This is a genomic window from Duganella zoogloeoides (assembly GCF_034479515.1).
Lineage (GTDB): Bacteria > Pseudomonadota > Gammaproteobacteria > Burkholderiales > Burkholderiaceae_D > Rugamonas > Rugamonas zoogloeoides.
Genome location: NZ_CP140152.1, coordinates 4,757,123 through 4,814,793 on the forward strand (window position 1 = coordinate 4,757,123; position 57,671 = coordinate 4,814,793).

General features: G+C 61.2%; 50 protein-coding genes and 1 tRNA gene (2 of these 51 running past the window's edge). 27 read left to right on the forward strand and 24 right to left on the reverse strand.

Features of this window, described 5'->3' with window-relative positions; genetic code table 11:
- Together SR858_RS20980 and SR858_RS20985 are read left to right on the forward strand one after the other, a co-directional pair.
- Positions 1-278, forward strand: the final stretch of a protein-coding gene (locus tag SR858_RS20980; RefSeq protein WP_019921594.1) for a TonB-dependent receptor domain-containing protein. Its footprint begins 2,665 nt before the window's first position; only the last 278 of its 2,943 coding nucleotides appear in the window; its start codon lies beyond the left edge, outside the window; it ends in the stop codon at positions 276-278.
- Positions 279-448: 170 nt separating this feature from the next.
- The gene (locus tag SR858_RS20985) at positions 449-3,292 is read left to right on the forward strand and encodes a TonB-dependent receptor plug domain-containing protein (protein ID WP_019921593.1); all 2,844 of its coding nucleotides are present in this window, start codon (positions 449-451) and stop codon (positions 3,290-3,292) included.
- Positions 3,293-3,357: 65 nt separating this feature from the next.
- Here SR858_RS20985 and gap read toward each other — a convergent pair whose 3' ends face one another.
- Positions 3,358-4,368, reverse strand: coding sequence for a type I glyceraldehyde-3-phosphate dehydrogenase (gene gap, locus SR858_RS20990; RefSeq protein ID WP_019921592.1), 1,011 nt, complete (start codon positions 4,366-4,368; stop codon positions 3,358-3,360).
- Positions 4,369-4,431: 63 nt separating this feature from the next.
- Positions 4,432-6,426, reverse strand: coding sequence for a transketolase (gene tkt / locus SR858_RS20995; protein ID WP_019921591.1), 1,995 nt, complete (start codon positions 6,424-6,426; stop codon positions 4,432-4,434).
- 218 nt (positions 6,427-6,644) lie between these two features.
- Here tkt and SR858_RS21000 point away from each other — a divergent pair, with 218 nt between their 5' ends.
- The gene (locus SR858_RS21000) at positions 6,645-7,376 is read left to right on the forward strand and encodes a 16S rRNA (uracil(1498)-N(3))-methyltransferase (protein ID WP_019921590.1); all 732 of its coding nucleotides are present in this window, start codon (positions 6,645-6,647) and stop codon (positions 7,374-7,376) included.
- A gap of 123 nt (positions 7,377-7,499) precedes the next feature.
- Positions 7,500-8,798, forward strand: coding sequence for an aspartyl/asparaginyl beta-hydroxylase domain-containing protein (locus SR858_RS21005; RefSeq protein ID WP_019921589.1), 1,299 nt, complete (start codon positions 7,500-7,502; stop codon positions 8,796-8,798).
- Between the two features lie 84 nt (positions 8,799-8,882).
- On the opposite strand, the gene SR858_RS21010 is transcribed toward SR858_RS21005, so the two are convergent.
- Positions 8,883-11,711, reverse strand: a complete 2,829-nt coding sequence (locus tag SR858_RS21010) for a TonB-dependent receptor domain-containing protein (protein WP_019921588.1) — start codon at positions 11,709-11,711, stop codon at positions 8,883-8,885.
- Between the two features lie 1,090 nt (positions 11,712-12,801).
- Between SR858_RS21010 and SR858_RS21015 the strand changes: the two genes are divergently transcribed.
- From SR858_RS21015 to SR858_RS21025, 3 genes are all read left to right on the forward strand, one after another.
- Positions 12,802-14,454, forward strand: coding sequence for an NAD(P)/FAD-dependent oxidoreductase (locus SR858_RS21015; protein ID WP_019921587.1), 1,653 nt, complete (start codon positions 12,802-12,804; stop codon positions 14,452-14,454).
- Positions 14,455-14,806: 352 nt separating this feature from the next.
- On the forward strand, positions 14,807-17,560 hold the full coding sequence (locus SR858_RS21020; protein WP_322533892.1) for a TonB-dependent receptor: 2,754 nt from the start codon (positions 14,807-14,809) through the stop codon (positions 17,558-17,560).
- Positions 17,561-17,966: 406 nt separating this feature from the next.
- Positions 17,967-20,657 carry a TonB-dependent receptor gene (locus tag SR858_RS21025; RefSeq protein ID WP_322533894.1) on the forward strand — a complete coding sequence of 897 codons (2,691 nt, stop codon included), beginning with the start codon at positions 17,967-17,969 and terminating at the stop codon, positions 20,655-20,657.
- 53 nt (positions 20,658-20,710) lie between these two features.
- On the opposite strand, the gene corA is transcribed toward SR858_RS21025, so the two are convergent.
- From corA to glnA, 5 genes are all read right to left on the reverse strand, one after another.
- A complete protein-coding gene (corA, locus tag SR858_RS21030) occupies positions 20,711-21,679 on the reverse strand; it encodes a magnesium/cobalt transporter CorA (RefSeq protein WP_019921584.1) in 969 nt (322 codons plus the stop codon).
- A 91-nt stretch (positions 21,680-21,770) separates the two neighbouring features.
- Positions 21,771-23,291, reverse strand: coding sequence for a nitrogen regulation protein NR(I) (gene ntrC / locus SR858_RS21035; RefSeq protein WP_019921583.1), 1,521 nt, complete (start codon positions 23,289-23,291; stop codon positions 21,771-21,773).
- A gap of 60 nt (positions 23,292-23,351) precedes the next feature.
- Positions 23,352-24,449, reverse strand: a complete 1,098-nt coding sequence (gene glnL / locus SR858_RS21040; protein WP_019921582.1) for a nitrogen regulation protein NR(II) — start codon at positions 24,447-24,449, stop codon at positions 23,352-23,354.
- 23 nt (positions 24,450-24,472) lie between these two features.
- A complete protein-coding gene (locus SR858_RS21045; protein ID WP_019921581.1) occupies positions 24,473-24,982 on the reverse strand; it encodes a DUF4124 domain-containing protein in 510 nt (169 codons plus the stop codon).
- 132 nt (positions 24,983-25,114) lie between these two features.
- Complete coding sequence (gene glnA, locus SR858_RS21050) at positions 25,115-26,530, reverse strand: type I glutamate--ammonia ligase (RefSeq protein ID WP_019921580.1); 1,416 nt, start codon at positions 26,528-26,530, stop codon at positions 25,115-25,117.
- A 332-nt stretch (positions 26,531-26,862) separates the two neighbouring features.
- Between glnA and SR858_RS21055 the strand changes: the two genes are divergently transcribed.
- Positions 26,863-27,321 carry a rhodanese-like domain-containing protein gene (locus tag SR858_RS21055; protein ID WP_019921579.1) on the forward strand — a complete coding sequence of 153 codons (459 nt, stop codon included), beginning with the start codon at positions 26,863-26,865 and terminating at the stop codon, positions 27,319-27,321.
- On the opposite strand, the gene SR858_RS21060 is transcribed toward SR858_RS21055, so the two are convergent.
- The 7 genes from SR858_RS21060 to SR858_RS21090 all read right to left on the reverse strand — a co-directional run bounded on the left by SR858_RS21060 (position 27,322) and on the right by SR858_RS21090 (position 36,824).
- The gene (locus SR858_RS21060) at positions 27,322-28,674 is read right to left on the reverse strand and encodes a TAXI family TRAP transporter solute-binding subunit (RefSeq protein ID WP_026637239.1); all 1,353 of its coding nucleotides are present in this window, start codon (positions 28,672-28,674) and stop codon (positions 27,322-27,324) included.
- Positions 28,675-28,820: 146 nt separating this feature from the next.
- Entirely contained in the window at positions 28,821-31,997 is a 3,177-nt protein-coding gene (locus SR858_RS21065) for a transglycosylase domain-containing protein (RefSeq protein WP_019921577.1), read from the reverse strand.
- Positions 31,998-32,300: 303 nt separating this feature from the next.
- Complete coding sequence (locus tag SR858_RS21070; protein WP_019921576.1) at positions 32,301-33,086, reverse strand: competence/damage-inducible protein A; 786 nt, start codon at positions 33,084-33,086, stop codon at positions 32,301-32,303.
- 14 nt (positions 33,087-33,100) lie between these two features.
- Positions 33,101-33,931: an EI24 domain-containing protein gene (locus SR858_RS21075; RefSeq protein WP_019921575.1), complete on the reverse strand. Its 831-nt coding sequence runs from the start codon at positions 33,929-33,931 to the stop codon at positions 33,101-33,103.
- 123 nt (positions 33,932-34,054) lie between these two features.
- Positions 34,055-35,050: a sterol desaturase family protein gene (locus tag SR858_RS21080; protein ID WP_019921574.1), complete on the reverse strand. Its 996-nt coding sequence runs from the start codon at positions 35,048-35,050 to the stop codon at positions 34,055-34,057.
- Entirely contained in the window at positions 35,047-35,844 is a 798-nt protein-coding gene (locus SR858_RS21085; RefSeq protein ID WP_019921573.1) for a polysaccharide deacetylase family protein, read from the reverse strand. Before SR858_RS21085 ends, SR858_RS21080 begins: the two co-directional genes overlap by 4 nt.
- On the reverse strand, positions 35,844-36,824 hold the full coding sequence (locus SR858_RS21090) for a YVTN family beta-propeller repeat protein (RefSeq protein WP_019921572.1): 981 nt from the start codon (positions 36,822-36,824) through the stop codon (positions 35,844-35,846). The genes SR858_RS21085 and SR858_RS21090 overlap by 1 nt, the downstream gene beginning before the upstream one ends.
- A 186-nt stretch (positions 36,825-37,010) precedes the next feature.
- On the opposite strand from SR858_RS21090, the gene SR858_RS21095 reads away from it, so the two are divergent.
- Entirely contained in the window at positions 37,011-37,367 is a 357-nt protein-coding gene (locus SR858_RS21095) for an FKBP-type peptidyl-prolyl cis-trans isomerase (RefSeq protein WP_019921571.1), read from the forward strand.
- A 39-nt stretch (positions 37,368-37,406) separates the two neighbouring features.
- Here the strand turns inward: SR858_RS21095 and SR858_RS21100 are convergent, their stop codons facing one another.
- The gene (locus tag SR858_RS21100) at positions 37,407-38,159 is read right to left on the reverse strand and encodes a hypothetical protein (protein ID WP_322533901.1); all 753 of its coding nucleotides are present in this window, start codon (positions 38,157-38,159) and stop codon (positions 37,407-37,409) included.
- A 221-nt stretch (positions 38,160-38,380) separates the two neighbouring features.
- On the opposite strand from SR858_RS21100, the gene SR858_RS21105 reads away from it, so the two are divergent.
- Positions 38,381-38,671, forward strand: coding sequence for an HU family DNA-binding protein (locus SR858_RS21105; protein ID WP_019921569.1), 291 nt, complete (start codon positions 38,381-38,383; stop codon positions 38,669-38,671).
- A gap of 179 nt (positions 38,672-38,850) precedes the next feature.
- On the forward strand, positions 38,851-39,102 hold the full coding sequence (locus SR858_RS21110; RefSeq protein ID WP_019921568.1) for an acyl-CoA-binding protein: 252 nt from the start codon (positions 38,851-38,853) through the stop codon (positions 39,100-39,102).
- A gap of 39 nt (positions 39,103-39,141) precedes the next feature.
- Here the strand turns inward: SR858_RS21110 and SR858_RS21115 are convergent, their stop codons facing one another.
- Entirely contained in the window at positions 39,142-39,423 is a 282-nt protein-coding gene (locus SR858_RS21115) for a polyhydroxyalkanoic acid system family protein (protein WP_019921567.1), read from the reverse strand.
- A 396-nt stretch (positions 39,424-39,819) separates the two neighbouring features.
- Between SR858_RS21115 and fdxA the strand changes: the two genes are divergently transcribed.
- The 6 genes from fdxA (at position 39,820) to nth (ending at position 44,730) form a co-directional block, all read left to right on the forward strand.
- Positions 39,820-40,143: a ferredoxin FdxA gene (gene fdxA / locus SR858_RS21120; RefSeq protein ID WP_026637238.1), complete on the forward strand. Its 324-nt coding sequence runs from the start codon at positions 39,820-39,822 to the stop codon at positions 40,141-40,143.
- 85 nt (positions 40,144-40,228) lie between these two features.
- On the forward strand, positions 40,229-41,293 hold the full coding sequence (locus tag SR858_RS21125) for an NAD(P)/FAD-dependent oxidoreductase (protein ID WP_019921565.1): 1,065 nt from the start codon (positions 40,229-40,231) through the stop codon (positions 41,291-41,293).
- Positions 41,294-41,554: 261 nt separating this feature from the next.
- On the forward strand, positions 41,555-42,796 hold the full coding sequence (locus tag SR858_RS21130) for a polyhydroxyalkanoate depolymerase (RefSeq protein WP_019921564.1): 1,242 nt from the start codon (positions 41,555-41,557) through the stop codon (positions 42,794-42,796).
- 79 nt (positions 42,797-42,875) lie between these two features.
- On the forward strand, positions 42,876-43,286 hold the full coding sequence (locus SR858_RS21135) for a MarR family winged helix-turn-helix transcriptional regulator (protein WP_019921563.1): 411 nt from the start codon (positions 42,876-42,878) through the stop codon (positions 43,284-43,286).
- Positions 43,287-43,372: 86 nt separating this feature from the next.
- Positions 43,373-44,086 carry an electron transport complex subunit RsxB gene (gene rsxB, locus SR858_RS21140; RefSeq protein ID WP_019921562.1) on the forward strand — a complete coding sequence of 238 codons (714 nt, stop codon included), beginning with the start codon at positions 43,373-43,375 and terminating at the stop codon, positions 44,084-44,086.
- Positions 44,083-44,730 (forward strand): endonuclease III, encoded by a 648-nt coding sequence (gene nth, locus SR858_RS21145; protein ID WP_019921561.1) that lies wholly within the window; start codon positions 44,083-44,085, stop codon positions 44,728-44,730. The genes rsxB and nth overlap by 4 nt, the downstream gene beginning before the upstream one ends.
- Before the next feature lie 16 nt (positions 44,731-44,746).
- On the opposite strand, the gene proB is transcribed toward nth, so the two are convergent.
- The gene (proB, locus tag SR858_RS21150; RefSeq protein WP_019921560.1) at positions 44,747-45,865 is read right to left on the reverse strand and encodes a glutamate 5-kinase; all 1,119 of its coding nucleotides are present in this window, start codon (positions 45,863-45,865) and stop codon (positions 44,747-44,749) included.
- Here proB and SR858_RS21155 point away from each other — a divergent pair.
- Entirely contained in the window at positions 45,852-46,055 is a 204-nt protein-coding gene (locus tag SR858_RS21155) for a hypothetical protein (protein ID WP_019921559.1), read from the forward strand. The genes proB and SR858_RS21155 overlap by 14 nt on opposite strands.
- Positions 46,056-46,122: 67 nt before the next feature.
- On the opposite strand, the gene obgE is transcribed toward SR858_RS21155, so the two are convergent.
- The 3 genes from obgE to rplU all read right to left on the reverse strand — a co-directional run bounded on the left by obgE (position 46,123) and on the right by rplU (position 47,956).
- On the reverse strand, positions 46,123-47,232 hold the full coding sequence (gene obgE / locus SR858_RS21160) for a GTPase ObgE (protein WP_019921558.1): 1,110 nt from the start codon (positions 47,230-47,232) through the stop codon (positions 46,123-46,125).
- Between the two features lie 112 nt (positions 47,233-47,344).
- Entirely contained in the window at positions 47,345-47,605 is a 261-nt protein-coding gene (gene rpmA, locus SR858_RS21165) for a 50S ribosomal protein L27 (RefSeq protein ID WP_019921557.1), read from the reverse strand.
- Positions 47,606-47,644: 39 nt separating this feature from the next.
- A complete protein-coding gene (rplU, locus tag SR858_RS21170; protein ID WP_026637237.1) occupies positions 47,645-47,956 on the reverse strand; it encodes a 50S ribosomal protein L21 in 312 nt (103 codons plus the stop codon).
- Between the two features lie 251 nt (positions 47,957-48,207).
- On the opposite strand from rplU, the gene ispB reads away from it, so the two are divergent.
- Entirely contained in the window at positions 48,208-49,218 is a 1,011-nt protein-coding gene (ispB, locus tag SR858_RS21175) for an octaprenyl diphosphate synthase (RefSeq protein ID WP_407654678.1), read from the forward strand.
- 30 nt (positions 49,219-49,248) lie between these two features.
- Here ispB and arsC read toward each other — a convergent pair whose 3' ends face one another.
- Both arsC and SR858_RS21185 read right to left on the reverse strand, forming a co-directional pair.
- Positions 49,249-49,596, reverse strand: coding sequence for an arsenate reductase (glutaredoxin) (arsC, locus tag SR858_RS21180; RefSeq protein ID WP_019921554.1), 348 nt, complete (start codon positions 49,594-49,596; stop codon positions 49,249-49,251).
- Positions 49,597-49,633: 37 nt separating this feature from the next.
- Entirely contained in the window at positions 49,634-51,958 is a 2,325-nt protein-coding gene (locus SR858_RS21185; protein WP_019921553.1) for a TonB-dependent receptor, read from the reverse strand.
- A gap of 254 nt (positions 51,959-52,212) precedes the next feature.
- On the opposite strand from SR858_RS21185, the gene SR858_RS21190 reads away from it, so the two are divergent.
- The 4 genes from SR858_RS21190 to SR858_RS21205 all read left to right on the forward strand — a co-directional run bounded on the left by SR858_RS21190 (position 52,213) and on the right by SR858_RS21205 (position 53,742).
- Positions 52,213-52,890 carry a Fic family protein gene (locus SR858_RS21190; protein ID WP_322534632.1) on the forward strand — a complete coding sequence of 226 codons (678 nt, stop codon included), beginning with the start codon at positions 52,213-52,215 and terminating at the stop codon, positions 52,888-52,890.
- Between the two features lie 81 nt (positions 52,891-52,971).
- Positions 52,972-53,048 (forward strand) — tRNA-Pro (locus SR858_RS21195).
- 71 nt (positions 53,049-53,119) lie between these two features.
- A complete protein-coding gene (locus SR858_RS21200; RefSeq protein ID WP_154819919.1) occupies positions 53,120-53,464 on the forward strand; it encodes a type II toxin-antitoxin system RelE/ParE family toxin in 345 nt (114 codons plus the stop codon).
- The gene (locus SR858_RS21205; protein WP_019921550.1) at positions 53,461-53,742 is read left to right on the forward strand and encodes a helix-turn-helix domain-containing protein; all 282 of its coding nucleotides are present in this window, start codon (positions 53,461-53,463) and stop codon (positions 53,740-53,742) included. The genes SR858_RS21200 and SR858_RS21205 overlap by 4 nt, the downstream gene beginning before the upstream one ends.
- A 151-nt stretch (positions 53,743-53,893) precedes the next feature.
- On the opposite strand, the gene SR858_RS21210 is transcribed toward SR858_RS21205, so the two are convergent.
- Positions 53,894-54,676, reverse strand: coding sequence for an IclR family transcriptional regulator domain-containing protein (locus SR858_RS21210; RefSeq protein ID WP_026637235.1), 783 nt, complete (start codon positions 54,674-54,676; stop codon positions 53,894-53,896).
- Between the two features lie 157 nt (positions 54,677-54,833).
- On the opposite strand from SR858_RS21210, the gene SR858_RS21215 reads away from it, so the two are divergent.
- The 4 genes in view from SR858_RS21215 to aroQ are tightly spaced (each overlapping or abutting the next) and all read left to right on the forward strand, a layout consistent with a single transcriptional unit that may run on beyond the window.
- Complete coding sequence (locus tag SR858_RS21215; RefSeq protein ID WP_019921548.1) at positions 54,834-55,733, forward strand: 4-hydroxyphenylpyruvate dioxygenase; 900 nt, start codon at positions 54,834-54,836, stop codon at positions 55,731-55,733.
- On the forward strand, positions 55,730-56,575 hold the full coding sequence (locus SR858_RS21220) for a shikimate dehydrogenase family protein (RefSeq protein ID WP_019921547.1): 846 nt from the start codon (positions 55,730-55,732) through the stop codon (positions 56,573-56,575). The genes SR858_RS21215 and SR858_RS21220 overlap by 4 nt, the downstream gene beginning before the upstream one ends.
- Positions 56,572-57,459, forward strand: a complete 888-nt coding sequence (locus SR858_RS21225) for a sugar phosphate isomerase/epimerase family protein (protein ID WP_019921546.1) — start codon at positions 56,572-56,574, stop codon at positions 57,457-57,459. The genes SR858_RS21220 and SR858_RS21225 overlap by 4 nt, the downstream gene beginning before the upstream one ends.
- Positions 57,456-57,671, forward strand: the start of a protein-coding gene (gene aroQ / locus SR858_RS21230; RefSeq protein ID WP_019921545.1) for a type II 3-dehydroquinate dehydratase. The gene runs 258 nt beyond the window's last position; only the first 216 of its 474 coding nucleotides appear in the window; it begins with the start codon at positions 57,456-57,458; its stop codon lies beyond the right edge, outside the window. The genes SR858_RS21225 and aroQ overlap by 4 nt, the downstream gene beginning before the upstream one ends.

Here is a 57,671-nt window from a genome sequence, read left to right on the forward strand (position 1 = left end):
ACAATGGCCCGGTGGCGCTCGACGACCAGTTCCTCAAGAGCCTGGACATCGCCCCCGGCGCCGTCAAGATCGGTTCGCGCACGTACAACGACTTCCAGTTCACCTACGACCTGCGCAAGTCGATCCAGTTTTACCTGGGGCTGGACAATGCCTTCAATGCCAAGCCGCCGCCGATCATCAGCGGCCTGCCGGGCAACACCACCGGCGCTGAAACCGATGCGTCCACCTACGACCCGATCGGCCGCCGTTACTACCTGGGTTTGCGGGTGACCTTGTAAGCACCAGTTTGGGACATAAAAACAACGATTATCGATCTAACATTACATACCGGAAAGGTAATAGTGTTGTATTTGCATGTCTTTTATTTTTACTAATTGTGGCGCTCCTATACTGGAAGCACTGCACGCAGACATATGCAGGCATCTTAAAAACCACCCCGGGAGTCGTAATGAAGAAGATTGCTTTAAAAACTGGCGTGATTGCTGTTGCACTGACGCTGGCCTCGTCGCAGGTAGTCATGGCGCAGGAGGACAGCGCGAGACCCATCGAAAAAGTTGTCATCACTGGTTCCAACATCAAGCGCATCGATACCGAGACGGCCACCCCTGTCGAGGTTCTCAAGCGCGAAGATATCACCCGGCTCGGCGTCAATTCCGTCAGGGAGGCACTCGCAACCCTGACTTCTTCCAGCGATACCCTCACCGATATCGGCGGCTCCAATTCGTTTGCCAGTGGCGCTTCGGCGGTATCGCTGCGCAACCTCGGCAAGCAGTCGACGCTGGTATTGCTCAACTCGCGCCGCGTGGCGCCGTATGCGCTGGCCGACTACAACGAAGTATTCACCAATCTCGATTCGCTCCCGCTCGATGCCATCGACCGCATCGAGGTGCTGCGCAACGGCGGCTCGTCGATCTACGGCTCCGACGCCGTGGCAGGCGTCATCAACATCATCACCCGGTCCGATTTCCAAGGCGTGCAAGCCAGCGCCAGCTATGACCAGTCGGTCAAAAACGAACAATTCAAGACCAAAAAAGCCAGTATCACGGCTGGCTTCGGCGACTGGGTCAACGACAAATACAACGTGCTGGCCAACGTCGAAGTATTCAAGCGTGGCGAAGTGCTGTGGCGCGATGTGGTCGATGACATCAATCCCGCTTACGGCAACAAATTCTCGGCCGTGGCGCCGGGCAGCGGCCTGATGTTCGGCAACCGCGGCGCGCCGTCGACCTTCTCGTATCCGGGCAACCTGATCGGCCAGGGCGCAGTACCCGGCTGCACCACGCTCAACGCCGCCGGCTTGTGCGTGTACGATCGCTTCAGCCGCTTCGAAGCAGTGCCGAAGGCCGACCGCGTCAACGGCCTGCTGTCCGCCAAGTTCGACCTCGGTGGCGGCACCGAGGCGTTTGCAGAAGCGCTGTACTCGCATACCAAGACCAGCTACACCAGTGCGTTCGGGACGTACGGCTCCACCAATCCCAACACCGTCTGGGGCGCCGGCAACACCTTTATCTACCAGTACCTGCCGGCCACGCATCCACTCAACACCACCGGTGAAGATGTGGAATTCCGCTACCGTTGGGCCGACGCGCCGTCGTACCAGGACGCGACCAGCGACCAGTACCGCGTGCTGGGCGGCGTCAAGGGCAACTGGCGCAGCTTCGACTGGGAAAGTGCTGCCGGTATCATGGGTAGCAAGACCAAGCTGCGCAGCGCCGGTGCGCTGAGCGACAGCGGCTTCAAGCAGCAAGTGGGCGACTACAACAACTACGATCCCGACACTTTCAGCGTGCGCGATCCAAACTTCTTCAACCACGGCTACCAGATCGGCAAGGTCAACAGCCCCGAAGTGCTGAACGCGCTGTTCCCGGTCAACGGCTACGACGGCAAGATCACCCAGTATTTTGTCGATGCCAAGCTGACCGGCGAAGTGGGCAAGATCGCCGACCGCGCCATCAACATTGCCGCCGGCGTGGAGCTGCGTCATGAAAAATTCAAGATCATGCCGACCGACAATCTGCTGCAGGGCGATATCGTCGGCTACGGCTCCGCTACCGCCAACGCTTCGCGTAGCACCCAGGCCGCGTTTGCCGAGGTGAACCTGCCCATCACGTCCACCTTCGACGTGATCGGCGCGGCCCGCATCGACAAGTTTCCCGGCTTTAAGGCGCACACGTCGCCGAAGCTGGCGGCCACCTGGAAAGCCACGCCGGCGTTCATGCTGCGCGGCACCCTGGAATCGGGCTTCCGCGCGCCCAACCTGACCGAGAGCGCGCAATCGAGCAAGTTCGCCTTCGATAACGGCGTGGTCGATCCAGCGCGCTGCCCGCAGGCCCAGTCGCTCGCCCAGGCGTTGCGCACTCAGTCCGACGCGCTGCCAGCCAGCAACCCGAACAAATCCTTGTTGCTGGCGCGGGCAGACACCGTCGAAGGCAATGAATGCGCTGCCGGCGTCCCTAGCGTGGTACTGAACAATCCCAACCTCAAGCCTGAAACCACCCACATGGGCACGGTTGGCTTTGTGCTCGAGCCGATCAAGAATACCAACTTCTCGCTCGACTACTGGCGCATCGAACGCAAGGATGAAATCGGCATCAAGTCGACTGCCGAACTGCTGGCGGCCGAGGCGGACCAGCCCGCAGGCGTGATCCAACGCGCAGCCCTGGCCGGCGACAAAACCTTTAGCGCCGCCGAACAAGCGACTTACAACGTCACCCGCGGCGCGCTGACCGGTACCGCCGGCTCGTTCCTGAACGTGGCGCGTACCAAGACCAGCGGCATCGATGTCTCGGGTAACACCCGCATCGACACCCGCATCGGCCGCGTGGACCTGGGACTCAACGCCACTTACCTGCTGGACCTGAAAAACTTCAGCAGCACGCTCAACAGTTATGGCGACAACCTGGCCGGACGCTACGGCTACTCGAAGACCGTTGCCAATGCCACGGTAGCACTCAAGACCGGCGACTTCCGCAACAGCCTGCGCCTGGTCTACCAGAGCAAAACGTCGCTGCAGGGCGATTATTTCGACGAGACCTACACGTCCGACGGTTGCACCACGCTAAGGTGGAGTGCGGACGAGTGCCGCATCAAGGCCTACGGCCGCCTCGACTGGAATATCGGTTACACCGGCATCAAGGACCTGACGATTTCCATGTTTGTCCGCAACCTCACCAACCGCCGGCCACCGCTGGATTTGCGTGGGTTTAATGAAGCAGGCGGCGTCATCCCACAGAGTAATGCCGACGTCACCGGCCGCTCGGTGCGTTTGACTGCCGAGTATTCGTTCCGCTAAGCGTACCAGCCGAAACGCAGGCGAAAAAAAACCCCGGCAAGCCGGGGTTTTTTACGTGCCACAAATTACTTGGCGTTCATCAGGGCGACGGTGGTGTCGAGCATGCGGTTCGAGAAGCCCCATTCGTTGTCGTACCACGACGAGACTTTGACCAGGCGGCCCGAGACCTTAGTCAGGGTCGAATCGAAGTTCGACGAGGCCGGGTTGTGGTTGAAGTCGATCGATACCAGTGGTTCGGTCTGGTAGGTCAGCACTTCTTTCAGCGCGCCTTGGGCAGCCGCTTTCATCAGCGCGTTGACTTCGTCAACGGTGGTGTCGCGCTTGGCGATGAAGGTCAGGTCGACCAGCGACACGTTGATGGTCGGTACGCGGATTGCAAAACCGTCCAGCTTGCCATTCAGTTCCGGCAGCACCAGGCCAACCGCGGCAGCTGCGCCGGTCTTGGTCGGAATCATGCTCATGGTGGCCGAACGGGCGCGGCGCAGGTCTTCGTGCATCACGTCCGACAGGACCTGGTCGTTGGTGTAAGCGTGCACGGTGGTCATCAGGCCGGTTTCAACGCCGATGGCGTCGTTCAGTGGCTTGACCAGCGGTGCCAGGCAGTTGGTGGTGCACGATGCGTTCGAGATCACGGTGTCGGTGGACTTCAGTACGTCCTGGTTCACACCGTACACGATGGTGGCATCGACGTCCTTGCCGCCTGGCGCCGAGATGATGACTTTCTTGGCGCCGCCCTTCAGATGGGCCGAAGCCTTTTCTTTGGTGGTGAAGAAGCCGGTGCACTCGAGCACCACGTCCACGCCCAGGTCGCCCCATGGAATTTCTGCCGGGTTACGCTGTGCGAACACGCGAATCACGTCGCCATTCACGATCATGTTGTCGCCGTCTACTTCCACGGTGCCTGGGAACTTGCCGTGCGCGGTGTCGTAGCGGGTCAGGTGGGCGTTCGACTTGGCGTCGCCAAGGTCGTTGATTGCAACGATCTGGATGTCTTGCTTCTTACCGCCTTCGTAGAAAGCGCGCAGTACATTGCGGCCGATGCGGCCGTAGCCGTTAATTGCAACTTTGATGGTCATACTTTGCTCCTGATAAAAAAATTAGGTACTGCAAAATTTGGTAACTCAACAAGCAATTATAGATTAAGCAATCACCAGTTTGGCTTTCGCGACAACATTTTCCACGGTGAAGCCGAAATGCTTGAACAGCACGCCCGCTGGTGCGGACTCGCCGAAGGTGTCGATACCGACCACGGCGCCTTCCAGGCCCACATACTTGTACCAGAAATCGGTGACGCCGGCTTCGATCGCCACGCGTGGCACGCCCTTGGTCAATACGCTGGCCTTGTAGGCGGCATCCTGGCGGTCGAACACGTCGGTCGACGGCATGGAGACGACACGCGCGGCGATGCCTTCGGCATTCAGCGCCGAGGCGGCAGCGACGGCCAGCTCCACTTCGGAACCGGTGGCGATCAGGGTGACCTTGGCATCGATCACTTCCTGCAGCACGTAACCGCCACGGGCGATCGCGGCCACGGTTTCCGGTGCGCGTTCCTGGTACGGCAGGTTCTGGCGCGAGAAGATCAGCGTCGACGGACCGTTCTTGCGCTTGACTGCTTCGCCCCACGCCACCATCGATTCGGTGGTGTCGCATGGACGCCAGTTGTCGAGGTTGGGGATCAAACGCATCGACGAGATGTGCTCGACCGACTGGTGGGTAGGACCGTCTTCACCGAGGCCGATGGAGTCGTGGGTGAACACGAACAGCGAGCGCTGCTTCATCAGTGCAGCCATGCGCAGCGCGTTGCGGCTGTAGTCGGAGAAGGTCAGGAACGTGGCGCCAAACGGAATGTAGCCACCGTGCAGGGCCACGCCGTTCATGATGGCGGCCATGCCGAATTCGCGCACGCCGTAGTTGACGTGGTTGCCCGGCTTGCCCGAACGCACGGCCACCGATTCTTTCCAGTTGGTCAGGTTCGAGCTGGTCAGATCAGCCGAGCCGCCGAGGAATTCCGGCAGCACCGGCGCCAGTGCCTGGATGGCGTTCTGGCTGGCTTTGCGGGTGGCGATGGTTTCTTTCTTTTCCACGGTGGCAGCGATCGCAGCAGCCAGCGTTGCATCAAATGCGGCAGGCAGGTCGCCGGCCATGCGGCGGCTCAGTTCGGCAGCTTCGGCCGGGAACTGGGCGCTGTAGTCGTTGAACAGCTTGGTCCAGGCAGCTTCCTGGGCGGCGCCCGCTTCCTTGGCGTCCCAGGCGGTGTACACGTCGGCCGGGATTTCGAACGGGATCGAGGTCCAGCCCAGGTGCTCGCGGACATTGGCCACTTCCTTGTCGCCCAGCGCGGCGCCGTGCACCTTGTCGCCACCTTGCAGGTTGGGCGAACCTTTACCGATCACGGTTTTGCAGCAGACCAGGGTCGGCTTGGTGGCGGTCTTGGCGGCGGCAATCGCGGCCGACACGGCAGCCACATCATGGCCGTCCACGTCGCGGATCACGTTCCAGCCGTAGGCTTCGAAACGGGCCGGGGTGTCGTCGGTGAACCAGCCTTCAACCTTACCGTCGATCGAGATGCCGTTGTCGTCGTACAGGGCGATCAGCTTGGACAGGCCCAGGGTGCCGGCCAGCGCGCACACTTCGTGCGAGATACCTTCCATCAGGCAACCGTCGCCGAGGAAAGCGTAGGTGTAGTGATCGACGACATCGAGGCCCGGCTTGTTGAATTCACTTGCCAGCAGCCATTCGGCCAGCGCCATGCCGACCGCATTGGCCAGACCCTGGCCCAGCGGACCGGTGGTCGTTTCCACGCCCGGCGTGATATCGACTTCCGGGTGGCCCGGGGTTTTGGAATGCATCTGGCGGAAGGCGCGAATGTCATCCATGGTCACCGCGTAGCCGGACAGGTGCAGCAATGCGTAGTGCAGCATCGAACCGTGGCCATTGGACAACAGGAAGCGGTCGCGGTTCACCCATTTCGGATTGGCGGGATTGTGGCTGTAATGCCCACTCCACAGCGCAACAGCGATCTCTGCCATGCCCATCGGCATGCCTGGGTGGCCGGAGTTGGCCTTCTGGACGGCGTCCATTGCCAATGCGCGAATCGCGTTGGCCATATTGGTGTGCGGGAGCGTAGTGTTCATGGTGATAAGTGAGTGCGGGAGGTTTGAAATCCGAGAGCTGCCAACTGCCATGCTGCTGAACGCAGTATTTTACCAGAGGCTGCGGCCCCATAAAAAAAACCGCAGGACCAACGCATTACTCCCATGCAATGAGCTACTGCAGATAGCTTTTCCTTGATTAACCTCCGAACAAACCGGCCAGCGATTAAAATGACGCCAGATTATTCGACCCGACCACCATGCCCCGTTTTTACCTTCCCCTGCCCTTGGCCGTCGGCCAGCGCGTGACCTTACCCGATACCCTGGCCCACCATATCCAGGTGCTGCGCCTGACGGAGGGTGACACTATTGCGCTGTTTAATGGCGCTGGCGGCCAGTACACCGCGACGTTGCGCGAAGTGGCCCGGCGCAGCGCCAGTGTCGACATCGATGCCCACCTGACCGTGGAAACCGAGCTGCCATTTGCCGTCACCCTGGCGCAGGCGCTGCCAGAGGCCAGCAAGATGGATTGGATTATCGAAAAAGCCATGGAACTGGGCGTGTCTGCGATCGAACCGCTGGCCACGCAGCGCTGCGTGGTGCGGCTGTCGGCAGAGCGCGCAGAAAAAAAACTGGCTCACTGGCAGGGCATCATCGCCTCGGCGGCCGAGCAGTGCGGCCGCAACCGGCTAGCGACGCTGGCGCCGCCGCAAGACTACAAGCAATGGATTGCACGGGCGCCGGAAGCCGCGCAGCCGCGCATCATCCTCAGTCCGCGCGCCACCTTATCGCTGGCCGGTTGGGCGCGTGCGCAACCGCCACAGACGGTAACGCTGGTGATCGGACCGGAAGGTGGACTGAGCGAGGCCGAAGAAGAACTGGCATTGCGCCATGGTGGCGTCGCGCTATCGATGGGGCCCCGTATTCTGCGCACTGAAACCGCAGGTCTGTCTGCGCTGGCAATATTGTCCGCGTGCTGGGGAGGCATGTAGCGCGCAGCATTATCGAATCACCCCGGCATGAGTTGAAGTTGAAAAAAGTGTGTGCTTGCATGGATCTTGCAACTAATCCAGAGAGCCAGAATTTTTCCTCAACAACTTGTCGGAAGTGAGTCAATGATGCATAACGCCCGCTTGGCGCAACCTGAAATTTCCATCCTGGAGGCAACCGCTATCCAGGCCACCCAGAACGGCCAGGAGGAGGACGCAGCGCGCAGCTGGTCGCGCATCCTGGAACTCGATCCAGCCCACGCGCCAGCCTTGTCGGCGCTGGGCAAACGCGCGTTCCGCTACCGCGATTACGACACGGCTCGCCTGGCGTTCGAGCGCCTGGTGCGCGCCAACCAGGATGATCCGCAAAGCTGGATCAGCCTGGCCCTGGCTTGCCAGGCGCAAAAAGACGAAACCGCGGAGGAAACCGCGATCCACAATGCGCTGGTCGCCGATCCGCACAACATGGTGGCGCTGATCCTGCGCGCACAGTTGCTCGAGCGCCAGGGGAAAACCCACCAGTCCGCCACGGTGTATGGTGCCGTCAAGCAGGTCGCTCCGCCGCTGGCCCAGTTGGAGCCTGGGCTGCGCAGCGCCGTCGAACATGCGGAACAGTACGTCAGCAAATACCAGGACAGCTACGGCAAGTTCCTCGACCAGTTTCTCGCAGACCAGTACCTGCACTACCAGGGCGAAGACTTGCGCCGTTTTCGCGAATCGATCGATCTCATGGTCGGTCGCAAGCGCCGCTATGAATCCGAATCGATGGTCTACCACTACCCGGGCCTGTTGCCCCAGGCTTTTTTTGCGCGCGAAGACTTTCCCTGGCTTGACGCCATCGAAGCGGGAACCGACGCCATCCGCGAAGAGTTTCTGCAGGTACTCGCCGATGAACAGGACTTCGTGCCGTACTTGACGTACCCTGATGATGTACCGCACCAGCAATTTGTCGAATTGAACAATTCACCGCGCTGGAGCGCCTATCATTTGATTGAAAATGGCCAGCCGGTGGCAGCGCATGCCGCCAGGTGTCCGCAGACCATGGCGCTGCTGGCGCAAGCGCCGCAACCGGTGCAGCCGGGGCGCACGCCGAGCGCGATGTTTTCCCTGCTCAAACCGAAGACCCGCATTCCTGCCCACGTGGGCGTTTCCAATGTGCGGCTGGTGACTCACCTGCCGCTGATCGTGCCGCCCGACTGCGGCTTCCGCGTGGCAAACGATACGCGCCAGTGGGTGCCGGGCAAAGCCTGGGTTTTCGATGACACCATCCAGCATGAAGCCTGGAATGACAGCGAGCAGCTGCGCGTGGTACTGATCTTCGATGTCTGGCATCCGCACCTGTCGCCCGCTGAGCGGGCAATGATCAGCGCCCTCAGCAGCGGCATCAGCAACTTCCGCCAGCAGGACGGCGACTTCGCGCTATAAGCACTCGGCACGCAATACGCAATACGCAGCGGCAAAAAAAAACGGCGAACCCTCAGGTTCGCCGTTTTGCTGAAGCCGGTCGCTTTAGAAGCGGGCGGTCAGGTTCATGAACAGCTTGCGACCCAGTGCGTCGTAGGTCGATGGGAAGGTGTTGCCGTTACCCTGGCCAACGCCGTATTTCGAGGTGATTGGCGGATCTTTGTCGAACAGGTTGTTGATACCGGCCATTACCGAGATCTGCTTGGTCACAGGGTAGCTGGCAGCCAGGTCGAAGTAGCTGGTCGCTGGCAGGCGACGGTCCGAAGCGACAAGGCTGGTCGCGCCATCTTCCAGATCCACAGCCTTGAAGTAGCGCCAGGTCAGCGCAACGTCGGCCTTGAATGGCGAACCCCAGTTCAGACGCAGCTTGTGACGCCATTTCGGACGTGGCTGATCGCAATTGCCGTCGCCGTTGTACTTGCCGACGCAATCGTAGGCTGGTTCGCCTGGCAGTTCTTCCACTTCAAACTTGGTCAGCAGCGAGCCGTTCAACATCAGGCTGAAGCGGCCGTAGTCAGTCGCACGGAAGTCGTAGCTGGCGCCGACGTCCACGCCGGAAGTACGCATGCTACCGATATTGACGTTGGTACCGACAATCGATGCTTCAGGCAGCAGCCACAGGGTACCCAGACGGTCGCGGGTGATTTGCGAGCAATACAGCGAGTTACCGGACTCGAGGCACTTGTCCAGCGTGGTCAAAGGATTGACGTTGCTGATGGTGTCCTTGATCTTGATGTCGAAGTAGTCGAGCGTGACGGTCAGGTTACGCATCGGCGCAATCACCAGGCCGAACGTGTTCGACTTGGCAGTTTCCGGTTTCAGGTTGGAGTTACCACCAGCGAGGTAGTTGTACTGACCGGCAGGGCTGTCCTGGATGTTGCCATACTGGGCAGCGGTAACACCGGTGCGTGCGCACTCGGCGAAGGTGGCAGTCGGAGTAGCGCCGGCACATGGATCAGCGTCAGCATTGAACAGGTTGTTACCTGCTGGCGAGTACAATTCGTTGATGTTCGGTGCACGCACTGCCTTCTGGTGGGAAGCACGGACGCTCAGCATCGACGACGGTTGCCACATCAGGCCGGCACCGTAGGTATTCGCCGTTACACCAGTGCTGAGGTCGGTATGACGGAACGACAGGTTGGTCGACAGCAGCTTGGCGAACGAACGATCTTCCAGCAGTGGAATCTGGACTTCACCGAAGATATCCTTGACCACGTAGCGGCCTTTGACCGGGACAACCGGACCACCAGCGCCGTCGAGGTCGAAGTTGGCCGACGGTGCGTCCGGGTTCAGTTCCAGCGATTCAACGCGACGTTCAACACCGAACGACACGCCTACACCACTTTTTGCACCAGGTACTTTGATGCCATAGTCACCCAGGTCGGCAGCCAGGGTACCGCTCTGGATCTGCTGCGCGGTGTGACCATAGGTCTGGCCAGGGGTCTGGATGTAAGCCAGTTGTTCCGGCGTTACGGCGCCCAGCGTCCATGGGTTGTACGGGACGCAATTCGGATCGGAGCCATCCACGACCGAACGGCAGGTGGCTACGCCATTGACGTTGACCACGTCCAGCGCCTTGGCGCCGCGCTCTTTCGAGAAATAGTTTTCCGAGCTGCCCGCGTAACGCACTTTCGAGGTCTGCGCGTACACGTCGTAGTTCCACTTGCCAACCGTGCCTTTGGCGCCGAACATCATGCGGTACGAGGTATTGTTGAACAGTGCAACGCGGCCGCCGCCTTCAACGTTACGACGCTGAACCACCACGTCGGTTTCGTCGCCAGGTGCGAACAGGCTGAACGCGTTTTTCATCGCCGGCGACAGCATCGGGTTATCGTAACGGAGCGTGTAGATATTGCCGAAGATACCGCCAGGCGCGATCTGCGCGTCGGTGGTGTTATCGTGGAAAGCGAAGTTGCTGTACACGCGAATCTTGTCATTCACGTCGAAGCGGGCCGAGGCCGATACGCCGTAACGCTCGCTGGGGCGCTGCAGGTGATTGATCGGGCCGTAGTTGTAGGCATCGTTGGCGGTGTAAGCGCGCGGATCGCCGTTGGCGGTGGCCGTGTAGATCGCGTTGGTCTTGGTATTGACGAAACGACCGGTAGCATTGGTACCAGAGCCGCCGCAACCATAGCCGGCTGCCGAAGCGGTCAGCGCGCACGAGGTAAAGTCACGCTCGGATTGCAGCAGTGCATCGTCTTTCTTGTAGCTGAAGAATACGGTGGCATTACCTTTGCCTTCAGCAAAGTTACCGCCGATCAGCAAGGAAGCATCTTTCGAGCGGCCATCGAAGCTCTTGTTGCCTGGACGCTGGAACTGCGTGGGATTGCCGACCGAGCGGCCTGCGACCACGTCACCGACGCCATGCGGGTTGTTTTGCTGGTGGTTGTAACCACTGCCGTTCAACTCGACCTGCACGCCTTCGAAGTTGTCAATCATGATGAAGTTGACCACACCCGACACTGCATCAGCGCCATACACGGCGCCAGCGCCACCGGACATCACGTCCACGCGTTTGATCAGCGCGGCAGGGATCTGGTTCAAGTCGGCAGCGGTCGAGCCTGGCGAGCCAGCAGGCAGGCGGCGGCCATCGACCAACACAAGGGTACGGTTCTCGCCAAGGCCGCGCAAGTCAACCGTGGCAGTACCGGACGCGCCATTGACCACGTTGCCGGACTGGGCTGCAAACACCTGCGGCAGGTTGTTCAGCAGGCTCTCGACGTTACGCACGCCATCGAGCTTGATGTCTTTGGAGCCCAACGACACCATCGGGCTGATGCTTTCGGTATTGAGGGTCGGGATACGCGAGCCGGTCACCTCAACTTTTTGCAGCGCTTCCGGCGCTGCTTCCTGCGCGTGGGCAACAACCTGCATACCCAACGCCATACCGCCGAGACACATCAAACGGATCGAGCGAGACAGTACTGTTTCCTTGATCATTATAGTTAATTCCCTTGTGTGTTTATAAGACGTTTAATGCAGCTTTTAAATGATGCTTTATTCGTCTTTTATTAATAACAGCCGAATTACCTGGATAAGATTAATCGACCGCAATTTGCCCTTTCAATACTGCCAAAACTTTGGAAGAAGCCAAACTAGATCATTAATGAAATAATTCGTTCTATCCTTCTTTCATAACAACATGCGCTGCCATTTGCTGTCAATCATGACAAAAAGGAGGGGACAGGCGCTGGATCACGCCACTTTCATCTTGCACTGGAATGGTGCGTGACAAATAGTTTCCGAAAAGCATTGAAAAAATTATCAAATATCGAACAATGTTTGCTGTATCAAAAACACAACAGCTGTGCGGAGGTTGTCGGTGTCGCACGGAAAATTGCATAAGCAAACAACAAAATGACAATGTAAATGTTGAAATAAAACAACGAAAATATGGCAACAGCTAACTTTCCTGAGGCAAGCTCCTGTCATGGGAGCCGTTGTCCAAAATCTCCTCTCCGTCAAGAAAAAGCTATGTAAAGTTGGGCGAAATCGCCGGTACGCTGCTTAAAATGATGCTGTGCCCCCCAGAATCGCGACACGATTGACTGCCGGGTCGGGCGACGTTTTTTTGCCAAAAACACGTCAAACGCGCCGTTGTAGGGAGAAACTGAAGAGCACACCAAAACGGTGCAAGTCGTGTTTTAACAACAGCTTGTTAGATAGCTGCAAGCAAATCATTGTAATTTTGCAACTTTCCATTTGTGTATCCGTGCGCTTGCCAGGTTGGTGCAGATGCAGGTGAAGCCTTGTTCGTCCACCGAGCGCTTGTTTTATCGGTCCAATACTGAGTGTAAGTTTTCTATTCCTGTGGCACGTCAGTGGCTGTTGCCTGCAAGCCAAGGATGGGAAGCGCTAAGCAATTTTGGTAAAATGGCGTACTGCCCGGCAATGCAGCGAAATAAATCGCCGCTGTTGCCTACCATTCAATGGCGCCTAAACAGCGTCCCGACAGGAATCCCTCATGTTGCGTCTTAACGAAGTCAAACTCCCCCTGAATCACGCCGAAACCGAATTGTCTGCGGCCATCCTGGCGCGCCTTGGTATCGGCGCCGATGACCTGCTCGGCTTTACCGTGTTCAAACGCAGCTACGATGCCCGTAAAAAGTCGGCGATCGTATTAATTTATTCGCTCGACATCGATGTGCGTGACGAAGCGGCCGTACTCCAGCGCGTCCGTCATGACCGCCACGACATCCACCTGATGCCGTCCCCGGACATGACTTATAACTATGTGGCCGATGGCAAACAACTCGCGGCACATCCGGAATTCAAACGCCCTGTGGTCATCGGTATCGGGCCGTGCGGGCTGTTGACGGCATTGATCCTGGCGCAAATGGGCTTGCGCCCCATCATTCTCGAGCGCGGCAAGGTGGTGCGCGAGCGCACCGTGGACACCTTCGGCTTCTGGCGCCAGCGCAAGCTCAACCCCGAGTCGAACGTGCAGTTCGGCGAAGGCGGCGCCGGTACCTTTTCGGATGGCAAACTCTATAGCCAGATCAAGGACCCCAAGCACTACGGCCGCAAGGTGCTCACCGAGTTCGTCAAGGCCGGCGCGCCCGAGGAAATCGTCTATGTGAGCAAACCGCACATCGGCACCTTCCGCCTGGTCAAGATGGTGGAATCGATGCGCGAGAATATCGAGGCGCTGGGCGGCGAGTACCGCTTCGACAGCAAGGTTACCGATATCGATATTGAAGAATCCGACAATGGCCGCCAGGTCCGTGCGGTGATATTGGAAAGCGGCGAGAAGATCGTCACCGACCACGTGGTGCTGGCGATCGGCCACAGCGCGCGCGACACATTCCAGATGCTGTACGACCGCGGCGTGTATATCGAAGCAAAACCATTTTCGATCGGCTTCCGGGTCGAGCACCCGCAATCGCTGATCGACGCCTGTCGCTTCGGCCCCAATGCGGGCCACCCTATCCTGGGCGCGGCCGACTACAAGTTGGTGCACCACGCGTCGAACGGCCGCGCCGTGTACAGTTTCTGCATGTGCCCGGGCGGCACGGTGGTGGCGGCCGCGTCCGAGCCGGGCCGGCTGGTCACCAACGGCATGAGCCAGTACTCGCGCAACGAGCGCAACGCCAATAGCGCCATCGTGGTCAGCATTTCGCCCGAGGTGGACTACCCGGGCCATCCGCTGGCCGGGATGGAATTCCAGCGCCGGCTCGAGGAAAAAGCCTTTGAGCTGGGCGGCGGCACGTATGATGCGCCGGGCCAGTTGATGGGCGACTTCGTGGCTGGCCGCGCCTCGACCGAATTCGGCGCCGTGTTGCCATCGTACAAGCCGGCGGTGCACCTGACCGACCTGGCGCAGATCCTGCCCGAGTACGCAGTTACGGCCCTGCGCGAAGCGTTTCCGGCATTCGACAAGCAGTTGAAGGGCTATTTCCGCCACGACGCTGTTTTGACCGGCCTGGAGACGCGCACATCGTCGCCGATCCGCATCAAGCGGCGCGACGACACCTTGCAAAGCCTGAATACGGCCGGCCTGTTCCCGGCCGGCGAAGGCGCCGGCTACGCGGGCGGCATCCTGTCTGCCGGCGTCGATGGCATCAAGGTGGCTGAAGCAGTAGCGCTGTCGATGGCGGCGGCGCAGTCTGCCCGCTGATCCAAGACGGTGCCAGACTGGTGCAAACCCGGCTCTGCCGGGTTTTTTTTTTCGCCCTGCGAAATTGCCTCAATGCACCAAAATTATGCAAATTCCACCCCTCGCACCATCACGATGCTTTTTAGTGCAATTTTGATATCCCCAAAAAACAACATTTCAAGTCTTCTAAAACCCGCGTTCCATTGGAAAAATTGACATGGTTCAGGCTGCGATGGTTTCATAACCAGATGCAAATTATGAATAAACATAATTTTCATCAGATCCGTCCACGAGACGATTTACAAAAGAACGATATATGACGGCGGTCCGCCGTTCGGTAAAGAGGAGTAATGAAATGATGGTGGAGACAGGTTTGTCGCGTTCCATACGCTTGATGTTCATCGGTACGATCGCTTTCGGTATGCATACCGCCTACGCGCAATCGACAACCGGTAGCAGCATCCAGAAGGTAGAAATTACGGGCTCGAGCATCAAGCGCGCCGAAGCCGAAACGATCTCGGTTATCCAGACGCTGAGCCGCAAGGACATCGAGCAAACAGGTAAATCGTCGATCGCCGACGTCGTGCGCAGCATTTCCGCTGACAACAACGGCAGCGTAAGCGGCTCATTCACCAGCGGCTTTGCAGGCAGCGCCTCGGGTGTTTCGCTGCGCGGCCTCTCGGTCAGCTCGACGCTCGTGCTGATCAACGGTCGCCGCACTGCCCCTTATGGTTTTGGTGACGACGGCCAGCGCAGTTTTGTCGACCTCAACTCGATCCCGCTGGACGCGGTCGATCGTATCGACATCCTGAAAGACGGCGCTTCGGCCATTTACGGTTCCGATGCAATCGCAGGCGTGGTCAACATCATCCTGCGTCAAAACTACGTGGGCAAGACCATCAGCGCCAGCATGGGCCAGAGTAGCGAAGGCGACGGCACCACCAATACCGTGTCGGGCGCTTTCGGCTTCGGCGATTTGGACAACGACAAGTTCAATATCTTCGGTACGGTCGATCTGAAAACCACCGAGCGCATCCGTCAGGACAATCGCGGCAAATGGATCGGTCAGGCCGATGCCCGCCCATGGGGCGGCCGCGACCAGCGTGCCGGCCAAACCACAGCAGGCAATGCGGGCGGCAGCTCGTTCCTGGGCACCCTGCGCCCGGTCAATGCCGCTGGCGGACCTGCCGGCAACATCCGCAACCTGCCAGGCACCTGTGACCCGATCAATCTCGATCCGACCGGCGGCACCAGCCTCGATAACACCGGCGGCGGCTGCCTGTGGGATCCGGTCGCCTACTCTACCATCCAGCCAAAAACCCAGAATATCAATGCGTTCGTGCGCGCCACGGTGGCGATCAATGACAACACCCAGGGTTATGCCGAAGGTGGCGTATTCAAATCAAAAGCCGATACCTACACCACACCTTCGGGCCTGACGGGCGCCGGCTTCGACCTGGTCAACGCGCGCGTCAACAACACCGGCACCGGTCCCGATCAGCTATTGATGCCAGCGAACCATCCGGACAACATCCTCGGCGTGGCCGCCCGCCCGCGCTGGGTCGATGCCTCACGTCCTCGTACCACCGACCTGGAAACCACCGTCACCCGCGTGCTGGCCGGCATCAAAGGCACCGCTGGCGGCTGGGACTACGACACCGGCGTGCTCTATGCGGAAAGCAAGACCGATCGCACCCAAAACGGCTATTACCGCACCAGCGCGCTGCGCACGGCGCTCAACAACGGCACCTTCCGCATCGGCCAGGGCGTGGTCAACAGCGCCGACGTCCTGGCGCTCGTTTCGCCTACCCTGACCAACTCGGGGATCACGAAAAGCACCTCGATAGACTTCAAGGCTACCCGCGAGCTGATCCAGCTGCCGGGCGGCATGATGGGAGTGGCCGTAGGCGCCGAATACCGCAAGGAAGACAACAATACCCAGTCGACCCCGTATACCGATATCAACGATGTCGTCGGGCTCGGTTACTCAGCAGCGCAAGGCAAACGCAATGTCAAGGCGCTGTACGCCGAGCTGGCCATTCCGGTAATCAAGTCGCTGGAACTGCAACTGGCAGTGCGTACCGATGACTACTCGGACTACGGCCGCTCGACCACGCCTAAAGTGGGCTTCAAGTTCACGCCGGCGCCGATCGTGGCCTTCCGTGGCACCTATGCCGAAGGCTTCCGTGCACCAAGCACGGCGGAAAACGGCAACAGCGCGGTGGCGGCGTTCACCACCATCGCCAGCGATCCGGTGCGTTGCCCGGTCACCGGTCTGGCAGCCGACTGCTCGAGCGCATCGGTTGGCGCCATTACGGTAGGCAACAAGAACATCAAGCCTGAAACCTCGAAGAGCTACAGCCTGGGCCTAGTGCTGGAACCGGTCAAGGATGTAAACTTCTCGCTCGACCTGTGGCAAATCGTGCGCAAGAACGAGATCAACGGCTCCGATCCCGGCGCGGTGGTGTCTAACCCTGCGGCCTACCCCGACGCGGAAATCGTGCGCGGCGAAGCGACCACCAACTTCCCCAACTTGCCTGGTCCTATCCTGATGGTACGGGCGCCATACCTGAACGCCGGCCAAACCAAGACTTCGGGCGTCGACCTGGATCTGCGCGGCAAGTACAACATGGGCGAGAACGGTCGCATCACGTCGGGCGTCACCGTCACGTACATGAAGGAATTTACCCGCACCAATGCTGATGGCACCGTGCTCGAATTCGCAGGTACCCACGGCGATACCAATCTGTCCGGCAACGGCGGCACGCCCAAAACCAAGGCCCGCCTGACGCTGGGCTGGGACAAGGGCCCGGTCAACATCACCGCCAACATGAACTTCGTCAGCAGCATTAGCAACAAGAACGAAAAGGCCGGCGATTGTCTGGACACCGATGCAAACGACGTGCCTTACCTGAACTGCCGCATTGCGTCGTTCACAACGACCGACCTGTTTGGTCGCTGGAATGTTACGCCGCAGTGGGAGCTGACCGCGTCGGTGAGCAATGTATTCAACCGGATGGCGCCGTTGGATGTGCAGACTTACGGCCGTATCAACTACAACCCGTCGCTGCACCAGTCGGGCGCAGTTGGCCGCTTCTTCACCCTCGGCGGTCGTTACACGTTCTAAGGCTGGTTACATCCCGGTAGCCGCAACCTGATGCGGTGCCGGGGCCTGCGGCGGCCACAGTCACGTGGCCGCCGCCATCTCCCCTCCTACAGCGTCACGATCCGGTGCCGCTACCCTCCCCCCCAAAAAAATCCCGCCCTCGACCACCAATCTTTCCTCGCGTAGCACGTTTTAGCTATAAATTTTCGAAAAAAATGTATTTTTGTGTAAATTAATCGGTTTTTTTTGTAAATAGCACCAAAAGTGTTGTTTATTTCAATGTTGTTACAGTGTGTGCATTGACCCCTCACGAGGTGGATGGTCTCATACGCCCCCTGAGTGATTTACTTATGAATTATTCAGAATAAGAATTTTATTGAGATCAAGCAAGTTTTCGGGAGTTGTAACGATGATGATGGAAAAAGTAATGGCGCGATCGCTGCGCCTGGTGTTTGCCGGTAGCGCCGTATTTGCCCTGGCTCAACCAGCCCTAGCCCAGCAAGCCGAAGCGCCGGTCCAGCGCGTGGAAATCACCGGTTCGGCCATCAAGCGTATTGATGCGGAAACCGCCGTACCGGTCACCGTGCTGCGCATGGACGACCTGAAAAAAGAAGGCATCACCACGGTCGAACAAGTGATGGCCAACCTGAGCGTGTCGCAATCAAGCCGTGGCACCAGCCAGTCGGTCGGTTCGAGCACCGGCGGCGCGGCATTTGCCGACCTGCGCGGTATCGGCGCCAACAAAACCCTGGTGCTGCTCAATGGCCGTCGCCTGGCCAACAATGCGTTCGACAGCTCGGCGCCCGACCTGAACATGATCCCGTTCGCGGCCATCGAGCGCGTGGAAGTGCTGCGTGACGGCGCCTCGTCGCTGTACGGCTCCGACGCGGTCGGCGGCGTGATCAACTTCATCACCAAGAAAGACTACCGTGGCGGCACCGTCACCGTGGGTGCGGATTCCACCCAGCACGGCGGCGGTTCGGCCAACAACGCCAACGTCGGCGTCGGCTTCGGCGACCTGCAGGACGATGGTTACAACATCTTCGCCATGGTCGATCACCAGTACCAGCACGCATTGTCCGGCACCAACCGCGACTTCAACCGCCGCTACCCGGGCGGCCTGTCCGGCTCGACCAGCCCGGCTAATTACTTCCAGGGCAGCAAGGGCGCCAACCCGGCCGGCGCCGCATGCGCCAACGGCGACTTCCTGATCCCTGCCAGCGGCAGCAGCTGCTACATGACCACGTCGCCGTTCGTCGACTACGTGCCGAAGAGCGAACGCACCACCGGCCTGGTCAAGGGTACCTTCAAGCTGAACGAGAACCATGAACTGGGCGTGGAATTGCTGTCCACCGAAAGCAAGGTCGGCACCACGATCGCCCCGGTCCCTTACGGCAATCTGTACATCAACCGCCTGCGTCCGAATGGCACGCTCAACCCTTACTTCCCGGGCAACGGCGCCACGCCTGACGCCATCGGCATCAACCCGAACTACACGGAAAACGATCTGCCCGCCGGTGTCAATCCGGGCTTCGTGCAGGCGCGCTGGCGCGACATGCCAACCGGCGTGCGTACCGACGAGAGCATCAACAAGCAAAACCGCCTGGTGGTGTCGCTGAACGGCGCCGTGGCCGGGTGGGATTACCAGACCGCGCTGACTTACAACCGCAACAAGGTCAAGCAGAACCTGAACGGCTACAGCGATGGCGGCATCATCACCCAGGGCGTACGCGATGGCGTGATCAACGTGTTCGGCGCGCAGGACGACGCCGGCATGGCACTGATCAACAGCGCTGCGCTCAGCGGCAACATCCAGAATGCACAAGGCACCAACAAGGGCGCCGACTTCAAGGCCAGCCGCGAAGTGGGCGACTGGTTCAAGACCGGCACCCAGGCCGGCCTGGCCGTGGGTGCACAGTACGAGCACCAGGAATTCCGCAGCGCAGTCAATACCCCGTTCGCCGAGCGCGTGGTGGCATCGACCGGTATCGATCCGGCCGGCCTGAGCGTGGGCAAGCGTACCGTGACCGCGTTCTTCTCCGAGCTGAACGTGCCACTGCTGAAAAACCTCGACGTCACCGCAGCGGTGCGTTACGACAAGTACAGCGACTTCGGCCACACCACCAATCCGAAGTTCAGCTTCCGCTACCAGCCGGCCCGTTCGGTACTGGTGCGTGGTTCGTACTCGAAGGGCTTCCGCGCGCCGTCGCTGTATGAACTGTATGCGCAAGATGCGTACACCAATGCCGCCAACGCACTCAACGATCCGATCAACTGCCCCGGTGGCGTTGTTGTCGACGGCAAATCGGAGATCACCAATTGCGGTCAGCAATTCCAGGTACTCAACGGCGGCAACCGCAACCTGAGCCCGGAGCGTTCGAAGTCGGGCAACATCGGCATCGTGTGGGAACCGGTCGCCAACCTGACCCTGTCCGCCGACTACTGGAACATCCGCCTCGAGCAGCAGATCAGCACGCTGAAAGACTCCGACGTGCTGCGTGATCCGGTAACCTTCGCGTCGGTGTACCACCGCAACCCGGCCGGCGATCTGGCCACCGATGGTTCGCAGTGCCCTAGCCCGATTACTTGCGGCTACCTGGACCTGCACAACCAGAACCTCGGTGACATGAACACCAACGGCGTCGATCTGGCAGCCAACTACCGCTTGCGCACCAAGGATTACGGTAACTTCACGTTCGCCATGAACAGCACCTGGGTGCACAAGTACGAGTACCAGAACTTCGTTGGCGGCAACTTCAACAACAAGCTGGCCTCGTTCTCGGGCGACGGCGTGATCTTCCGCTGGCAGAATACCGTCAACGTCAACTGGAGCAAGGACAAGTTCGGCGCAGGCCTGACCGCCCGCTACAAATCGGGTTACCAGGACCAGGAATCGGAAGACTACGGCCTCAATCACGTGCCGTCGTACACGACCTTCGACGGCTATGGTTCGTGGCAAGCGATCAAGGGCCTGACCCTGACCGCCGGCGTGCGCAACCTGTTCGATCGCGATCCACCGCTGTCGTACCAGACCACCGCGTTCCAGTCGGGTTACGATCCACGTTACGCCGATCCAATGGGCCGCACCTTCTACCTGCGCGGCACCTACAACTTCTAATCAGCTGATTGGAACATGAAGCCCCGGCTCGCAAGCGCCGGGGCTTTTTTCATTTACAACCACCCGGCCCGCTTGAACCGCCGGTGCAAGATCCAGCACACGAAGATCATGATGGACAGCGCCATCGGATAGCCGTACTTCCACTCCAGCTCGGGCATGAACTTGAAGTTCATCCCCCACACACCGGCAAACGCGGTAACGATCGCAAAGATCGCCGCCCACGCCGCCAGCCGCTTGTTCACTTCGCTCTCTTCGATGGCCGTCATCGACAGGTTGACCTGGATTGCCGTGGCAATGGTGTCGCGAATGGTGTCGAGCGACGCGCTGATGCGGTGCAGGTGGTCGTGGACGTCGCGGAAATAATCCTGGGTGTCCAGGCACATCGACGGCACCCGGCCGCCGTACAGGCGCCCTACCGCTTCCATCATCGGCACCACGGCGTGGCGCACCGTGGTCACTTTTCCCTTGAGTTCGTACAGGCGCTCGATATTGTCGCGCTGCTTGCCCTGGCTGAAGATCAGCTCCTCGATCTTTTCCAGCTCGGTTTCCAACATTTCCAGCACCGGGAAGTAACGATCGACAATCGCGTCCATCAGTGCGTACAGCACGAAGGCCGGGCCCTTGCGCAACATGTGCGGCTCACGCTCGGCACGCGCCCGCACCCCTAAGAAACCCTTGGTGCTCTGACCGTCGCGCGAGGACAGCACGTAGTTCTGGCCGACGAAGATATCGACCTCGCCCAGCACGACGTCGCCATCGCGGCATTCGACGGTTTTTACCACCACGAACAGCGAGTCGCCGTATTCCTCGATCTTGGGGCGCTGGTGGCCGCGGCTGGCGTCTTCCACCGCCAGTTCGTGCAGGCCGAATTCATGCTGCATGGTCGTGAGCTCTTCGGGAGTAGCCTCGTGCAGCGCCACCCAGACGAAGGTCTCGGGCTTCTCCATGTAATCACTGATTTCTTCGACCGGGATATCGGCCAGTTTTTGCCCATCCTCATAGGCGACACAATTGAGCAGCATACACATTCCATAAAAAAATAAAGCCCTTGGCTTTGCAGCCAAGAGCTTACCTGAAACTTGTACAACGGTACTGCCGGCAATGAATGTGGCGTCAGTCGTCCTTGGCGCCGTCGATGCCCAGTTCGGCGATCTTGCGGGTGATGGTGTTGCGGCCGATGCCCAGGCGTACCGCTGCGTCGTTCTTGCGGCCGTGGGTGTGCTTGAGCGCGGTGCGGATCAGGGCCGACTCGAACTGCCGCCCCAGTACCGCCATCACTTCCTGCTGGCCACCGCTGAGCATGGACGCAGCCTGCATTTCCAGCAGATTCAGCCAGGCTTCCGGCGTGGCCGGCGCAGGCGCTGCCTGGGCGGACGCTGACACATCATGTGCGGCAATCGGCATCACGGTGCCGTGGTGCTGGACGGCGCTATATCCTTCCGTCAGCGAGAACAGTCCGGCGTTGCCACCGGCGGCCGGCTGCTCCTGGGTCAGCTCCAGCGGCAAGTCCTTCACCTCGACGGTCTGGCCCGGCGCCATCACGGTGATCCAGTTGCACAGGTTTTCCAGCTGGCGCACATTGCCGGGCAACTCCAGGCCGCACAGGAAGGTCAACGCGGCGTCGCTCATGCGCTTCGCTTCCACGCCCAGCTGCTTGGCGCTCTGCACCAGGAAGTGGCGCACCAAAATGGGGATGTCTTCACGCCGTTCCCTCAAACTGGGCAGGCGCAGGCGGATGACGTTAAGGCGGTGATACAAGTCCTCGCGGAACAGGCCTTCGCGCACGCGCTGTTCGAGATTCTGGTGGGTGGCGGTAATCACCCGCACATTGGCCTTGATCGGCTGGTGGCCGCCGACGCGGTAGAAATGGCCGTCGGACAGCACCCGCAGCAAGCGGGTTTGCAGGTCGAACGGCATGTCGCCGATCTCATCCAAAAACAGGGTGCCGTTCTCGGCCTGCTCGAAGCGGCCGCGCCGGGTGGTCTGGGCGCCGGTGAAGGCGCCGCGCTCGTGGCCGAACAACTCGGATTCGAGCAAGTCTTTCGGGATCGCCGCCGTATTGAGCGCGATGAACGGCTGCGCCGCCCGCGGGCTGTGCTTGTGCAGCGCGCGCGCCACCAGTTCTTTACCGGAACCCGATTCACCGGTAATGAGCACCGTGACGTTCGACTGCGACAGGCGGCCGATGGCGCGGAAGACTTCCTGCATCGCCGGCGCCTGGCCGAGGATTTCCGGCGTTTCCGCCGGGCCCGATTCGACACTGGTCTCGCGCAGGCTCTCGTCGAGCGCACGGCGTATCAGTTCGACGGCCTTGTCGATGTCGAACGGCTTGGCCAGGTATTCGAAGGCGCCGCCCTGGAAGGCCGCCACTGCCGAATCGAGGTCGGAAAACGCCGTGATGATGATGACCGGCAGGCCGGGGAAGCGCGACTTCACCAGTTGCAGCAGGTCGAGGCCGGAATCGCCCGGCATGCGGATGTCGGACACCAGCACTTGCGGCGTCTCGTATTCGAGCGCGGCGATGGCATCGCGCGCATTGGCAAAACTCTTCGTGGCCAGGTTCTCCCGGGCCAGCGCTTTTTCCAGTACCCAGCGGATCGATTCGTCGTCGTCTACTATCCAGATTGGCTTCATGTGTTGTGTATTTCCCGCGTGGATCGTCTATCGAGGGAAGTCGCACCTGTCTGCCACCACTTATGGCAATGGCAGCAGGATGCGGAAATCCGTGTATCCAGGCCGGCTGTCGCATTCGATCACGCCCATGTGCTGTTGCACGAAGGTTTGCGCCAATGTCAGTCCCAGTCCGCTGCCGCCTTCCCTGCCCGACACCAGCGGGTAGAAAATACGGTCACGGATCTGGGGTGCGATGCCCGGCCCATTGTCGATGATATGCAAGTCTAATGCCAGCCCGTACCGTACCTTGGCCAACGTCACCTGGCGCGCCACCCGGGTCTTCAAAATAATCTGCGCTGTCCCCTCTTCCATCTGCGCGGCCAGCGCTTGCGCGGCGTTGTGGGCGATGTTCAGGACGGTCTGGATCAGCTGCTCCTTGTCGCCGCGGAACTCGGGAATCGACGCGTCGTAATCGCGCAAGATCGTCAGGCCGGACGGGAACTCGGCCAGCATCAGGCTGCGCACGCGTTCGAGCACTTCGTGGATGTTGACGTCGCCCACGATGTGCGGCCGGCGGTGCGGCGCCAGCAGGCGGTCCACCAGCGTTTGCAGGCGGTCCGCTTCCTTGATGATCACTTGCGTGTATTCGCGCAATTGCACCGCGTGCAGCGCCGGCAGCTCCATCTCCAGCAACTGCGCGGCGCCGCGAATGCCGCCCAGCGGATTCTTGATTTCGTGGGCCAGATTGCGGATCAGTTCCTTGTTCACCTGGCTCTGGTCGAGGATGCGTTCCTCGCGGTCGAGTTTTAAATGCTGCAAGTGCTCGCGCAGCTCGATCAGGATATGGCCGGGCGGTTCGTCGAGCGCCGAGACGATGCTGTGCACGTGCAGCGGATCGCGGCCGGCGCGCTCGAGCGTGAGATCCTGGCGCAGGTCGGAAAACTTGTGTTCGCGCGCCTGGGCGCAGATGTGATCGAGCTCGTCGGGATTGATGAACTGGGCGCTGAGCTTTTGGCGCGACATCGCTTTGAGCGAACTGGCCAGCAGATTTTCCGCCGCCGCGTTGGCGTAGGCGATATGGCCGTCGGCATCGAGCATGACGACGGCGGAGGCCAGCAATTCCAGGCCGGCCAGCATGGCCGGGCGTGCAGGGTGATTCAGTGCGTTGACAAGGCTCATCGGGGACTCATGGGGAAAGCAGGTTAGCGGATATTGGCGATTTCACGTTTCAGGGCTTCGACGTTTTTTTCGGCGCGGCCCACGCTGTCGCGCAGCGTGGCCGTGCGTTCCTGGTACTTGGCATAGTTACGCTCGTCGCCGCGCCGTTCGGGCGCGCCGTTGTTGTATTCAAAGCGCAACTCGGCCAGTTTTTGCTGCTCGCTTTTGAGCTCGTCTTCGAGGATGGCGCGGCGGTCAGCATCGCGCGCGCGCTGCTCGGCATTGTCCACGCGCGGGAACGCTGCAGGCACCGGGACAGCGGCTGGCTGGCCTGCCTGCGTCGGCGACCGTGCCGGCGCAGCCCGCCGTGGCGGCGCGGCGATCACCGTGCCCGGCAAGTCCATCGCCGTGCAGTAGTTGCCGCGCTTGATATCCGTGTACTCGACGCTGCCGCCTGGCGGCGTGCACTTGTAGATCACGCCCTGGGCAGCAGCGGAAGCGCTCACCAGCGCCAGCATGCAAGCCAACGCGCCGCGTTGCAAACTCAAAATCATTCGTCATTCCGTGGATGGGTGGGTCCACGCGACTATACAACACCCCAAACAAAAACGCGGGGAAAGCCTTCGCCTTCCCCGCGTTTTATACGTGCCATGTGCCGCGTTACCACGGCGCCAGGCAGACTGCAATTACAGCGAGTAGTACATGTCGAACTCTGCAGGATGGGTCGTCATGCGCATGCGCTGGACGTCCTGCATTTTCAGTTCGATGTAGGCATCGATCATCGAGTCGGAGAACACGCCGCCACGGGTCAGGAATTCGCGATCCTTGTCCAGGTTTTCCAGCGCCTCTTCCAGCGAAGCGCACACGGTCGGGATCAGTGCGTCTTCTTCCGGCGGCAGGTGGTACAGGTCTTTCGACGCTGCTTCGCCCGGGTGGATCTTGTTCTGGATACCGTCCAGGCCAGCCATCAGCAGCGCGGCAAAGCACAGGTACACGTTGGCCAGTGGATCCGGGAAACGGGTCTCGATACGACGGCCTTTTGGATTGGCCACGTGCGGGATACGGATCGATGCCGAACGGTTTTTAGCCGAGTACGCCAACTTGACCGGCGCTTCGAAGCCTGGCACCAGGCGCTTGTACGAGTTGGTGCCCGGGTTGGTGATCGCGTTCAGTGCCTTGGCGTGCTTGATGATGCCGCCGATGTAGAACAGTGCGGTATCGGACAGGCCGGCATAGCCGTCGCCAGCGAACAGGTTGACGCCGTCTTTCCAGATCGACTGGTGCACGTGCATGCCCGAACCGTTGTCGCCAACGATAGGTTTTGGCATGAAGGTCGCGGTTTTGCCGTAGCTGTGGGCCACGTTCCAGACCACGTATTTCAGGTTCTGGGTCCAGTCGGCGCGCTCGACCAGGGTCGAGAACTTGGTGCCGATTTCGTTCTGGCCAGCGCCAGCCACTTCGTGGTGGTGCACTTCGACCGGGATGCCCAGCGATTCGAGGATCAGGCACATTTCCGAACGCATGTCCTGGAAGCTGTCCACTGGAGGAACCGGGAAGTAGCCGCCCTTGACGGTTGGACGATGGCCGCTGTTGCCGCCTTCGATTTTTTCGCCGGTGGTCCACGACGCTTCGTCGGAGTCGATCTTGACGAAGCAACCCGACATGTCGATTTTCCAGCGGACGCTGTCGAAGATGAAGAATTCTGGCTCGGGACCGAAGTAGGCGGTGTCGCCCAGGCCCGACGATTTCAGGTAGGCTTCAGCGCGCTTGGCGATGGAGCGTGGGTCGCGGTCGTAGCCTTTGCCGTCGGCAGGCTCGATCACGTCGCATTGCATGAACAGCGTGGTCTCTTCCATGAAGGGATCGATGTTCGCGGTGTTTGGATCAGGCATCAGGATCATGTCCGATGCTTCAATACCCTTCCAGCCGGCGATCGAGGAACCGTCGAATGCGTGACCCGATTCGAACTTGTCGATGTCGAAGTGCGACACTGGCACGGTAACGTGCTGTTCTTTACCACGGGTATCAGCGAAACGGAAATCAACGAATTTCACTTCGTTTTCCTGGACCATTTTCAGAACTTCTGCGGCTGTCATTGCCATGCGTCTCTCCTAAGATAATTTGCGGAACTGGTGCACCTACACTAAGCAGTATCCATGCCAGCCGATACGCCCCTGCGATTGCATAACAATCTCATAAGGTTATGTTGATAGCGTCCTTGAACTTGCCGCCAAGTGCGTCCAAAATTGGGCACACGGTAGCACAGCGCAAATTTGACAACGATCAAGGCGGCACCATCGCGGTGCATTTTCAAAAAACCGCACTGAATTTGTGCGGTTTTGGAATTCCGCCTGAAAATGCCTCGTTTTGGTGCATACCATCTTCGGCCACACAGGACGCTTATAATAATCTGAAACCTCTACTGGAACATGACATGAGCAAAATTGATGAGATTCTGGCGACGGCGCGCGGCCGCAACAAGGACTGGGCCTACGCTGGCGCGGTCACGCCCGAGGAAGCGTTCGAGCTGCTGGGGCTCGACAATGCTGTCAAGCTGGTGGACGTGCGCACCAACGCGGAGCGCGACTGGGTGGGCCGCGTGAAAATCCCCGAGGCCCAACATGGTGCGGTGCAGTGGACGACTTACCCTGGCGGCAATGCCAACCACGAATTTATCGAGCAATTGAACTCGGTGGCGCGCAAGGACCAGGTGTTGCTGTTCCTGTGCCGCTCCGGCGTGCGCTCGCGTGGTGCAGCCAAGCTGGCGTCAGAACACGGCTACCAGCACTGTTTCGATATCCTCGAAGGGTTCGAGGGAGACAAGGATGATGCCACCCATCGCAAGAACCTCAACGGCTGGTGCAAAGCCGGCTTGCCCTGGACCGGGGCTTAATTAAACGGGCAGCGCCTCCGCCCCTTCCGCCATCAGGAACTGAATGCGCTTGCGCACGAACTGTATGTGGGAGCGCAAGCCATACAGGCCGTCGGCAAACGATAGCGGGATCGAAATCTGGTTGACCAGCTCCTCGATCTCGTCCAGGCGCCGCAGTTGCTCTTCGTACACCTGCATGCGCGCCCCTTCCGGCGCTTCTTCCACCTTCTGCTCCACCGTGCGCAGCTGTCCATACCATTTATACACGCGCGAACGAATGCGCCACACGTACAGCGGCGGCACGATCTTCGATAGCGGCAGGATCAGCGCGCTCAGCGCCAGCATCACCACCCACATGCGATCGAGGAAGTTGGCGGCCCAGAACGGCATATACCGTTGCAGCAGCGGCGGCCCGTTCTTGTAGAACTTGGCCGCTTCGGCATCGACCGGAATCTCGGTGTACTTGGCCGACGGGAACTGCCCCTGCTGCTGGAACCAGCCGGCGCCGTTGTGGATGCTGCTGGCGCCCTGCACGAACAGGTCGATCAGCGCCGGATGCATATCCTCGCGCGCCACCAGCGTGGCCGTCGGCGCGATCAGGCTGTACTCGCGTGCCGGAATGTCGCGGCCCAGATCAACGATGCCCTGCGGCAGCGTCACATGCGTGAGGAACGGCAGCTTGCGCGCATAAGCCTCGGCCTGGGTAAAGTCGAACAACTGGATGCCCGGCGTTTGCAGCAGCATCTGGATCAGCGGCGCTTCCGGCGCGGAAGTAAAGACCAGGCCGTCGATGCGCCCTTCCAGCAGTTCCACCACGGCTGGCGTATTGGCCAGCGAGAGGCGCTGGACGTCGCCCGTTTCCAGGCCGTTCAATTCCAGCACCTGGTGCAGCAGGCGCGGCGCGCCGGCGCCCTTGGGACCGAAATTGATCTTCATGCCGCGCAGCTGGCTCAGCTGGGTGATCGGCTTTTTATCTTTCGGTTCGCGCAGGAACAGCCACAGCGGTTCGACGAACAGGCTGCCCAGCGAGGTCAGCTCCTCGCGGTCGGCCGTTTCTTCATTGGTGCTGCCGCTTTGCACGAAGGCGATATCGACCTTGCCGTCGCGCAGGTTGTGCAGGTTTTCACCGGACCCGGCCGATGGCACCAGCGTCACCGTCACGCCGTGCTTGGCCAGCATGGCCGCGTATTTCTTGCCGAATTCTTCGTAGGCGCTGTTTTCCTGGCCGGTACCGAGCCGCACCGTGCGCGGCGGCGCCGGATCGACCAGCCAGTAAGCGAGCAGGCACACGCCGACAATCAGCAGCACGGTGGGCAAGGTGGACGCGAACAAGTCACGCAAGGAGAACTGCGTGAACTTGAGGATTTTGGACATGTGGTGGCGCATCGGTTTCATGGGGTGCTACATTGCCAACAATCGGCGCCGTATGCAAGTGAAACCGAGTGGCCGGCACCAGACGGGATCCCCGCCCGGGCGGCGGGCCGCCGGTGCGGGATGACGGCGCAACGGCCAGCGCTACATCAGCCGCCGCAGGCCCGCAGCGGCGCTGCCGCCACCGGTTTGGGCTGGGTGGCCGCCACTTCGGGCGCCGTGCCCGGCACCACCGGCGGTACCACCGCCGGCTTGACGACCGGGTGCGGGTCGATCAGCGGCATCAAATGCGGCGCCAGCACCACCAGCAACTGCACCGGCAGCGCGCTGGTGAAGTCGTAGTTCTTCGACTCCGGCCCGTGCACATACGCAGTCATGCTGCCAAAGAAGCGCTCGCCGATATTGAACACGAACGTCGCCGACCGGTTCACGTAGCGCGACTCGATCAGGCGTCCGCCACCGCCATACACGTCGAAGCGCTGGTCGCCGGTCCCGGTCTTGCCGCCCACCGGCAGCAAGGTGCCGTCCGAAGTCGTGAACGCCCCGCGCGCGCGTTTGGCGGTACCGTCCGATACCACGCCCCGGATCGCTTCGGCCACCACCTGCGCCACTTCCGGCGCCAGCACCTGCTCGTTGCCCACCGGCTTGGCGCGGGTGACGGTGGTGTCGTACGGCGTGTTCTTGGCGAAGTGCAAAGTGGTCACGCGCTGGCTGGTCTTGCGCACGCCGCCGTTGACGATGATGCCCATCAGCTCGGCCAGCGCAGCCGGCCGGTCGGCCGACGCGCCCAGCGTGGTCGCGTACGACGGCACCAGCGAATCGAACGGATAACCCATCTTCTTCCACTGCTTGTGCACTTCCATGAAGCCTTCGACTTCCAGCAGGCCGGCGATGCGGCGATCCTGGGCGTGCTTGCGCTTGGTTTTCAGCAGCCACTGGTACACGTCCTGGCGCTCCTTCTCGCTGGCCGCGTTCACCTGCGTCAGGGTGGCGCCCGGGTTGGCGTGCAGGTAAGCCACCATCCACAGTTCCAGCGGGTGCACGCTGGCCAGGTAGCCGCGATCGGCCAGCGACCACTGGTCGATCGCATACTGGTCGTACAGCTTGGCGACTTTTTCGTCCGAGACCTCGTTTTGCGACGACAGGTTGGCGCGCAGGAACGACGCGAACTCCTGCTGGCTCGCTTTCGGATACACGGTGCGGTGGATCACGGCCAGGCGCACCGGCGTGCGGCGCAGGTTGGCCAGCATGATGTTGTCGAACTCGGAGACCGGCTTGCCCTTGTACTTGGCCCAGAAGCGCGCCAGGAACTCCTTGCCTTCCTTGTCCGCAAAGCGCGCCAGGTACTGGGCGCGGCGCGGATCGTCGGCGTCGGCCAGCAGCGAAGCGGACGAACCCGGCGTCTGGAACATGTAGAACTTGGCGACGTCGCGCATCAGGCGCACGAACACCAGGTTGGTCGAGCGGCGCAGCGCCTCGGTCACGGTCAGGATTTTGCCGTTGTCTTCCTTGGAGAAGTTACCGAAGTAATGCAGGCCGCCACCGGTGAAGAAGCCCTCGCCCGGGTTGCCCGAATACTTGCGCTCCATCGCCGCGTGCAGCATCGGCGTCAACGCCCGCGCCTCGCCGCCCACCGGCAAGCCCTTGAAGTAATCGACTGCCCACAGCGACAGCTTGTCCTGCGGATCAACCACCACCTTGCCCAGCTCCGCCGCACTCATGCCGGCGTATTTCTTGTGCAGCTGGTCCATGATGTCGAGATAGCTGACCAGCGTGCGCAGCTTGGCCGTGGAACCCAGGTCGAGCTTGGCGCCTTCGTTGATGTCGAGCGGCTGGTCGTAGTTGTCGGTTTGCAGGCGCAGGAAGTTGGTGTCCTTGCCCTTTTCCAGCAAGGTAAAGCTGTACACCACGTTGGCCGGGTCGCCGTTGCCGAGCATGCCCTTGCCGGTCAGGCCAGCAGCCTTGGCGCGCTCGGGGTCGCGCAGGTCATTGAGCACTTGCGTGACGGCCGTTTGCGCCTGCGCGTCCAGCGTGCTGGTCACGTCCAGGTCCAGGCGGTCAAGGTTGTACATCCGGTTGTCGCCCAGCAGGTTGGCCAGGTGGTTGCGGATGGCGTTGGTGGCCTTGCGCGACACAAAGGTCATCGGCGGCGCCGCTTGCAGGCCGTTGCCCTTGGCCGGATGCAGTTTTTGTTTCAAGGCCATGTCGCGCATGGCGGCCGTGATCACGCCGTCCTTGGCCAGGATGCGCAGGTGGGCGTCGGCCAGCTGGTCGAGGTCTTCGGCGCCGTCACCGAGGTAATAGCTGGGACGGCGCTGCGCGATCATCAGGCTCAGCGCTTCCTTGTACACCAGCGCGGTATCGGCATCGGGTTTTTCCAGGTCGCGCGCCATGATGCGGTTGAACTCGTCGAAACCACGGCCATACCACACCCACATGCCATCGCCGACGCCGTTGACTTCGCCGTAGCCGGGCTTGGCCGACAACGGCACTGTGTTCAGGTACTCGATGACGATGCGGCGGCGCGCCTTGGTGGTGTCCGGGCCGTCCTGGTACGAGCGCAGGCTGGCCGAGATCATCTGCTGCAGCTTGTCGGTCATCGAGCCGGTACGCCCTTCGGGCGAGTGACGGTATTTCTCGATTTGCGTGGCCAGCGTACTGCCGCCGGCGGCGCGGTGGCCGGCGCCCAGTGCGCTCATGCTTTTCTCGAGCACGGCCTTGGCCAGCCGGTCCCATTCCACGGCCGGGTTGCGTTTCGGGTAGGTATTGTCGAGCAGTTCGCGGTTTTCGATGTACAGCAGGGAGCTGATCAGCGCCATCGGCGCCTGCTCGAACTTGCCGTAGATGCGTTCCGGGTAAGCAGTGGCGTACAGCTGCTGGGCGCGGCAATCGTAGATGGTCAGGCCGGTCTTGGTTTTTTCGTGGTACACCGGGAAGATGCCGCGCTCGGCCAGCTCCAGCATCTTGGGCGACATGCGCGACTGCGCGCCGACCTTGTATTCGCGCTCGCTCAGGCGGCCGATATAGTCAGGCAAGCTCGAGTAGCCGAGGCGCTCGTCGTACGGGCTGTCGTGCGGGAACCGGATAGCCTTGCTCAGGCCCGGCTGCACCTTCCAGGTCATCTTGCCGGCCAGGTCGGTGAAAATGCGCGCCTGCATGGCGGACGTGCGGCTTTCCTGCACGCCGAGGTACACGGCAAACGAGGCGCCGACCAGCAGCACGAGGATGAAGGCGTTGCGCGTGCGCTTGCTCTTCTTGGGTGGTTCGGACGGTGGCGCGTCAGGCTGCGCCGGCGCGAGATGCGCTTCGGAATCTTCTATGGGCATGGGGGGAACGACTTGAAGGTGACGCTTGCGTCGAAATCCCAGGACTGCCGCGCCTGCGCGCAATTTGCGCGCTGCACGCACCAGGGGCCGGCGGTAACGACGATTGCTTAACATATGAGACAAACCGGTCAGCTATTCAGTAAAGAGTGCTAGTTACCATTGCACCACAAGGCGACGGTACAGACCGGTGCGTTCGCAGAATAATTGCTTTACGGTGCGCATTTTCGCAAAAAAACAACGACGGCGACTACACCCATACACCTTCAGGGAGAGACATCCGCCGCTGCATGGGCAGCATGTGCTTTACTGCGCCGCGAACTCCACGCCCAGGCGCGTCAGCTCGTCGCGCAATTGCTGGAACGCTTCGAGCGTCTGCGCCGGTTCGCCCTTCACGCCCAGCTCGATGTGGCGGCGCGTGGTGGCGTCGCCCACGCTCGGCAGGCTGAACACTTTTACGCGCGCATACTGCTCTTCGAGCGCCACCATCAGCGGCGTCAGCGACGACTCGGCCGCCTCGTACACCAGCACCGACTGCTCCAGGTGCGGTTCGCGGTTGAACAGGTTGGCATATTTGTTGTCTAACACCCATTCGATCATGGGCCAGGCCATGACCGGAAAGCCTGGCACAAAATAATGCTGGTGCAGCGAGAAACCGGCGATGTTGTTGTACGGGTTGGGGATCAGGTCCGCGCCTTCGGCAAACTCGGCCATTTTCAGGCGGTGCAGGTTTTCCGGCGAATTCAAATCGGCCGGCTGGCCGGCCTCCTCGCCCATTTGCACAATGCGCTGCTCGATGTTGCGCTTGCCCTGTTCGTGCAGCACCAGCGGCAAACCCAGCGCGTCGGCAGCCGCCTGGCGCGTGTGGTCGTCGGGCGTGGCGCCGATGCCGCCGCAGCAGAACACGATGTCGCCGGTGGCAAACGTGCGCTTCAACGTCGCCACGATGCGCGCCGGCTCGTCGCCGAGGATGTCGGCCCAGTCGAGTTTCAGGCCGCGTGCGGCCAGCAACTGCACCACCTTGGAAAAGTGCTGATCGACGCGCCTGCCGGACAGGATTTCGTCGCCGATGATGATAAGTCCGATCGCCATAAGATCCCGCTTTCTCAGAGTTCAATCGGGGTGGGGTCAACCACTGCCGGTTCCTTGGCGCGCATGCGCGCCAGCGCTTCCATGCAGTAATAGGCAAACCACAACCCGGTAAAGATAAATACCAGCACGTACAGCCAGATCGATGCGGCGGCCAGGAACGGGAAGAATACCACCGCCATCACGCCACCGAGCCAGATCGCGCCGGGCAAGGCGCCGGCCGCGCCGGACACCATGCCGATCACCAGCAGGCGCCAGCGGTGTTCGGCCAGGACGGCGCGCCGCTCCTCGGCGCTGGCGTAGTCGGCCAGCACGTCGTACACCATCACGCGGCAGGTCAGCCAGCCCCACAGCATCGCCTGCACCAGCACGGCAAGCGGCGGAAATACGTACAACGGCAAGGTCAGCAGCCACAAGCCGATAAAGATCAGCATGCCGCCGACGGCCGTTCCCACGCTGCCGATCAGGGTGCCGCCGTGGCGCTGCTCGAGCTGCGGATAATGGCGCAGGCCCACGTGGCGGCAGATCACCGGCATGGCGATCAGCCCGATAAAAATCAGCGCGGTCATGATCATCAGCGGCAACAACAGCAGCATGGAAATCAGCGGCACCACCACGGCAGTCAGCGTGCCCAGCCCGAGCGAGCGCAGCCAGCTGGTGCTGGTGGAAAACAGGTTATGTTCGGCAAACAGCCCGTGCATGGCGTCGATCAGCGGTTGCAGGCCGACGTACAGCAGCACTGCCCACACGCCCACGGCCAGCAGGAACGGCGCCAGGCTCATCGCCAGCAACTTGCCGTGCCATTGCGACAGGAAAGCGCGCCCCCAGGCGCGTAACACGTTACTCATGGGCACCTCGAAAAACCGTCGCGAGCGGCAGCAGTGTTGGTTGAGAAGCGCAGCTGTGCTGGAGCACAGCGAGCATCGCAGACCGACAATGCAACGCGCAGTAGGTTTTTCGAGCTGCCCTCATCAGACCACATCCTTTCGTGCATATTCCACCAGGCGCTTCAACGCCAGCCAGTGCTGCGACCAGAATCCCTTGCCGTATTCGCGCCCCGGCACGACGGTGCCGTCCGCTGCGGTTTTCGGCAGCTGGTCGCGGATGCCGGTGGTAACGAATTCGGGCGTGAAGTTGGCAGTCCTGAAAATGATATCCCACACCGGCAGCAGCACGGCGAAATTGCAGCCGCCCAGGGTGCCGGCGCCTTTCGATTCGTGGCCGACGCCGATCGCGTGGTGCATGCGGTGGTAGCGCGGCGACACCAGCAGCCGTTCGCCGAGCCAGCCGAAATGGATGCGCACATTGGCGTGCTGCAAACTTTGCAGGATGCGTGAAACCGACACCAGCATCACGTACTGCGATGGCTCCACGCCGATGCACAGCGCGATCACGCCCATGTAAATGTCGCGCAGGAAGTCGTCGAGCAGGTGGTTGCGGTTGTCGCTCCACAGGTTCATGTCCTGCTGGCTGTGGTGCAGGCCGTGCAACGCCCACCACCAGTTGAACTGGTGCGAGGCGCGGTGGTACCAGTAATCGAAGAAATCGAGCACCACGAAGTACACCAGGAAGGCGCCCAGCGGGCTGATATTGGGGATCAGCGATTCCAGGTTGAGCGGCTGGAAACTCTCGAAGCGCAGCAGCCCGGCCAGCGAGTCGAGCAGCGGGTCGAGCGTGAAGAAGATCAGCACCGAGAACAGGCCGATGCGGTGCAACACGGTATAGATAAAATCGTTCCAGCGCGCGCGCGGGTCGGTGAACTTGTGCACCGGGATCAGCGCCTCCATCGGCCGCAGCACGATGAACAGCAAGGTCAGCTCGAGCACGCCGATCATCAGCCACTCGGTGCCCTCGAACGCTTCCTCGATGTATTCGCCGAAGCCGAGCTGGAATACCAGCGGCTGGATCACTGTTTCGAACAACCACCCCTGGGCGGTGCCGAACCAGTCGGAAATTGTCTGCATCATCGCGGTTTGAAAAGTGAAGAATAGTCAGGGTGTTCGCGCAGCGTGGCAAAGCAAAAGCCTTTTTGCTCCAGGCCGCTGATCAACGGCTCCAGGTTGGCGGGCGCCCACGCGTCCTTGCGCGACCAGATGCCCATGTGGGCCACGAAAATGTCGCCGCTGCGCAAGTCGCGCAAGGACTTTTGCAACAATACCGGATTTGGATAAGCCGTGCTCGAGAGCTCATCGCCCGAGAAGCCGGCCGGGGCCCAGCCCACGTGCGCATAGCCGCACGCCTTGGCCGCCGCCACCGTGCGCGGCGACGTGCGCCCGGCCGGTGCGCGCCACAATGGATCGAGGTGTACCCCGGTCAGTTCGACGAAACGGCGATCGACGCGCTTGATTTCGTCGCAATACTGGTCTGGTGTGAGGCTGCGGAGTTTGCCGGCCGACGCACCGAAGCCGGGCTTGACGCGGAACCGGCCATCCTTTTCGCCGGCCAGCACGTCGTGGTCGAACGTATGCGAGCCGAATGCATGGCCCTCGGCCACGCGCGCCTTCCAGTACGCCGACCACGACGGGTCGAGCGAATAGTCGCCGCGCACGGTCTTCTCGTTGGCGAGAAAGAACGTCGCCTTGATGTGGTGGCGCTTGAGGGTGTCGGCGATCAGCTCGGCCTGCGACTGGCTGCCGGTGTCAAAGGTGAGATAAATGGTGCCCTTGCAAACGCCTGCCGGCGTGGCAGGGGCTGCGGCCAGCGCCGGCACCGCCAGCGCGGTCAGCAGCGCCAGCACCGGTCTGGCAATACGATGGTCCATCAGCGCTGGGCGGAATTGATGAAGAATACGCCGTGCGGCGAACGTCCCACGGGGATCAGCTTGGTGATCTTGCGGGTTTTCAGATCGATCACCGCCACCTTTTTAATCCAGCGCAGCGTCACCCACATGGTCTTGCCGTCGTCGGTGATTTCCATGCAGTCCGGGCCGCCGGGTACGTTGATCTGGCCGACGTTTTCCAGGGTCTTCTGGTCGATGATGTTAATCGAGTTCGACACGCGGTTCGACACATAGGTGTAGCGGCCGTCGCCGGCCGAGCGGAAATTGTGCGCCCCCATGCCGGTCTTGATGCGCTTGACCGTTTTCTGGGTTTTCCAGTCGATCACTTCCACGTAATCGCTGCCCATGATGCCCACCAGCAGGTACTTGTCGTCCGGTGTCATGGCAATGCCGGCTGGCAGTTTACCAACCGACATGGTCCACTTGACGGCTCCGCTGACCAGGTCGATGGCGCTGACCTGGTCGCTGCCCTGCTGGGTGATGAAGGCGGTGGTGCTGGCCTTGTCGAACGCCATGTGGCTCGGCAGCTTGGCCAGCGCAATGCGCTTGTTCAGGGTCAGGTTGGTGCCGTTGTAGCGGTAAATGTCCACCCGGTCCAGCCGCAGCGAGTTCGAGACGAACCATTTCTGGTCGGGCGAGAAGCCGATCTGGTACGGGTCGAGGATGTCCTTGAGGGTGCGCTGGATCTGGCCCGACTTGGGATCGAGGAAAATCAGTTCGTTGCCGACCGAGCTGGCGACGATCAGCGACTTGTTGTCGGGCGTGGCCATCAGGTGGTGCGGCTCCTTGCCGACCGGGAAGGTGGACAAGCTCTGGTACGTGGCCTGGTCCAGCAACTGCACGGTCGCATCGCGCGAGTTGAGCACCACCACGACGTTGGCCTGGGCGCCCTGGATGAAGGCGACGGCGCAAACGCTGGAAACAACGATATGGCGGAAATTGCGGCGGAGACTGCTGAACATGAAGAAATCGCTTGTAGGAGCAAAGACTTTATTTTACGTGCAAACCCGGCTGTGCCGAGGGGGAAAGTTCACAATTATTCTGCCGTGCGGACTGCCGCGCGACACCGGCCAAGGCATCGGCAGCGACGCCACCTTGTCGCTGCTGCTACAATTGATGACTTGTTCCCAACAATAGAAGGAAAAGCTATGTCCACCATCACTACCGACTCCGGCCTGCAATTCATCGAACTGACGGTTGGCGACGGCGCTGAAGCCAAAGCCGGTCAAAACGTTACCGTGCACTACACGGGCTGGCTGCGTAACGACGACGGCACCAAGGGCGCCAAATTCGATTCGAGCAAAGACCGCAACGATCCGTTCGAGTTCGCACTGGGCGCGGGCATGGTCATCCGTGGTTGGGACGAAGGCGTGCAAGGCATGAAAATCGGCGGCGCTCGCCAGTTGATCATTCCAGCGGAACTGGGCTACGGTTCGCGCGGCGCCGGCGGCGTGATTCCACCGAATGCCACCCTGATCTTCGACGTCGAACTGCTGGGCGTTTAATCCCGTTAAGTAGTACCGCTGGCAGCGCGCGCAATACCCTCAGCGCTGCCAGTTGCGCCGCAAGGCCTCCTGCTCCGCGCGCGTATCCATCATTCCCCCTACTATTCGCTGGTCGATCGCTTCGAGCACCGCTGTCGGCATTTCCGTACCTGCCACGCGCTGCGCGCTCATTTGTGGCGCGGGACGCATGTTTTGTACCAGTACCGGCACCCGCCACTCCGCGCTGGCGCGGCAGGCCATGCCCACCAGGTCCTGGCTCAGGCCCACCAGCGTAAAGGTGCGGCAATAACCGCCCTGGTTCGATAGAAAACTCAAGCCCACCCGCACATCGCCCTCCGACGGCGAGGCGCCGCCCATTTGCCGACTCAGCGCCAGATCGAGCTTGCCCTGGGCGATCATCATGCCGTTGCGGCTGATGATGGTGGTGGGCGCTGCCGGTGGTTCGCCCAGCCAGGCCGGCTGCCAGTACACCAGCGCAAAGCGCCCCGCCAGCAAGCCGGCAACCAGCGCGGCGCCGATCGCGGTCCAGACCGGCCAGCGCCAGCGCGGCGTGTGCGCCTTGCGCGCGGCCTGCTGCACGGCCACGCGCTGGGCCCGGATGGCCGACAGGTGTACCACTTTACCGTAGCGCGGCTGCGGTCCGTTGTATGCATGGGATTTCACGCGCAGGGTGGCCACCCGGCGTTGCAGGCTGGCGTCGCGCTGCATGGCGTGCTCGATGGCGCGGCGGGTCGCGTCGTCCAGCTGGCCATCGGCGTAGGCAATCAGTGTGTCATCTGAAAAGCTCATCATCCTGCTCATTATCGCTGCGCAAGTCGTGCCATGATAAACCTTTTTGAACAGGATGCGAGTCCGTCAGGATTGCGTAAGCCCTTTAACTACAAGGGTTCATCCGGTGCAAATGGGCGCGCGGCAGGTGCAGCAAGGGTTACTTTGAAACTCTTCACGCGGAAACCATTACATCTGACAATATTTATGCTAATCTGCGCGCTCTAATAACCAAGGAGGTAGTAATGAAAAAAGGCGAACTGATTGCTGAATTTGCGAAACGCACCGAGATGTCTGCTGCTGCCGCCAACACCGCAGTAAACACCTTGATCGCCATCGTGACCGAGCGTCTGAAAAAAGGCGACACGGTAGGCATCACCGGCTTCGGCACCTTCTCCGTTGCCAAGCGTGCTGCGCGCAAAGGTCGCAATCCAGCTACCGGCGAAGCGATCAAGATCGCTGCGTCGAAAACCCCGAAATTCTCGGCGGGCGCGACCCTGAAGTCGGCTGTCAACCCGGCCAAAAAAGCCAAGTAATTGCAGCACCGCTGGCGCCCATGGGCAGCCGGCGACAAGTAACACGGCGGTTCATGCCAGGCGCACAGCCTGCCATGGCCGCCGTTGTGCTTTGGGGCGCGTGTTTTGAGGGGTTCCTCTAGCGGATTTCGCGATGGCTGCGGGTATGATGGATGATTGCACCCAACACAGGAGAAGACATGAGCTTACAAGCACAATTCGAACAAGCCCAGGCGGACTCGAAAAACCTGCCGGAACGGCCAGACAATATGACCCTGCTGAAAATCTACGCGCTGTTCAAGCAGGCTTCCGTGGGCGACGCCACCGGCGAGCGTCCCGGCTTTACCGACATGGTCGGCCGCGCCAAGTTCGACGCCTGGGATGCACTCAAGGGCACCAGCGCCGACGACGCCAAACAACAGTACATCGACCTGATCGAAGACCTGAAGTAATTCCCTGCCGGCCCGGGACAGCCATGGGCCTGCCTCCCGCTATGCTGCCGTAAATACCCGGCGCATCTTGTCCGCTACCTTGCTCTCGATCTGCGATGCAAACGCGCTGATCGGAAAGCCGAGCGCAATATGCAGCTGCGCCTGGTTCGGTAGCAAACTCAGCGTGCCGTTCACGCCGCTGCGCTCGAAGCACAGCACATCACCATCCCAGCGCGACGTCAATTCGAATTGTTCGGACAGTTTGTCCGCAACTTGTTGCGCCGCCGCACGGGCTTGCTCGGGCGCCAGGTGGTGTTCCTGGACGATGTTGATGTCCGCCATGCACTTCCTTCAAAGTAAAACAAAGGCTGCATCATGCCAGTTGCGCCCCTGCGGCGCCAGTGCCGCGCCTGCCTGAACCCTGACGATGAGTCCGCGCGCCAGTCGTGCTGCGGCTCCGCGCCCGGTCACGGCGCATTTGCTTATATGTATTGTATATAAGCGCCGTTTGTGAGAAATAAGGAATTACCTTAAAATACAGTGCTTTGCCGAGGTAAGCCGGTTACGCCATCGCCGCCGACGCCACTGCGCACCAACAGGGCGCCTCGAAAAACCGTAGCGAGCGGCCTGTTATCGTCGGGAGTAGCGCAAGCGTACTCAAGTACGCTGAGCAACGCAGCGGCGATAGCAGGCCGCGCAGTAGGTTTGTCGAGGCGCACCAACATTGATAGGACTGTTATGACCCACGTTGTCACCGAATCTTGCATCAGCTGCCGTTATACGGACTGCGTCGATGTTTGCCCGGTAGATTGTTTCCGCTCTGGACCGAACTTCCTTGCCATCGACCCGGACGAGTGCATCGACTGCGCCGTCTGCGTGGCCGAGTGCCCGGTCAACGCGATTTACGCCGAAGAAGATGTGCCCGGCGACCAGCAGCAATACATCAAGCTCAACGCCGACCTGTCGCGCCACTGGCCGTCGATCACCAAGACCGTCGCCCCGCTGCCGGAAGCCGACCAGTTCAAGGACGTCAAAGACAAGCTGCACCTGCTGGTACGCTAAGACGTCTGTCTGGCCGGGCAATACCGACAGTGCGCAGCGCGCTGCCGGTATTGCCTAACCACTATTGAAATCACAGGAAAAACGAATGAATAGCACTGTCACCCCTACCGGCGTCATCGAAACCGATGCCGTCATCATTGGCGCCGGCCCGGTCGGCCTGTTCCAGGTCTTCGAACTGGGTCTGCTGGAAATCAAAGCCCATGTGATCGATTCGCTGGGCGCGGTGGGCGGACAATGCGTCGAACTGTATCCTGACAAGCCGATCTACGACATCCCGGCCGTGCCTTCGTGCACCGGCCAGGAACTGACCGACAACCTGCTCAAGCAGATCGAGCCGTTCGAGCCGACCTTCCATTTGGGCCAGGAAGTGGTCAAGGTTCAACGCCGCGACGACGGCCGTTTCGACGTCGCCACCACCGCCGGCACCGAGTTCATCACCAAGACTATCTTCATTGCTGCCGGCGTCGGTTCGTTCCAGGCCCGCACCCTGAAAGTGGACGGCATCGACGTCTTCGAAGGTTCGCAACTGCACTACAAGGTCAAGGATCCGGCCCAGTTCGAAGGCAAGAACCTGGTCATCTGCGGCGGCGGCGACTCGGCCCTGGACTGGGCCCTGAACTTCGTCGGCAAGGCCGAATCGGTCGTGCTGCTGCACCGCCGTGAAGACTTCCGCGCCGCGCCAGCCTCGGTCGCCAAGATGAAAGCGCTGTGCGACGACTACGAAATGCAGCTGATCGTGGGCCAGGCCACCGGTTTCGAGACCAAGGACGACAAGCTGACCGAACTGAAGGTCACCGGCCAGGACGGCGTCACCCGCCGCGTGCCGCTGGACATGCTGCTGGTGTTCTACGGCCTGTCGCCGAAGCTGGGCCCGATCGCCGAATGGGGCCTGGACATCGAGCGCCGCCAGCTCAAGGTGCAAGACACCGAGAAGTTCGAAACCAATGTGCCGGGCATCTTTGCCGTGGGCGACATCAACACCTATCCGGGCAAGAAAAAGCTGATCCTGTCGGGCTTCCACGAAGCCGCGCTGGCCGCCTTCGGCGCCGCACCGTACATCTTCCCGGACAAGAAAATCCACATGCAATACACCACCACCTCGCCGAAGCTGCACAAGGTGTTGGGCGTGGAGACGCCAGTTTTTGATTAAGCTTGATCAAGTGCTACTAGCGCATCGCCAGTAACACAACACTCAGGTAGATGTCCTACAGAAAAGCAGCGGAAACGCTGCTTTTTTTATGGCCGCAGCAGTATTATTCTTGAGACGGGATTTGTTGCGCAATATCAGTAATTTTTCCCCGAGGCACCAAAAATGCATCGATCACCAGCCCTCCATGCGGCCTGCGCCGCTGAATTGGCGTATCATGCATGAATTGGTGCAACGCACCATAAAAACACCGGGACAACTACCATGCTCTACCAACTGCACGAAATGCAACGATCGATGCTCACGCCACTGATGCAGTGGGCCGATGCCTCCGCCAAAATCTTCAGCAATCCGGTCTCGCCGCTGGCGCACACGCCGTTCGCGCAGCGCATCGCCGCCGGCTACGAACTGATGTACCGGTTGGGCAAGGACTACGAAAAGCCGGCGTTCGGCATCGATACGTCGCCGGTCAAGGGGCTCGACGCGCCGGTGGGCATCATCGAGCAGGTGACAGTCAACAAACCGTTCTGCCGCCTGATCCATTTCCGCAAGGACCTCGACGACCAGCAAATCAAGGACCTGGCGCAGCCCACCGTGCTGCTGGTCGCGCCGTTGTCGGGCCACCACTCCACGCTGCTGCGCGACACCGTGCGCGGCCTGCTGGTCGAGCACGACGTCTTCATCACCGACTGGACCGACGCCCGCATGGTGCCGCTGGCCGATGGCGCCTTCCACCTCGACGACTACATTTATTATGTGCAGGACTTCATCCGCCACCTGGGCCCGGACGTGCACGTGATTTCCGTGTGCCAGCCCACCGTGCCGGTATTGGCTGCCATTGCGCTGATGGCCACCGCCAACGATCCCAAACTGCCGAAAACCATGACCATGATGGGCGGCCCGATCGACCCGCGCCGCTCGCCCACGGCCGTCAACAACCTGGCGACCGAGAAGAAATTCTCGTGGTTTGAAAACACCGTGATTTACCCGGTGCCACCGAACTACCCCGGTTTCGGCCGCAAGGTGTACCCGGGCTTCCTGCAGCACGCCGGCTTCATCGCCATGAACCCGGGCCGCCACGCCGAAAGTCACCGCGATTTCTACAACCACCTGGTCAAGGGTGACGAAGAAACCGCCGAATCGCACCGCAAGTTCTACGACGAGTACAACGCCGTGCTGGACATGCCCGCCGAGTACTACCTCGACACCATCAAGACCGTGTTCCAGGACTTCGCCCTGCCGCGCGGCACCTGGGAAGTGGGCGGCCAGCTGGTGCGGCCGCAAGACATCACCTCGGTGGCGCTGTTCACGGTCGAAGGCGAGCTCGACGACATTTCCGGCGCCGGCCAGACCCAGGCCGCGCATGACCTGTGCAGCAATATTCCGGACGACATGAAACAGGATTTCGTCGCGCCGGGCGCCGGCCACTACGGCATTTTCTCGGGCCGCCGCTGGCGCGAGATGGTGTGCCCGAAAATCACCGACTTCATTAAACAGCACGCTTAAGTCTGCAAAATACCCGGCCGCTACAACGGCGCCCGGGTATTTTTTCCGTCAAATACATCATGCTGTGATATATTTTGGCATGACCACCAAAACTCTCGACAAATCGGACTTTGCCGCGCTGTCCGAATTCCGCTACCAAATGCGCCGCTTCGAACGCTTTTCCGAAGACGTGGTGCAAGCGCAAGGCATCACTCCGCTGCAATACCTGCTGCTGCTGCACATCAAGGGCTATCCGGGCCGCGACTGGGCCACGGTGGGCGAGCTGGCAGAACGTCTGCAAGCGAAGCACCACGGCGTGGTGGCGCTGGCCACGCGCTGCGAAGCGATGGGCCTGGTCGTGCGCCGCGTGAGCGAGACCGACCGCCGCCGCGTGGAAATCCACCTGCTGCCGCACGGTGAAACCATCCTGGCCCAGCTGGCCGAACAGCATCGCCTCGAACTGCTGTCGCTCGACGGCGTGTTCACCATTCCCCGCATCGGCGCTGCGTAACCGGGGAGACAGTACGCCGCGTGCGGTTTTTCGGTGCGCAGCGCGCAGATGTCGGATAATGGCGTTTTACCGATTTTGAAACCGCCGTGTCCGACCTCCGCACCCTCGCCGACCGCATCGAAGACGTCCTGCCGCAAACGCAATGCACCAAGTGCGGCTTCGATGGCTGCCGTCCATACGCGCAGGCGATCGCCGACGGCGCAGCCGAGATCAACCAGTGCCCGCCCGGCGGCGCCGAGGGCATTGCCAGGCTGTCGGCAGTGACCGGCCGCAAGGTCATTCCGCTCAACCCCATCAACGGCCTCGAGCGGCCACGCGCAGTCGCCTATATCGACGCGTCGCTGTGCATCGGCTGCACCCTGTGCATCCAGGCCTGCCCGGTGGATGCCATCGTCGGCGCTGCCAAGCTGATGCACACCATCGTGCCCGACCTGTGTACCGGCTGCGACCTGTGCGTGAACCCGTGCCCGGTCGATTGCATCGTCATGTACCCGGTCACCGAGACCACCGGCTGGGCCGCCTGGAGTCAGCCCGACGCCGATGCCGCCCGTGAGCGCCACGACTTCCGCACCGTGCGCCTCCAGCGCGAAAAGCAGGAAAACGACGAACGCCTGGCCGCCAAGGCCCACAGCAAGATGGAGGTCGTCAACGCCATCGATCCGGCCGACGCCGCGTCCGCCGAGGCGCTCGCGCGCAAAAAAGCCATCATCGCCGCCGCCATGGAACGCGCCCGCGCCAAGAAGGAAGCTGCGGCAGCCGAAGCTGCGGCAACCAGCCAGAACGGAACCAAGCCTGAATGAATCCAGCCAAACGCCACGAAATGTTCGTGCGCTTCCGCGCCGCCAATCCCCATCCCAAGACCGAACTTGAATACACCACGCCGTTTGAACTGCTGATCGCGGTACTGCTGTCGGCGCAGGCCACCGACGTCGGCGTGAACAAGGCCACCCGCAAGCTCTACCCGGTAGCCAACACGCCGCAGGCGATACTCGACCTGGGCGAGGACGAACTCAAGACCTATATCCAGACCATCGGCCTGTATAAAACCAAGGGCAAGAATGTGATCGCCACGTGCAGGATGCTGGTGGACCTGCACGGCGGCGAAGTGCCGCGCGACCGCGAGTCGCTCGAAGCCCTGCCCGGCGTGGGCCGCAAGACCGCCAACGTGGTCATGAATACGGCCTTTGGCGAACCGACCATGGCGGTCGATACCCATATCTTCCGCGTGTCGAACCGCACCGGGCTGGCGCCCGGTAAAAACGTCGAGATCGTCGAGCAGAAGCTGCTCAAGTTCATCCCGAAAGAGTTTTTGCAGGACGCCCACCACTGGCTGATCCTGCACGGGCGCTATACCTGCAGAGCGCGTAAGCCCGAGTGCTGGAACTGCATGCAGATCGATTTGTGCGACTACCGCGCCAAGACACCCGCGCCAGACGGTATTTAAGGCCGGCAGCGCCGGCTTACACCAGCACCAGGTTATCGCGGTGCACCAGCTCCTTGCCCTCGAGGTAGCCGAGGATCGCCTCGATCTCGCTCGACGGTTTGCGCATGATGCGCCGGGTCTCGGCACTCGTATAGTTCGACAACCCGCGCGCCACCGGCACACCAAGCTGGTCCACGCACGTGATCACGGCGCCACGGCCAAACTCCCCTTTCACCTCGATCACGCCGATCGGCAACAGCGACTTGCCCTCGGCCGTCAGTTTTTGTACCGCGCCGGCGTCAAGCACGACCTGGCCTGCGGTGTGCAGGTGGTCGGCCATCCATTGCTTGCGCGCGGTGAGATGGCCGGTTTGCGCGGCCAGCTCGGTGCCGATCGCTTCGCCGGCGGCCAGGCGTTCCAGGACGTTTTCTTCGCGGCCGTAGGCGATCACCGTGTGAGCGCCCGACTTGGCGGCGCGCTTGGCAGCCAGGATCTTGGTCAGCATGCCGCCGCGCCCCAGGCTGCTGCCGGCGCCGCCGGCCATCGCTTCGAGCGTGAGATCGCCGGCGCGGCCATGCTCGATCAATACGGCAGCGGGGTCCTTGCGCGGATCGGCGCTATATAAACCTTTCTGGTCGGTGAGGATGATCAGCGCGTCGGCCTCGATCAGGTTGGCGACCAGCGCACCGAGGGTGTCGTTGTCGCCGAACTTGATTTCGTCGGTGACCACCGTGTCGTTCTCATTGATGATCGGCACGATGCCGAGGCGCAGCAAGGTGGTCAGCGTGGAGCGGGCGTTCAGGTAGCGTTCGCGGTCGGCCAGGTCGGCGTGGGTCAGCAGCACCTGCGCCGTGCCCAGCGCGTGGGCGCGGAAGCTGGTTTCGTAGATTTGCGCCAGGCCCATCTGGCCAACTGCGGCGCAAGCCTGCAATTCGTGGATGTCGTGCGGGCGGCGCTCGAAGCCAAGGCGCAGCATGCCTTCGGCAATCGCGCCGGACGAGACCAGCACGACCTGCTTGCCGAGCGCGCGCAAGGCGGCGATTTGCGCAGCCCAGCGGGCGATGGCGGCGTGGTCGAGGCCACGGCCGTCGTTGGTGACCAGCGACGAGCCGACCTTGATGATGATGCGTTGAGCTTTTTGTATGACGGAATTCATGGGTGCGACACTACTCCAGACAAGCGAAGAAAACGACGGTGCTGTGATGGTGCTTGATGTGCTCAGGTGGGGCGGATGGCCCTGCTTGCCGCAGAAGGTCGCCGGCCTTGTGGTGACAAAGGCGGCGCCGAAATGGAAATGGCATCATCAGCTGATTGCGATTATGCCGGTGAAAAACAAAAAGGCATAAGCAGCTGATGCTGATTATGCCTTTGATACCAAATTCCGTCGAGGACTGGTGCAGTCCCGCCGATAAATCAGTCGAGAATCTTGAAGCGCGGATCGTCAGGATCGATCGACGAAATGCCGCGTGCCTCTTCGGTCATCTGGGTTTCTTCGCTACGCTGCTCGGTGTGACGCACTTGTTCCAGGTGCATCTGGATGGCGTTGACCAGCTCTTGCGTACCGTCGCGGCTCAGCGCCGAGATCTCGAACACCGGGCCCTTGAAGCCGAATTTCTTGATGAAGTCCTTTACGCGCTTGACGCGTTCCGCTTCCGGCACCATGTCGAGCTTGTTCAGTACCAGCCAGCGTGGCTTGTCCACCAGCGCTTCGTCGTACTTTTTCAGCTCGTTGACCAGGGCTTTGGCTTCCTTGACCGGATCGACATTGGTCTCGAACGGCGCCAGATCGACGATGTGCAACAGCAGACCGGTGCGCTGCAAGTGGCGCAGGAACTGGTGGCCGAGGCCCGCGCCTTCGGCGGCGCCTTCGATCAGGCCCGGAATGTCGGCGATCACGAAGCTTTTCTCGTGCGATACGCGGACCACGCCCAGGTTCGGGAACAGGGTGGTGAACGGGTAGTCGGCAATCTTCGGACGGGCGTTCGACACGGCCGAAATGAACGTCGATTTACCGGCGTTCGGCATGCCCAGCAGGCCCACGTCGGCCAGCACTTTCAGTTCCAGGCGGATTTCGCGGCGTTCGCCTTCTTTACCTTCGGTCTTCTGGCGCGGTGCGCGGTTGGTCGAGGTCTTGAAGTGGATATTGCCCCAGCCGCCCTCGCCGCCCTTGGCCAGCAATTCCATTTGACCGTGTTCGGTCAGGTCGGCCAGGATCTCGCCCGACACGTCGTCGATGATGAGGGTGCCGACCGGCATGCGCATATGGATATCGTCAGCGCCCTTGCCGTAGCAATCGGCGCCACGGCCCGATTCGCCGTCTTTCGCGCGGTGCACCTTGGAGAAGCGGAAATCGACCAAGGTATTGATGTTACGGTCCGCTACAGCCCAGATCGAGCCACCCTTGCCGCCGTCGCCGCCGTCAGGGCCGCCAAAGGGGCGGAATTTTTCACGGCAAAACGAGGCGCAACCATTGCCGCCGTCACCACCGATTACTTCAATTTTTGCTTCGTCGATAAACTTCATGATGTACCGCCATAAAACTAAAAGGCCCTACCATGGGCAGAGCCTTTTCGATTGAAGGCTTGCGCCTTACAAAATCGGATGGTGCGCCCCGCGCATCATCCGTGCAGCGTATTTAGGCTGCTGCTACTACGGTAACGTACTGCTTCGAGCCTGCGCCCTTGACTACGAACTTGACCACGCCATCCACCAGAGCGAACAGGGTGTGGTCCTTGCCGGTGCCAACGCCTTCGCCGGCGCGCACTGGGGTGCCGCGTTGACGAATGATGATGCCGCCTGCATTGATCGTTTGACCGCCGTAAACCTTAACGCCCAGGCGTTTTGATTCTGAGTCACGACCATTTCGCGTTGTGCCGCCGCCTTTTTTGTGTGCCATGCTAAAGCTCCTTGAGTACTAGAGTGTGCCGGAACGGGATTAGCCGTTGATCGAGACGATTTGGATTTCGGTGTAATTCTGACGATGGCCTTGATGCTTCTGGTAGTGCTTACGACGACGCATCTTGAAAATCTTCACCTTATCGTGACGACCTTGAGCCACAACAGTAACCAGTACCGTAGCACCTTCAACCAGGGGAGCACCAAACTTGATGCTGTCGCCCGCGCCAACGGCGAGGACTTGGTCAATGGTGATTTCGGAACCAATGTCTGCAGGTATCTGTTCTACTTTAAGTTTTTCGCCAGCGACAACTTTGTATTGTTTGCCACCGGTTTTTATGACCGCGTACATGATTTGAAACCTCTTCATATGTTGAGAAAAATCCGCCAGCGCCTTGCAGCGACGAGTACTGCTGTCCTGCATGGAAACCGGGGAACCGCAGATTATACATGGGATGGGTTTTCGCGTCAAAAACTATTCACAAACCGGCGGCGGCGTGGTATGTCAGTCAACTTGGCACCGAATTGGCACCCCCGCAAGATGGACAAATCCACCAGCGCCCCCGGTAGCGGGGGCCATGTCGTATAATCTCGGCACCTATAATGTCAACGCACAGGTTCGTCTTGTCTGCCGCTACCCACACCGCTCCCCAGAACACCATCGCTCAATCGATCGCCGCCGACATGGACGCGGTCAATGCGGTGATCCGCCGCAAGCTGCATTCCGAGGTCAGCCTCGTCAATCAGATTGCCGAATACATCATCAGCGCTGGCGGCAAACGCCTGCGGCCGGTATTGGTATTGCTGGTAGCTAACGCGTATTCCTATAAAGGCACCGCGCACCACGAACTGGCCGCCGTGGTCGAATTCATCCACACCGCCACCCTGCTGCACGACGACGTGGTCGATGAATCGTCGCTGCGCCGCGGTCGCGCCACCGCCAACGCCCTGTTCGGCAATGCCGCGTCGGTGCTGGTCGGCGACTTTCTGTACTCGCGTTCGTTCCAGATGATGGCGGACCTGGCCAATATGCGCGTGATGCAAATCCTGTCGGAAGCCACCAACGTGATCGCCGAAGGCGAGGTGCTGCAACTGTTGAACATGCACGACCCGGACGTGAGCCAGGAGCGCTATTTGCAGGTGATCCGGTCGAAAACCGCCAAGCTGTTCGAGGCCGCCGCCGAACTGGGCGCCCTGATCGCCGGCGCCAGCGAACCGCAGATCGCCGCCGCCGGCGAATACGGCCGCTCGCTCGGTACCGCGTTCCAGCTTATCGACGACGTGCTCGACTACGCTGGCGACGCTGCCGAAATTGGCAAAAACGTCGGCGACGACCTGCGCGAAGGCAAGCCGACCTTGCCGCTGATCTACCTGATGGAAAACGGCACGCCGGAACAGCGCCAGCTGGTGCGCACCTGCATCGAGCAAGGCGACGAGCAGCACTTCGACGCCGTGCTCGCTGCCGTCACCAGCAGCGGCGCGCTGGACTTCACGCGCCACCAGGCCGAGATCGCCGCCGAACGTGCCGCCGAGGCGATTGCCGGTCTGCCGGAGAGCGCGTACAAGGATTCGTTGCTGCAGTTGGCGCATTTCTCCGTCAATCGTACTCACTGATCAAAAACGGCGCCGATGGCGCCGTTTTCATTAGAGGATCTCTTGCACCAGCTCCGACGGCCGGCACAGGCGCACGCCCTTGTCGGTCACCACGAACGGCCGGTTGATCAGAATCGGATGGGCAATCATCGCATCGAGCAACGCCGAATCGGGCAGCGACAAATCGCCTAGGCCCAGTTCGCCGTACAGGTCGCCCTTGTCGCGCATGGCCTGGCGCACGGTCAGGCCGGCCCTGGCAATCAAGTCTTCCAGTTCCGCGCGCGTGGGCGGGTTTTTCACATAATCGATGATGTCCGGTTCCACTCCGGTAGCGCGGATCGCTTCGAGGGTCTTGCGCGACGTGCCGCAAGCGGTGTTGTGATAGATCGTGATTGCCATGCTGCCGCCCTTGAGTAGTCAAAGGCGGCATTATCGCCTAGAACTTCGTGGCAAGGCTCACGCCGATCGCGCGCGGCATCAGGCGGTAGCCTTGCACGATCGACGCCACCTGCGGGTGCTGGATCACGGTATCGTTGTCGAAGGCATTCTTGACGAACACCGTGGCTGTTACCCGGTCGAACGACATGCCGGCACTGAAGTCGGCCGTGTGATAGCCGGGACGGTCGTAGTCGGTCGATTCCGGGTTGAGTGAGCCCTTGCTCGCGCCCACCCACTGCACGCCGCCCATCACGAACGCGCCGCGCTCGCCCACGACGAAGTTGTAGCGTGCGCTGATGGCCGCGTTGTACTTCGGCACGCCCTGGATGCGCGCGCCGGCCACCGCCCCCACCACGCCGTTCTGGCTGCCCACATCGTTGCTCAGTTCGGCCTTGACGTAACCGCCCGACGCGCTCAGGGTCAGGCCCGCCATCGGCTTGGCCTTGATGTCGAATTCAAAGCCTTTGGTGGTGGCGTCGCCGGCATTGGCGTTGTAGGTATAGGCGCAGGTGGGCAGGTACACGCCCTGCTGGATATTCCTCCATTTCACGTAGAACACGTCGGCGTTGACGGTCAGCCGGTTGTTGAGAAACCGTGACTTGCTGCCCACCTCGTAGCTCCACAGGCTGTCGGCCGCGTAGTTGGGCGGGCCTTCGGTCAAACCGTTGAGCTCCAGATCCGGGCCGCAGGTGGTCGGTGGCACGAAGATATTCGAGCCGCCAAGCCTAAAACCCTTGGCCACGCTGGTGTACAGGGTATTGGACGGATCGACTTCCCACGTCATTGCATACTTGGGCGTGAACGCGTGCGACGACAGGCTGGCGCCGCTATTGTTGCCGGCGCCGGCAAGGTAGTTGCCATTGCGCTGGGCCAGCGTCGATTTCGCTTTCAGGTAGCGCGCGCCGACGGTCGCGTGCACGGCGGGGGTAAAGTAATAATTGGCTTCGCCGAAGATCGACGCCTGCTTTTCGCGGTAGTGAAATTGGCCGGCAAACGAGTCGTCGTTCGGGAACGCACCGGGCTGCACATCGGGCAGCAGCTCGGGGTCGTAGATATCGAAGCCGAACGACTTGAAGGTATCGGTGAGGCCGAAGATGGGATCGTTCTCGGCGATGTCCGTGCGCTGGCGTGAAAAATAGGTGCCGGCCAGCCAGGTCCATGGCGACGCCGATGCATTGGAAGAGTCATAAGGGCGCGATGCCAGCCGGAATTCCTGCGACACCTGGCGCACGCGGTTTTGCAGGTACACGGCCGACGGCAAGCCGGCGATCGCCTCGATCAGCGCGGGCGGCGCCTTGCCGCCGTCGTCGGTCGAAGTCAGAAAGGTCGAGAGCGAATAGCTGTTGTAGGCCGAACCGTTCTGGGTGCGGTCGAACTTGCGGGAGAAATAGCTGGTGGCCGAGGTCAGATCAGCGCCGCCCAGGTCCCAGTTGACGGTGATGCTGGGCGCGAACAGCTTGTCGAGCGACGGCTCGCGCACCTGTTTTTGCGCCTGGTAGTTGGGCCGCTCGAGGTTGAAGGCCGAGATATCCTTGGCATTGAGCCGCTGGTAGTAGAGCGATGGCGTGACGGTCACATCGCGCGTGGCCCGCCACTTGAGCGCCACGCGCAACTCCTGGTCGCTGATCCGGTTGATGTTATCGGCCTGGACCGCACCATTGCCATCGACCTGGTCGATGAAGCCGCCCGTGTGCTGGGCCTGCACACCGATGCGCAGCGCCAGCTCGTCGGGCACCAGCGGGAAATTGCCGACCACATTGGCCGACCAGCTGGCGCTGCCGCCCTTGGTATTCGACGCCTCGGTGTACGTGGTCACTTCGCGGTCTTTCAGATCCGGCTCGTTGGGCACGAACTTGATGGTCCCGCCCATCGAGCTGGCGCCGTACAGGGTCGCTTGCGGGCCGCGCAGCACTTCCACCCGGTCGATATCGAAAAAGCGCGGCTCGATATTGCCCATGGTGTACACGTTGCCGACCGTGACCGGCGTATCGCCAAGGTACACGCCCACGGTGGCCGCGCCGGCCGTGGAGCTGATGCCGCGGATTTCGATATTCGACGTGCCCGGCCCTGCCCCGCCGTTGCCGCTGGCAGCGGTGAACGAGATATTGGGCACCACGCGCGTGAGGTCGGTGATGTCGCGGATATGCTCTTCCTGCAATTGCTTGCCGGTGACAGCCGAGATGCTCATCGCCACCTTGGCCGGGTCTTCCTTGCGTTTTTGCGCGGTGACCGTGACCACCTCGATCTGGTCCGGGTTAACTGCCTGCACTTGCGCTTGCGCTGTGCCTGTCAGCGCTAACGCTGCCGAAACCGCACTGAACATGATCGTCCGCCGTGTCTTCATCCGTGTTCCCCAATCGTCAAAGTGAGCCGGTAGGCGGGGCCAGCGCCCCGAAATGATGCGTCTTTTGCAAAACAACAAGCTTAACCATCTTAATCTTTTTACAAAGCAAGATCTTTGCCAACGAGGTGGGAAATGTTGTCTATTGACAACGTATGCGCACGGTTATGCGTTGCATCAGCAAAAGCGTGTATCCGTTGCTGAGCCGGTGAAGGGCTATTGACTATCAGCCCGAGATAACCCCGGAATCGAACCGGCAAACAAACCGGCAAAGAAAGCGGAAAAATGTATCATTCTCCACGAAATTCTTGATTGAAGCGCATCGGGCGCTGTATGAGCGGCTGGCCCCCGAGGACCGTATTTCAGACGATGGAGAAGTGATCGTACCCGGTCAAATCAGGACGCGCGACGTGGAGGTGGGACGCCATATACCGCCAACGGCCGCGTCGCTGCCGGCTTTCCTTGAACGCCTCGACCAGGTGTACGGACCGACACGCAGTTGGGAGCGTACCCTGATTGCAACCGCATGTGCGCATCACCGGGTGGCATGGGTACATCCTTTCCTCGATGGTAAAGGCAGAGCCACCCGGCTGCAAAGTCATTGCGCCCTTTGGAAACTTTCTGAAGGTCTTTGGTCCCCCAATCGCGGCCTTGCGCGATCCACGACTACTTATTACGCCGCCCTTCAAAACGCCGACTCTGCGCGCCGTGGCGATCTCGATGGCCGTGGCAACCTTGCGCAGATGACAGGGCTGGGGGAGCGCAGTGCCCGCTCCCTGTTGTCCAAGCTATTGGCAGACCGGCTGCTGGTCAGCGACACGCCTTATGGCCCTGTGCGCTTTGGCATGCCGCTGAACTCGCTGGGCATGATATTCCCGAATCTTTACCCGGAAGTGGTCCAGCTACTAGCCTGATTTTTTCTCTTGCAACCCTATTCTGGCGTGCACTTCACGCGCTTGAAGGCCACGCCGGAATATGCTGAAATAATGGTACGTCGGGGTGTAGCTTAGCCCGGTAGAGCGCTACGTTCGGGACGTAGAGGCCGGAGGTTCGAATCCTCTCACCCCGACCAAGTCCTCCTCCCAAAATTCAACGTTTGCAGGAATATACAAAATATTGTATATTCGAGCCATGGGAGATTTGATGAACCTTGCCCCTAAGCCGGTAGAGTTTCGCGGCAGCTCCCTTCAAGATTTGCGCGCCTTCCCGGCAGCGGCAAGACGCGAAGCCGGCCACCAGATTGATCTTATTCAGAACGGGCAGGAGGCTGACGACTGGAAGCCCATGGCAACCGCCGTGGGGCCTGGTGCCAAGGAAATTCGAATCCGAGATGAGGCCGGAGCATTCCGGGTGATTTATGTCGCAAAATTTAACGACGCAATCTACGTGCTGCACTGTTTTCAAAAGAAAACCGCACAGACCAGCAAGCCCGATATCGACCTGGCTGAAAAACGCTACCGTGATTTGAAGAAGGAATTAGGAAAATGAACACTACCCGTTTTGCCAGCGTCTGGGATGCGATTGAAGACACGCCGGAGGAAGCTGCAAACATGAAGGTTCGTTCGCAATTGATGATGCAGTTGAAAAGCCACATCACCAAATCCGGGCTGAGCCAGGGAGACGTCGCCAAGCTGCTTGACATCACTCAGCCCCGCGTGTCCGATCTAATGCGCGGCAAGATCAATTTGTTCGGCATCGATGCCTTGGTGAATATGGCGGCCAAGGCGGGCTTGCAAGTCCAACTCCAGCTGCGAGATGCTGCGTAAGCCGAAACAGAGCAGCCAATAGCACTCTCCCGGCCAAGTCGAACCAACGTCGCATCGAAGGCCAGGGTACCCATCCGCAAGCTCCGCTGATGCAGGACGCGTTCGCGCAAATGACCGGTTTGGCGGACCGGTTATACCCGCACCACTGCACTCAAATCCACAACATCACCGTATTGGCAGTCGCCTGCAACGCCGGCACGCAGCGCCCGGTGGCCTCCGCGCGCGAGCAACTGCCTATGCTCATCGACACCGACAGCGCACCCACCAGGTCGCCGCGCCGGCTCTTGATCGGCACCGAAATGCCGCGCATGCCCACCTCGTACTGGTTTTCGGTCACGCCAAACCCCGCCTCCCGGATCGCCATCACCTCGCGCAGCAGCACCTCCTTGTCGGTGACGGTCATGTGGGTGTAGGCCACCAGTTCCACGCGTTCCAGGTAGGCGTGCAAGGCATCCTCGGGCAGGCCCGAGAGCAGCACGCGGCCGGCGGTGGATGTGTAGGCCGGCAGCCGCGTGCCCGGGTCGAAGCCGGCGGTGAGCACGCGCGGCGCGTTGACGCGGCTGACGTACACCACGTCGTCGCCCTCGAGCACCGAGTAGTTGGTGGACTCCTGCAACTGCGTGGTCAGGCGCTGCAGGAACGGCACGATGGCGCGCGGCAGCCGCGCCGAGTCCAAATAGGAGTGGCCCAGCGACAGCACCTTGGGCGTGAGCCAGAACTGCCGGCCATCGGTTTGCGCCATGCCCACGTGAACCAGCGTGAGCAGGTAGCGGCGCGCCGCGCTGCGCGTGATCTGCACCTTGCCGGCCAGCTCGCTGGCGCTCAGGCGCATCGATTCGTCGCTGAATGCACGAATCACTTCCAGCCCCTTGACCAGTCCCTCGATGACGTCGCGCTTGGCGACCACCACGTCCGGCAATGCCTGTCGCCTCATGAAGCCCCGCCTGATTATCCTGATTGCACGAATTTACGATGATTGCGCGATAATCGCGCACTCCGAGCGATTATTGCACTATTCGCGATTTTGGGGTCTATTTTTCATCGCGGTCGTTTTCTACACTCGCTGCATAAGTTCTTACAGCGAGGAGATCATGCACACACCGCAAGCCCATCCCGAGCCGACCAATCCACTCGGCATCGACGGCATTGAATTCATCGAATACGCCAGCGCGGAGCCGCTCGCCTTTGGCGCGCTGCTCGAGCAGCTGGGCTTTGTGGCCACCGCCCGCCACCGCTCGCGTGAAGTCACGCTGTACCGCCAGGGCAGCATGAACGTGATCGTCAACGCCGACGCGCGCGCCCTGCAGCAATCGGGCACCGAGCCGCGTTCCACCATCGTCAGCGCCATCGCCCTGCGCGTGCGCGATGCCGATGCCGCCTACCGCCACGCGGTGGACCAGGGCGCCTGGCCGATTCCCACCCGCGCCGGCGTGATGGAGCTGAACATCCCCGGCGTCCATGGTCCGGGCGACTCGATCCTGTATTTCGTGGACCGCTTCCGCGACTTCTCGATTTACGACGTCGACTTCAAGCCGATTGCGCCCGCGCCCGCCCCTGCTTCTGCTCCTGCTCCTGCTCCGACATTGGCCGGGCTGCACTTTTTCGGCGTGGTGCAAGCCATCGGCGCCGGCCGTGCGCCGGAATGGATCGCCTTCTACCAACAGCTGATGGACTTTCGTGCGCTGCCGGAGGGCCGCTACTTCGGCGTGGTCCCCAAAGGCACGCTGCTGGAAAGCCCGTGCCACCGCTTCTACCTGCAACTGGTGGAGCCGCCGGCAGGCGCCGCCGGCCTGCAATGGGGCGAGCAGCTGATCCGCGTGGCTTTCGGCGCCCCCGATGTGCCGGCCGCCGTGCGCGCGCTGCAGCAGCGCGGCATCGTCTTCATCGACCGCGAGCCGGTCCAGGCCAGCGAGAAAGGCGCGCTCACCCAGTTGTACAAGGGCGGCGTCAGTTTCGAACTGGTGCACAGCCACCTCGAGGAGCAGCCATGATCGACATTTCCGGCACCACGCGCATCTTCCCCGTGATCGGCTGGCCGGTCGAACAGGTGAAGGCCCCGGCGCTGTTCAACGCCTACTTCCAGCGCCACGGCCTCGATGCGCGCGTGATTCCGCTCAAGATCGAGCCGGCATCCTACGCGGCGGCAGTGCGCATGCTGATGTCGTTCGAGAACGTCGGCGGCATCTTCGTCTCGATTCCGCACAAGCCGGCCAGCGTGGGCGCAGTGCAGGTGGCAACGCCGCGCGCCGCGCTGGCCGGTTCCTGCAATGCCATCTACCGCGCTGCCGATGGCGTGCTGACGGGCGACCTGATCGACGGTGAAGGCTTTATCCGCGCGTTCGACCGCCTGTGCGCGGGCCAGGCTCCCGTGCCCGCCAATTCGCGCGCGCTGGTGGTTGGCACCGGCGGCGTCGGCTGCGCGATCGCCTACGCGCTGGCCGAACGCGGCTACGCGGAAGTGGCGATCTGCGACACCCGTCCCGCTCCGGCGGCCGCATTGCAAGCCCGCCTGCGCCAGGCCTTCCCCGATGTGCGCATCGTGATCGGCGCGCCGCAAGCGGCCGGCTACGACGTGGTGGTCAACGCCACGCCGCTCGGCATGCACGCCGACGACGCCGTGCCGATCGACTTGCAGGGCGTGTCGCCCGACTGCATCGTTGCCGACTGCGGCATGAAGATCGAGTTGACCCGGCTGCTGCGCCAGGCGCAGGAACGCGGCTGCCGCATCCAGAAGGGCAAGGAGATGCTGATCGAACAGGCGCCCTTGTACCTCGAACACTTCGGCTGGCCCGGGGTGTCGTCCGATGCGTTCCGCGCGCTGGAGGCATTATGAATCTCGCCAACTTCGGCATGGACAGCATTACCCTCGCCGGCCCGCTGGAAGCGAAGCTGCGCGCCTCGCAGGCACTGGGCTTTTCGCAGATCATGCTGTGGGCGCGCGACCTGGCGGGCCACCCCGGCGGGCTCGATGAAGCGGTGCGCATCGTGCGCGCCAGCGGCGTGCGGGTGACCGGCATCCAGGTGATGCGCGACTACGAAGGCTTGAACGGCGCGCTGCACGACTATAAGTTCGACATCGCCCGCGAACTGCTGCGGGTGTGCCATGCGGTTGGCGCACCGCTGCTGATGGTGTGCTCGACCACCTCGAGCCACGCCAGCGACGACATCCACCTGGTGGCGCGCCAGCTGGCCAAGCTGGCCACGGCGGCGGTACCGCTGGGCGTACGGGTGGGCTTCGAGGCATTGTCCTGGGGCCGCCATATCAACCAGTACGAACAATCGTGGCAGGCCGTGGAACTGGCCGACCATGCCAACCTGGGCGTGGTGATCGACTCGTTCCACATGCTGGCCAATCGCGCCGACCTCGATGGCCTGGCCGATATCCCGGCGCACAAGATCGCCATGGTGCAGCTGTCCGACTTCATGTGGCGCGAGATCCGCTCGGCCGAGGAGCGCCTGGAGACGGCGCGCCACCTGCGCGTATTCCCCGGCGAAGGCGCCCACTCGACGGAGCTGGCCGACCTGCTGCGCCGGCTCGACCGCGGCGGCTACAACGGCGACTACAGCTTCGAAGTGTTCAACGACGACTACCTGCAACTGGCGCCGGAAATCGTCGCCGCGCGCGCGCACCGTTCCGCCAAGTGGGTTACCGACCAGGTGCTGCGCCGCAGCCTGGAGGTGCGCCGGCCGGTCCACGGCCAGCCGGTGATGGCATGAAGCAGGCCATCCTGGTCCTGAACGGACCCAACCTCAATCTGCTGGGCCGGCGCGAGCCCGGCGTGTACGGCGCGCACACGCTGGCCGATGTCGAAGGCTTGTGCCGCAACGCCTGCGCGCTGCACGGCTACACGCTGGATTTCCGCCAGTCCAACCACGAAGGGGTGCTGATCGACTGGCTGCACCAGGCCGGCGCCGCGCAGGCCAGTGGC

Coding starts and splice junctions, on each gene's coding strand:
- SR858_RS20985 (WP_019921593.1), top strand. CDS start 449: ATGAAGAAGATTGCTTTAAAAACTGGCGTGATTGCTGTTGCACTGACG.
- gap (WP_019921592.1), bottom strand. CDS start 4,368: ATGACCATCAAAGTTGCAATTAACGGCTACGGCCGCATCGGCCGCAAT.
- tkt (WP_019921591.1), bottom strand. CDS start 6,426: ATGAACACTACGCTCCCGCACACCAATATGGCCAACGCGATTCGCGCA.
- SR858_RS21000 (WP_019921590.1), top strand. CDS start 6,645: ATGCCCCGTTTTTACCTTCCCCTGCCCTTGGCCGTCGGCCAGCGCGTG.
- SR858_RS21005 (WP_019921589.1), top strand. CDS start 7,500: ATGATGCATAACGCCCGCTTGGCGCAACCTGAAATTTCCATCCTGGAG.
- SR858_RS21010 (WP_019921588.1), bottom strand. CDS start 11,711: ATGCAGGTTGTTGCCCACGCGCAGGAAGCAGCGCCGGAAGCGCTGCAA.
- SR858_RS21015 (WP_019921587.1), top strand. CDS start 12,802: ATGTTGCGTCTTAACGAAGTCAAACTCCCCCTGAATCACGCCGAAACC.
- SR858_RS21025 (WP_322533894.1), top strand. CDS start 17,967: ATGGCGCGATCGCTGCGCCTGGTGTTTGCCGGTAGCGCCGTATTTGCC.
- corA (WP_019921584.1), bottom strand. CDS start 21,679: ATGCTGCTCAATTGTGTCGCCTATGAGGATGGGCAAAAACTGGCCGAT.
- ntrC (WP_019921583.1), bottom strand. CDS start 23,291: ATGAAGCCAATCTGGATAGTAGACGACGACGAATCGATCCGCTGGGTA.
- glnL (WP_019921582.1), bottom strand. CDS start 24,449: ATGAGCCTTGTCAACGCACTGAATCACCCTGCACGCCCGGCCATGCTG.
- SR858_RS21045 (WP_019921581.1), bottom strand. CDS start 24,982: ATGATTTTGAGTTTGCAACGCGGCGCGTTGGCTTGCATGCTGGCGCTG.
- glnA (WP_019921580.1), bottom strand. CDS start 26,530: ATGGCAATGACAGCCGCAGAAGTTCTGAAAATGGTCCAGGAAAACGAA.
- SR858_RS21055 (WP_019921579.1), top strand. CDS start 26,863: ATGAGCAAAATTGATGAGATTCTGGCGACGGCGCGCGGCCGCAACAAG.
- SR858_RS21060 (WP_026637239.1), bottom strand. CDS start 28,674: ATGTCCAAAATCCTCAAGTTCACGCAGTTCTCCTTGCGTGACTTGTTC.
- SR858_RS21065 (WP_019921577.1), bottom strand. CDS start 31,997: ATGCCCATAGAAGATTCCGAAGCGCATCTCGCGCCGGCGCAGCCTGAC.
- SR858_RS21070 (WP_019921576.1), bottom strand. CDS start 33,086: ATGGCGATCGGACTTATCATCATCGGCGACGAAATCCTGTCCGGCAGG.
- SR858_RS21075 (WP_019921575.1), bottom strand. CDS start 33,931: ATGAGTAACGTGTTACGCGCCTGGGGGCGCGCTTTCCTGTCGCAATGG.
- SR858_RS21080 (WP_019921574.1), bottom strand. CDS start 35,050: ATGATGCAGACAATTTCCGACTGGTTCGGCACCGCCCAGGGGTGGTTG.
- SR858_RS21085 (WP_019921573.1), bottom strand. CDS start 35,844: ATGGACCATCGTATTGCCAGACCGGTGCTGGCGCTGCTGACCGCGCTG.
- SR858_RS21090 (WP_019921572.1), bottom strand. CDS start 36,824: ATGTTCAGCAGTCTCCGCCGCAATTTCCGCCATATCGTTGTTTCCAGC.
- SR858_RS21095 (WP_019921571.1), top strand. CDS start 37,011: ATGTCCACCATCACTACCGACTCCGGCCTGCAATTCATCGAACTGACG.
- SR858_RS21100 (WP_322533901.1), bottom strand. CDS start 38,159: ATGATGAGCTTTTCAGATGACACACTGATTGCCTACGCCGATGGCCAG.
- SR858_RS21105 (WP_019921569.1), top strand. CDS start 38,381: ATGAAAAAAGGCGAACTGATTGCTGAATTTGCGAAACGCACCGAGATG.
- SR858_RS21110 (WP_019921568.1), top strand. CDS start 38,851: ATGAGCTTACAAGCACAATTCGAACAAGCCCAGGCGGACTCGAAAAAC.
- SR858_RS21115 (WP_019921567.1), bottom strand. CDS start 39,423: ATGGCGGACATCAACATCGTCCAGGAACACCACCTGGCGCCCGAGCAA.
- fdxA (WP_026637238.1), top strand. CDS start 39,820: ATGACCCACGTTGTCACCGAATCTTGCATCAGCTGCCGTTATACGGAC.
- SR858_RS21125 (WP_019921565.1), top strand. CDS start 40,229: ATGAATAGCACTGTCACCCCTACCGGCGTCATCGAAACCGATGCCGTC.
- SR858_RS21130 (WP_019921564.1), top strand. CDS start 41,555: ATGCTCTACCAACTGCACGAAATGCAACGATCGATGCTCACGCCACTG.
- SR858_RS21135 (WP_019921563.1), top strand. CDS start 42,876: ATGACCACCAAAACTCTCGACAAATCGGACTTTGCCGCGCTGTCCGAA.
- nth (WP_019921561.1), top strand. CDS start 44,083: ATGAATCCAGCCAAACGCCACGAAATGTTCGTGCGCTTCCGCGCCGCC.
- SR858_RS21155 (WP_019921559.1), top strand. CDS start 45,852: ATGACGGAATTCATGGGTGCGACACTACTCCAGACAAGCGAAGAAAAC.
- proB (WP_019921560.1), bottom strand. CDS start 45,865: ATGAATTCCGTCATACAAAAAGCTCAACGCATCATCATCAAGGTCGGC.
- obgE (WP_019921558.1), bottom strand. CDS start 47,232: ATGAAGTTTATCGACGAAGCAAAAATTGAAGTAATCGGTGGTGACGGC.
- rpmA (WP_019921557.1), bottom strand. CDS start 47,605: ATGGCACACAAAAAAGGCGGCGGCACAACGCGAAATGGTCGTGACTCA.
- rplU (WP_026637237.1), bottom strand. CDS start 47,956: ATGTACGCGGTCATAAAAACCGGTGGCAAACAATACAAAGTTGTCGCT.
- ispB (WP_407654678.1), top strand. CDS start 48,208: ATGTCAACGCACAGGTTCGTCTTGTCTGCCGCTACCCACACCGCTCCC.
- arsC (WP_019921554.1), bottom strand. CDS start 49,596: ATGGCAATCACGATCTATCACAACACCGCTTGCGGCACGTCGCGCAAG.
- SR858_RS21185 (WP_019921553.1), bottom strand. CDS start 51,958: ATGTTCAGTGCGGTTTCGGCAGCGTTAGCGCTGACAGGCACAGCGCAA.
- SR858_RS21200 (WP_154819919.1), top strand. CDS start 53,120: ATGAACCTTGCCCCTAAGCCGGTAGAGTTTCGCGGCAGCTCCCTTCAA.
- SR858_RS21205 (WP_019921550.1), top strand. CDS start 53,461: ATGAACACTACCCGTTTTGCCAGCGTCTGGGATGCGATTGAAGACACG.
- SR858_RS21210 (WP_026637235.1), bottom strand. CDS start 54,676: ATGAGGCGACAGGCATTGCCGGACGTGGTGGTCGCCAAGCGCGACGTC.
- SR858_RS21215 (WP_019921548.1), top strand. CDS start 54,834: ATGCACACACCGCAAGCCCATCCCGAGCCGACCAATCCACTCGGCATC.
- SR858_RS21220 (WP_019921547.1), top strand. CDS start 55,730: ATGATCGACATTTCCGGCACCACGCGCATCTTCCCCGTGATCGGCTGG.
- SR858_RS21225 (WP_019921546.1), top strand. CDS start 56,572: ATGAATCTCGCCAACTTCGGCATGGACAGCATTACCCTCGCCGGCCCG.